This is a genomic window from Anabaena lutea FACHB-196, assembly GCF_014698305.1.
Taxonomy (GTDB): domain Bacteria; phylum Cyanobacteriota; class Cyanobacteriia; order Cyanobacteriales; family Nostocaceae; genus Anabaena; species Anabaena lutea.
In genome coordinates this window covers 57,672-114,623 of the sequence record NZ_JACJST010000019.1, presented here as the reverse complement: position 1 = coordinate 114,623, position 56,952 = coordinate 57,672, and the positions used below count along the sequence as shown (strand labels likewise).

Here is a 56,952-nt window from a genome sequence, read left to right as displayed (position 1 = left end):
TAATTGGTACACCCATGATATGCGCTCTAATCGCCCAAGCGTGGCGTAAATCATATGGTGTAAAGGGAACGTTTACCCGTCTAAACCACGATGAACAATTAACTCTAATCGTGTTGATGTCAGTGAAACTGGTTCTACCATCAACCTGACTTTTCAACAGTTCCAAAAACTCAGGATTCTTTAAATCAAACAACTCAACCCAATCAGGATGTAGAGGTAAAGCCTCTCTATATCCTGTCTTCGTTTCCGGTGCAACCTTCCAAGTATTATCAACATTTTCAGAACTCAACCACCAATCAACCTCAGGATTTACAAATACTTCCCGTGGTCGTAATCCATATGTGGCAAGCATTCCATAAACCCACTGCCACATCTTCCAACTGTTTAAACAAGTTAGTTTGATAGTTCCTTTCCTAGAAACTGAATAGTTATAAAAATTCTGAAAATATTTAACCACATCCTCATCACTAGGAATATCCCTAGCTTGAGTTTGTGGTTTTTTAATTTTGATATTGTCTAAAGCAAAGGTAGTGATATTTAAGGTATTCCTGAGAACCTTCAAGGTTTTAACCGCATTTTGTTTCGCGTGTTCATTCTGTAAACTTGCTATTACCAAATCTATTGATTCCTGGTTTAACGGCGTGTCTAGTCCCACGTACCGCTTTAGATAATCTAAGTAGTAAGAGAATGTATGTTTACTTTTTTCCGTTAACTTGTGAGATTGAAAATATTTAATCTCAAAATCTTTTAAAGTATCGCCAACAGTTGAGATACCATCTTTAACTTTGGCAAGTTTACCTAAATATTTATCAGTCCACTCAAACTGCTTACGAGCAATTAACTTCCCTAACTCCTGCGCTTCCTCCTCAGCCGTCTTGACCCCATCCAAACTAGCGGGGATGCCAAGAGAAATTTTGTACTGCTTGTACCCGGTTCCATTACGGTCAACATCCCCAGACTTTACTGGTAAGGATGCTTGCAACTGAATAGAGTCCTTTGCCACTACCAAACCAACTTTTACCTTCCCTGCCTTGAGTCGAGTTTTAGCCTCAGCTAGAGCCTTTTGAAATTTCTTCTCTAAATGTTGTTGAGTTGCTGCCATCTGCTTTTGGATTCCTCTGTAACTACCATCAGTAGATGCAGGTGGCTCATACCCATCAAAAATGCCCTGATCAGAAATTTTCATTGGTGTCTTAAATTTGGCTTAAAATTTAGTCCATTTTCTGTCCCCTGGGAACACTGTTCAAGTTGAGCAAAGTTAGACGTGGACTAAATCATGGTTTACAACACCATTAACTCATGTTTTGTACAGGGTATACCGTAGGCCTCTTCCATGTGACGGCTGATGTAGTTCATCGAGCGGTAACAGTGGATGAGGTTCATCTTCACGTTGGGGGTCATCAACATTTCGTTGATTGTACCATCACCAGACCATTGAGCAACAACGCGCAAACCGATTTCTTCTAACAGAATCCGGCTGGCCCAAGCATCACCACCGATGTTGTAGTCACCAATGATGGCTACGTCATAAGGAGTGCTTTCAAACTTCAATGTACCGTCTTTCTTAGCTTTGTCGGCTCTGGGGAATACCCAGTCACGAATCATGTCGTTAGCGATGTGGTGTCCTAAAGACTGAGACACACCACGGAAACCTTCGCAACGGACAGGAATAACTGGCTTACCGATTGTTTTAGCTGTCTTCTTAGCTACTGCTTCGATGTCATCCCCAATTAGACCGATGGGACATTCAGATTGAATAGAAACCCCACGGTTTAAGGGGAATAATACATCTAATTCTTCAATTAACTTGGTGAGTTTCTTGTCTCCACCGAATACGATGTCGCGTTCTTGGAAATCAGAGGTGAAGTGCATGGTACCGAAGGTGTCAACACCTGTTGTACCAATGTAGTAGTTACGACGACCAGACCAAGACCAGTAACCGCAACCTACGGGACCGTGGCTGATGTGGATCATGTCCTTAATAGGACCCCAGACCACACCTTTAGAACCTGCGTAAGCACAACCACGAGCGGTCATTACACCAGGAAGAGATTTGATGTTAGATTTAACACCGCAATCTGCCTTACCTTCTTCGTATACGTTTAAGTGCTTTTCGCGCTTTTTAGCAGCTTTTTCGGGGTAAGCTTTGAGAACTTCTTTAACTAGTTCTTTTCTTTGTTCAACAATCTTCTTGTCATCTGGAGGAGTCATATTCTGTCTCTCTTGCTCCTAAGGAACGGGGATAGGGATGGAGTTTGGGGACTTAATGTCCCCTGTAGGGAGGAAAAGGAAGGTAAAAAGGAAATTATGTAGAGTTTTCCTTTTTCCTGTTCCTAAATGATTAATTACTACTTGGTAGCACCTGCGGGCTTACCAATGATTTCAGCGTGCTTGGTGTCATCATCAAGAATACCGAATTCAATCAACAATGCTTCCAACTCATCCATTTCAATTGGTGTGGGGATGGTGAGGTTCTTGTTGTTGATGATCTTCTTAGCTAATGCACGGTATTCATTACCCTGATCGCTATCAGGTGCGTACTCGTTAACTGTCATCCGACGCAATTCTGCGTGTTGAACGATGTTGTCGCGGGGTACGAAGTGAATCATTTGAGTGTTCAAACGTTCAGCCAAGGTTTCGATCAATTCGATTTCCCGGTCAACCTTACGGCTGTTACAGATCAAACCACCTAAACGTACTCCACCGGAGTGAGCATATTTTAAAACACCACGAGCGATGTTGTTAGCAGCGTACATCGCCATCATTTCACCTGATGTAACGATGTAGATTTCTTGTGCTTTACCTTCACGGGAAAGAGTAATAATGTTATTCTAATAGCCTGAAAATGTTTATCTTCTACAATGTTTGCCGTGATCATTGTTGTGAGTAAACAGTTTTTTTATTAGGGTAAATCTAGGGTATGGACAGAACACAGGAAGCATTTGCCGATTTTCACCAAACAGCTATTACCGATGGGGGATATTTAGGCAGAATGCAAGCAGTAGAAAATCAAGAAAATCATCTAACGGCAAAACTGACAACAGAATTAAAGGCAATTAATGCTAGACTAAAAGCCGCTAAGGTGAGTGTTTCTGTCAGAAAATCAGGTAATTCATTACAGTTAAGAACTACCCTCCCTATTAAACCAGGTGATGTTGATAAAAACGGTATCGGCACAAAGCAATATGATATTTCTTTGGGAATACCATTTAGTTTTGATGGTTTAAATACTGCGGAAGAAGAAGCTAATGAATTAGGAAGATTGATTGCCAGAAAACAATTTATCTGGACTGATAAATATTTAGGCAAAACTAGATTTAAAGCTAAATTCATCACAATCGGAGAATTGATTTCTGAGTTTGAGCAAAACTATTTTAAAACTAGAAAACGCACTCTCAAAAGTAACAATACATTTAATAGTTATTCCTATATTGCTAAAACACATTTGCCAAAAGATAAATTAGCCATAAATGCCAATTTTATTGATGCTGTGAAATTCTGCACTTCATCGGATAGTGTCAAAAATGAATTAATTAAGGTAATTAGGGTTTTGTGTAAATGTTCTGGTTTAGAAGTTCCAGAATTGAGTAATTTAAAAATAAAGGCTACTTCTCAACGTAAGCGTGATATACCTACTGACGCAGAGATAGAACAAGAATATCTGAAGTTTGAAAATTATGCTATTAATCGTTCTAGTAAGTTGATAACTAGGGAAGATAGAAATAATTGGCAACTTTGGCGTTGGGTATATGGGATGTTAGCAACTTATGGATTAAGACCAATTGAAATTTTTGTTAATCCTGATCTAGATTGGTGGTTATCATCAGAAAATACGATGAATACATGGCGTGTTAATGAAGAATGCAAAACTGGAGAAAGGGAAGCATTACCATTATATCCGCGTTGGGTAGAAACTTTTAATTTAAAAACAGATACAGAAGCAATTAATTTATTAAAAGCGAAAATTAAAGATAAAGTGACGAGTAGAGAAATCAACTCCGCACGACATGGTACAGATAGATGGTTTAGATTTGTCGGGATTCCTTTTCAACCCTATGATTTACGGCATGGTTGGGCAATTCGAGCGCATTTAATGGGGATTCCCATTAAAGCTGCTGCTGATAATTTGGGTCATTCTGTGAATATGCACACATCCATTTATCAAAAGTGGTTTAGTTTGGAAAATCGCAAGGTTGCAATTGAGGAAGCAATTAAGAAAAAATCGAAGGTGGAAGATTTACAGGATATGGTGATTAGATTGGAACAAGAAAATGAGAGGTTGAGAATTGAGAATGAACGATTGAAGTTGCAGATGAAACACAGTTTGATGAAAATTGAGTTAAGATAAGAGTTAGCCTTACGCAGAGGCGCAAAGAGTAATATTTTAAAATGGGGAATGTTACAAGATATGTCTTATAGTCAATTTACATCTATTGGTAAGGTTAAAGAAGCTTTTGGTTTAAAAACTCAGGAAGGTGGGCGTTTTATTCCTGTTATTGAAAAAATTGAACCATCTGCGACGCTAAAAGCATATCTTGAAGAAAGTTTGCCGCTGGCTGGTTCTGCTAGTGAAAAAGCACGTTCAGAAGGGATTATTTACCCAGTTTTGTTAGAAGTCAGAAGAATTTTAGATCGGCAAATTAGTTTATTTTCAGGTGAAGATTTTACAGTTGATGAGTCAGTGGGACTTAATGGAATTTGCGATTTTCTATTAAGTAGTTCTCCTGAAGTGTTAGAAATTGAAGCGCCTGTAATTGTCATTGTCGAAGCAAAAAAGGCTGATTTAAGAACTGGGCTTGGACAATGTATTGCAGAGATGGTGGCCGCACAAAGATTTAATGCTGCTAAAAATAATCCCCCTAGCGTTATTTATGGTGTAATTAGTAGTGGTACACAATGGCGATTTTTAAAGTTAGAGGGTGATACTGTTACTATTGATTTGATGGATTATGCTCTCCCACCTGTGGAAGAGATTTTAGGGATGTTGGTTTGGATGATGAAAAATGGGAGATAGTGAAGCGATCGCTCTCCATAACCCACAACACTGAAGAATACAGATTAAATGAACCGCGAAGACGCGAAGGACGCGAAGAAAGAAGAAGATTAGTATTCTTGCACTGGGAAGAGAGTATCAATGACATATCCCAAATGCGATCGCATCCCTACGACGCACATATCCCAAATGCGATCGCAAACCTCACCGCAAGTATCGCACTCCATAACCCAAAACACCGGAAATGCGATCGCTCTCATCACCCAAAACACCGGAAAAGCGATCGCTCTTATAAACCACAACATCAAAAAAGCGATCGCAAACCTCACTGCAAGTATCGCACTCCATAACCCAAAACACCGGAAATGCGATCGCTCTCACAACCCATAACACCGAAAATGCGATCGCACCTCACAACCCACACACCCAAAAAGCGATCGCATTCATAACCTACAACACCAGAAATGCTATCGCTCTCATACACTCATCAGGCTAAACCCTTTTTTGCTGCCACACTGAAATCGTGCCATTCTCATAACTACTTACTAAAATTTCTCCATTACCACTGAAATCAAGCGAAGTAACAGTATCACTCCTTAAGGTTTCTTCAAGGATACAAATCTCGCTGCCAGTTTTTATATCCCAAAGTCTAATACTGTCTGATCCAGTAAAAGCAGTAAAAGCCAGAATTTGCCCATTGGGACTGAAAGCCAAGCAACTTCCCCAAGGAATATGGTCACGATTAATAGTCTGTATTTTTTCTCCAGAACTAACTTCCCATAGGGTGATATTTTCATTTCCTGCAATTGCTAAAATTTCACCATCTGGACTGAACAGCACTGGATGTAGATCGTTAAAGTGAGGATAACTACCGTCAGGGTCATAAATATTGATATTACGAATCAACTTACCAGTTGCAAGCTCCCATATTCTAAACTTAGATGTAATAGACCTCAACTGATCATTAATATTCTTATCATCAATATGCCGAGTAGCAACAAGGCGTTTGTCTGGACTGAAGATAATTTGCGATGGTAACTGATATTGGAACTGATAGTCACCAACAAGCGTACAAACAGTTTGACCATTAGGAACTTGTAGAACTTTAATTTGTAACTTTGCACCATCTAAACTTGCAGATTTTTCACTAATTGCTAGTAAGTCTCCATACTGATTTAAATCTCTTGAACCCCAAGAAGGAAAGTTATAATCATCAGCATCAGGATCAGGTATCATTGCCTGAATTTCCCTACCTGTTGATATTTCCCATAGGACAATCTGTTTTCTATAAACACTAACTAAAAATTTACCGTCACGACTAAAGGTGATTTTTCGAGCATAATCCGGATGAGACTTAGATTCAAAGGAACGAAGGAAAGATCCAGTCTGTGTGTGCCAGAGTCTAATCATGTAATTGTCGCCACTACTAGCGATCATCTTTCCATCAGGACTAACAGCTACTTGGTCACGTTCAAAATTAAAACCACTACAGGACAGCCTAACGGCTGATACCACATGACCAGCAAAGGTTTTAATTTTTTTCCCACTGTTGACATCCCACAGAGTAATCCCGCTATTGTTGTCACCGTGTCCAGTAGCTAAAGTTTGTCCATCTGGACTAAATACAAGACTTCTGATAGGTTGTTTGGAAACGCTGGTAAAAGTATGAATCGCTGTAGGTAGTTCTGATAATCCCTTTTTCAGTTCCCATAAGGTAATTGTGCCATCATTGTCACCACTTGCTAAAAGCTGATCATTAGGACTGAATGCAAGGGATACAATTTTTTTTGGCTGTATTGAGCTAAATTCCTTGTCTAATTCTAGGCTTTTTAGTAAACTCTTATACATTTCCATTTCAGACAGCTTAGGGCTGAAAATCAGGAGAAATTTATTGAAAGCAGAAGATATAAATGTTTTTAAACCCACAGATTTTTTCTCTACAGATTCTTCCTCTGCAAGTTTTTTATCTACAAAGTCTTTCCATTCAACGATTTTTGGAAACCTGCAAATTTCTTTACCCGTAAGAGTTTCTGACAAAACAATAACTGTTTTCTGATCAGATCGAGAGTTATTATCTTGAGAATTACTAGCTAAAATTTGACCATCTGAACTCAACGCAATAACACCAGTATATTTATTGAATGCTGTAATATTTGGCACTGTGATACTACAAAGCTCTTTCCCTGTTTCGACTTCCCACAGTGTTATTGTTTCATCGTCCCCCCCCACCCAGATTAAACTGGCAGAGATTTTTCCATCTGAGCTAAACTGACGGCTATAACTACCCCTTCGCTTGTACCCAAAAGAAAAAGCATGAGTTACTTTTCCAGTGGATGTTTCCCACAGCTTGATGATGACAGGGTATTCATTGGTTGAGACTGCTATTTTCAAATTGCAAAACAAAAAATCCATCCCTCCGTCAACTTTTTGAAGATCAGCCCAATTAGCGGTATAGAGTTGTTGACCAGTTGCTACATCCCAGAGTTTGATTGTTTCAGTTGATCTGTTATGGAAGCTGGCTAATATTTTTCCATCAGGACTGAAGGCAATTTGATCTACATAGTTGGAAGAAGTGGGTAAACATTCCCAAACTTGATTGTTATTTTCAGAATGTGGTGGTTGTGTATTTGAGTCCATAAAGATAAATTCTCCTCTCTGTTGGTAGATACTGATCCTTGCTAAATCTAATTATAAATCACCAAATTAGTAACTCATTTATCAAAAATCATGTATCCCTATTGACACTAGGGACAAAATAGGGTAAATAAAAGAATAAAAACAAAACAAAATGCCCATTTACCAAAAATTTCCCAGGGCAAAAATAGGGCATAAAAAACCAAAATCCTCAAACAATAGCATTAACAAAAACCCTAGACAAAATAGCTTAATCTTCACGGATAGGCATAGCAAAACCACCACATACAACGTCACCTAATACGTCGTAAGATACGAAATCTAAGTCTTGGTAAGCGCCGTTTTCTTCTAGGAAGTTAATAGCGGTGATGATACCACGACCTGCACAACCTACACCGGGTTCTGGACCACCAGATTCTACGCACTTAACACCACGGAAACCGGTCAACATTACTTCGTGGAGTTCCAAATCTTCAACAGCACCTCTTTCAGCAGCCAAGGAAAGAACGGTGGTTTGAGCCTTGGAGTGAAGCATCAAACGGGTAGAGTCAGCTTTAGGGTCGCAACCTACGATCATGATGCGTTGACCCATTTCAGCCATTGCTGCGAGGGTGTTTTGAGAGGTGGTAGATTTACCGATACCGCCCTTGCCGTAGAAAGCTATTTGTCTAATACTTGCGTCAGTAGTCATTGTTCGTGTTTTCCTAGAATTGGTTGGTGTTTTGTCTTTCGTTTTTTGGTTCTCACGGCCAAGTTCTACGGCGGTGAGCGTGTGTAGAACGTCGCTATGGAGGCGATCGCTCTACAGAATTTAGAATCAGTGTTGAGTGCATTGTATTTATTGAGTTGTGAGGATTTCTGGTTGTTTGATGGGCGTTGAAAACCCTGGTCTAGGAGGGCGGGGAGACCCCGCCCCTACACTGCTTCGACTATGATTTCTTTGTTGATGCGATCGCGTAATCTCGCTTCAATCGCAACTTTCAATGTGGCTGTGCTGCTGGAACATGAACCGCAAGCACCTTTGAGAATAACTTGTACTTTATTGCCTTCTATATCGTAGAGTTCTACATCTCCACCGTCGGCAATTAATACAGGTCGGACTTCTTCATCTAATACTTTTTGAATCAGGGCAATTCTTTGCACATTAGTTAATGGTCTTTGTTGCCCCCCATTCAACATTGAACTAGCAATTTCTGTAGTAGCTTTCACGCCGTTGGTGTTGAGAGTTTGATTGGCGGTTTCTTGCTTTACTTCTCTTATTATATCATCAATTTTCGTTAAACAGGAACCGCATCCGCCACCAGCTTTTACATAATTTGTTACTTGCTCTGCACTGAGGAGATTATTTTGTGCAATAGCCTTTCTAATCTTGGTATCAGTGATACCAAAACAGCTACAAATTAGTACACCTTCGTCATCATCATCATGGGCAGCTAAAGGAATGCCTCGATAATTATAGATAGCAGCTTCTAGAGCTTCTTGACCCATAACTGAGCAGTGCATTTTCGCTTCTGGCAAACCGCCCAGATAATCGGCAATATCTTTATTAGAAACCTTTAAGGCTTCATCTAATGTTAAGCCTTTTACCATTTCGGTTAAAGCACTGGAAGATGCGATCGCACTGGTACAACCAAAGGTTTGAAACCGAGCATCGAGAATCTTATCAGATGCAACTTCCACTTTTAAATGCAATCTGAGAGCATCACCGCAAGCAATACTACCTATCTCTCCAGTTGCAACCTTAACACCAGCTTCACCTGTTTCTTCAATTGCACCCTGGTTTTTGGGATCGTAAAACAATTCTAATACTTTATCTGTGTAGTCCCACATGGCTAATTTTGGATTTTGGATTTTAGATTTTGGATTATAAGAACTAATTGAGGATTGAGTAGGGGTTTAGCATTGCTAAACCCTGACAAGATTTAGGAGACTTTTACTAATGATTGTTGTTGTAACCAACCGGCATTATCATTTTTGAAGGGAGATAAAGCGCGGAGACGTTCAACAATTTCTGGCATAACTGCAATAACTTGATCGATTTCAGCTTCTGTGGTGTAGCGACAAAGACTGAAACGAATCGAACCATGTAAAGTGGTGTAGGGTAAACCCATCGCTCTTAAAACATGGGAAGGTTCTAGAGAACCAGAAGTACAAGCAGAACCAGAAGAAGCACAAATACCGTATTTATTTAAGGAGAGCAGAATTGCTTCACCTTCAATATATTTGAAACCAATATTTGTGGTATTTGGTAATCTATGACTAGGATCACCGTTGACTTCACAATCGGGAATTTTAGCAAGGAGAGCTTTTTCCAAGCGATCGCGCAACCGACTTTCTCTCTTGGTTGCCTCTTCTAAATGTAGCATTTCCAGTTCCGCAGCTTTACCCAGAGCAATAATTCCGGGAACGTTCTCTGTACCTGCTCTGCGTCCCCGTTCTTGGTGTCCACCCAGGAGGAAAGGACGGAACCGAACTCCACGACGCACATATAGAACACCAATGCCTTTAGGTGCGTGGATTTTGTGACCAGATATAGTTAACATATCTATGGTGCTGGTCTTCATGTTCAAGGGTAATTTACCTACCGCTTGGACTGCATCGACATGGAAGATAGCGCCGTATTCCTTAACTCTAGCACCAATCTCTTCAATTGGAAAGATAGTGCCGGTTTCATTATTGGCATACATCACGCTCACCAAAGCGGTGTTACCTGTTAGGGAAGCTTCCAGTTCATTTAAATCTAACTGTCCCTTCGCATTTACTGACAAATAGGTAACAGTATAACCTTGGGTTTCTAACTGTTTGCAGACATTCAAAACTGCGGGGTGTTCTACCTGAGTTGTGATGATGTGGCGTTTTTCTGGTTGAGCTAATAATGCACCACGAATAGCAGCATTATCTCCCTCAGTTCCACAACTAGTAAAGATAATTTCTGATTCTTCTGCTCCTAATAAAGCCGCAACTTGTTCTCTGGCTATTTTCACGCCTTTACCAAGTTGTCCACCAAAACTGTGCATACTAGAAGGATTACCGTAATAATCCGTCAGATAAGGCAGCATCGCCTCTAAAACTGCTGGATCTACTTTGGTGGTAGCATTGTTATCGAGATAGATGCAATTCTTTTGCATTTTAGTCATTAAGTTATTAGTTATTAGGTAATGGGTGATTGGTAATGGGTGATTGGTAATTGGTAAAAACCTCTTCCTAGTCCCCAATTCCCAATCACTTAAATCACTACTTGATGCTTTTGCAATTGTTCAGAGAATTTCTGGGAATAAGTATTCCGCCAACGTTCCCAGTAATCTTGTTTATTTGTCAACTTTGCTAAGACGCGGTTGTAATTAGCAAACCAACCTTCCCAATAATCGCCTGATTGTTTAACGCAACCATGAGCAGTGGGACAACCGGCTTTACATTGAGGTACAGTGTGAATGCTGCCAACACAGTTTGTGCAAAGTTCAGAGTCAATCCAGTGAATACCGTCAACTACTTTAATTGCACCGGTGGGACAAACAGACAAACAAAGCTTGCAGGAAATACACTGGCTAGTAATTTTATAAGCCATAATTATTTGCCTTTGTGTGAATTGGTGATTGGGTACTGGGTACTGGGTACTGGGTATTGGGAAAAGTTTCTTTCCTAATCCCCAGTCCCTATTCCCCAGTCCCTATTCCCCAGTCGCTACATATTGCTCGTAAAACTCTAAAGCAACCTTTTCAATTACGTCGTAAGCTTCAACAGTCTGTATCCCGGCTTCGTGCAGTTTCTCTTTAGGACAGTTACCGATTTTGGATACCAAGACTGCTTTACAATCTGCGATCGCTTTCATGATATTATCTGCGGTGGCTTCTTCGCTGTAACCACCTTGACAATATTGGTCAATCTTGCGATGACTGACAAAGCGCACTTCCTTACCATCAACTTCATACACTTGGAATTCTTTAGCGTGTCCGAAGTGTTGGTTAACTAATCCACCACCTTTTGTCGCTACTGCAACTAAGATTTTGGGTTTGTTTTGTAGAGATTTACCATTGTTACTCTCTACAGCAGTTGCTTTGGCTTTATCTTTAGCTGCTTTAATTTCTTCTCTAAATTTCTCAATACCTTCGTGAACTTCTTGGCGTGTTTCCAAGTTATATTCTGGAGCCATTTCCAAGAATTTATCTTTGGTGAATTCTTGGCTGCGGTCTTCTCCTAATAATCCTACCGCATCTGCTCGGCACTGACGACAGTGACGCATCATTTTCATGTTACCAGAACAGTTGTCTTGAACTTCTTTGAGTTCTTTACCTGTGGGTCCCCGTTGACCGGTTAAACCAAAGTGTGTACCATGTTCCGGTGCAGAAATCAGCGGCATGATGTTGTGCAAGAATGCGCCTCTCTCACGAATTGCTTTGTTAACTTCTACCAAATGTTTGTCATTAACTCCAGGAATCATCACGGAATTAACTTTGCACAAGATATCAGCTTCTTTGAGAGCTTGCAAACCTTCCAACTGCTTTTCTAGGAGAATTTTTGCTCCTTCCACGCCTCTATAACGCTTACGTTTGTAATGAACCCAAGAATAGATTTGTGCGCCTATTTCTGGGTCGATGGTATTAAGGGTGATAGTAACGTGATCTATATTTAATTGTTTGATGCGATCAACATATTCTGTTAACATCAAACCGTTAGTAGATAAGCACAGTTTAATATCTGGTGCTTTGTCTGCGATCAATTCAAAAGTACGGAAGGTTTTTTCTGGATTAGCCAAAGGATCACCAGGCCCCGCAACTCCCAAAACAGTCATTTGGGGAATTTTACCCGCAATTACCAACACTTTATGTGCGGCTTCTTCAGGTGTGAGCAACTCACTTACCACTCCAGGGCGACTTTCATTAGCACAGTCATACTTGCGGTTACAATAGTTGCATTGAATATTACAAGCTGGTGCAACTGCAACGTGCATCCGGGCGTAGTGATGATGAGCTTCTTCACTATAGCAGGGATGTTTGGCGATGCGTTCTATAAGTTTTTCGTCCATTTCTGGAGTTGTGCTGCTATCGCAACCACAATTACCAGATTTAGCTGGGGTGATAATGGATTCCTGATTGGAGGAGGTGAGAATGTTTGTAGCAGGTAGTGTCATTGAATTTCGCAAGGTCGGTGGACTAGAGAGCCACTGTGGGAGATGCTGTTACTACTGCCAATGCCTATGAACTGAAGTCGCGTCTTATACTCATTTTGTTTGCAGGAGTATGATACTAATTGTGGATTATTTAGTGTTATTTGAGATCATGGCAAAAGTCATTAATTAAGACTTTTGATCCAAAATCTAAAATCTAAAATCCAAAATTTCTCCAAGGTTCGGCTGGTGTGTGTCAACGTTTGGGTCTGGGGTAGACTTTGTGTGTACAGCCGCGACTTCCATTCACTTCAGGCATGGTGCTATCTCATCCCTCCACTCACTTTTGGCTTCTAACTTTGTTAAGGAGCGTTAAGTGATTGGCGATAAATGATTTATAGCAGCCGTTTCTAGATAGGTGGTTGGGCTGTCTAGGATAGGATTTATTGGATATATTATGTTTGTACTCAAATCTATAAACCCCAATCATTGCCAGGGTTACAAAAATTAAATAAAATTTTTTCGGGTAGAGGTTCTAGTATTTTTCAGTTGGGGTACGAGTATTTTTCGAGTGGGGTTCAGGATTTCTTTGTACTCAGTCAAAACCCTATATCTGTCAGGGATTGGGCAACATTTTGGTTTGTTTTAAGCTACATTAATCATGTACTCAAACACTTCTCAAATCCTGCTGAAAGCCATAATTTGCAAGGGATTTGAGGTGTAAATCTGGAATAGAAAACGTTGTCATAGTCCAGATATCTGCCAATTTATATTCTGTATCCAACATATCATTTTTTTTGAGATAAAAATGCAGTTCATATTTTTTTAAGCTTTCGATGATTAATGATGTGAATTGCACTTCTAACCTATGTTAAATAAGCATTCTGGCTTTAATACAATGATAACTCTTAATGCAGATCATTTGCAATAAATTTAATTTTTAATATCAGTTTTTATCGGTTTGACGTTCTTAAAGCTGTTCGGGAATGATAAATAATGTCAATTTAAGGAATTGGAAATAGCAAAAAAATTAATCGTTCTGAACTTTTGGCATCGCTACACTATATATATGGCGAACAAGTCAAACAGGGGAAATGTAATGAAAGCTGTAGTTATCCGTCGCTATGGTTCTGCTGACGTGTTGCAGTATGAAGAGGTGGAACAGCCGAAAATCAAGCCTGAGCAGTTACTTGTGAAGGTTCACGCTAGTAGTGTTAATCCCATTGATTGGAAAATCCGCCAGGGAATGTTGAGTTTATTAACGAGAAACCAATTCCCAATGATTCTGGGGTTTGATGTAGCTGGGGAAGTGGTGGAAGTTGGTTCGCAAGTGACGCGCTTTAAAGTAGAAGATGCTATTTATGGCAGCACTAGCTTTCCTGGGGGCGCTTATGCAGAATTCGCTGCTATCCCGGAAAATTTTGCGGCTCCCAAACCCACAAATATGAGTTATGAAGAAGCAGCCACTGTACCTTTAGCGGCGCTAACGGCTCTACAAGCCCTGCGAGACTTGGGAAATATCAAATCAGGTCAAAAGGTATTGATTAATGGCGCATCGGGCGGTGTAGGCATTTTTGCGGTGCAAATTGCTAAAGCTTTGGGGGCTGAAGTGACAGGCGTTTGCAGTACTAGAAATTTGGATTTGGTGAAATCTTTGAATGCAGATTTAGTGATTGACTATACGCAACAGGACTTTACAGAAGGTAATGTGCAGTACGATATTATTTTTGATGCTGTTGCCAAACGAGCATTTTCTAATTGCAGAAAAGTTTTAAAGCCAAATGGGGTTTATGTGTCCACGTTGCCTAACCCGGAAGTGATTGTGCAGAGTTTTTTAACTATGTTTCTGCCTGGTCAAAAGGTAAAATTTGTGTTGGAAAGACCTAATAGCAAGGATTTGGTTTATTTAAAAGATTTGATTGAAGCGGGTAAAATGGGAACTGTGAGCGATAGCGAAGCGCTCCGTAGGAATCGCACCTATCCTTTGCAAGAATTGGTAGAAGCTCATCGGTATAGTGAAAGTGAGCGTGCGGTGGGAAAAATTGCGATAGTGACGCTTGCCGCAGTTTCTGGTTAAATCGAGATTTTTGGTCTATTAGCGACAATAAAATCCCAAATAACAATATTTTTTGTTAAAATACTAGTTGTATTTAATACAGGATAAATTAATGAGGCAACATTTAAAAATTGCGTTACGCACAGCATCAATCCAGGGGCTGATATTGTTACTCCCTATTTTGGGAAATTTATTCTATTTAACTGGTGCCAGAGCAGATTTTAAGAGTAATCTCACAGTTAATGTGGATGGACTGAAAAACCAAACCGGAAAAATTTGCGCTAGTCTTTTTTATCAAAGCAAAGGATTTCCTAGTGACAGTAAAAAAGCTTTACAATCCCAATGTGTTGATATCACAGAAAAGCCTCAAAAATTGATTTTCAAGAACTTGAAAGCAGGCAATTATGCCGTTGCATTGATTCACGATACCAATGCAGACGGTATCCTCAATAGCAACTCTTTTGGTATTCCTACAGAAGGTTTTGGTTTTTCCAACAATCCATTGATTCTGACTGGCCCACCCAAGTTTAATAACGCGGCTGTTTTAGTAGCTGGTACTAACACTGATATTCAGGTTCAGTTGCAATACCTTTTGGGTGGCTAATTTAAATATTGGCGTTGCATAATGACAATATAAATTCAGCAATACCCAAATATTCTTGTTGTCCTAAAAACAATGTAATCAATTAAAACATGATGATTACCACCGTTGAGCGTCGTTATAGTTTGGATGAATATCGCGTCATTGAAGAAAAAGCGGAAGGACGCAGCGAATATCGTGATGGAGAAATTGTACCAATGCCTGGAGGATCACTCAACCACAGCCGTATCAGTGGAAATATATTTGCTTTTCTGAAGTTTCTTCTCCGCGATACTCAATTTGAACCAATTAACAGCGATTTACGGTTATGGATTCCTGAACATAAACGCGGAGTATATCCAGATGTGATGGTTTTTGAAGGTGAACCGCAACTAAATGAAAATCGCACAGATGAAGTTTTAAATCCTATTTTAATTGTTGAAGTATTATCCCCCTCCACAGCAGATTATGACCGTCAAAGTAAGTTTCGGATGTATCGTTCAATTCCTAGTTTTTGTGAATATTTATTAGTAGAGCAAGATGAACCTTTTATAGAAAAATATAGTAAGCAATCTCAAGGTTGGTTATTGAGTGATTTTAATGATTTAGAAAAATCTATTTCTTTAGAGTCAGTTGGGGTTGAATTACCAATGGCGGAAATTTATCGCGGTGTTATTTTTGACTGAGAAATCTTGCTAAAATCATTATAAATTGCATTGTTTGAAAAATATGAAGCTAACAGTAATTCTAGAACCTAGTGATGAAGGTGGCTATACCGTTTATGTTCCCTCCTTACCTGGTTGTATCAGCGAGGGAGAAGATGTAGACAAAGCATTAGAAAATATTAAAGAAGCTATAGAGTTATATCTTGAACCCGTAGAACATGAGTTTTCCTCTCAGGAAGGTATTATTGTTCGAGAGTTAGTTCTATGACTAAAGTTCCTAGTCTTTCATACACTCAAATCATAGCTGCTCTAGAACGAGATGGATGGCTTGTGGTTCGTCAACGCGGTAGCCACATTAGACTAGAAAAACTACTGCCTGATGAAGTCCTTAAATTGACAGTTCCGGCTCATAAACCTAGGATAAAATAATTCGCTGTTGTTGAAAGATATTAAACTGTTATTGACTAAAGTCTAAATAGATATTTGGGGTCTTTTAATTTCTACGGTGATTTATTATTTGCCTTTTTCCGCTGTACGCAATCAATGTTATAATAACATTAATTCTTGAGTATCCTGTTATGAGCCAAATTCTAACTCTGGAACTGAGTGATAAGATAGCGATCGCTATTCAGCAACAAGCTAATAATGTCGGTATTTCTCCAGAAAGTTTAGCAACAGCATTGCTAGAACAGCATTTTAGCCAAGTTTTGCCAGTATCTACAGATGTGCAAAAAGAATTAGCACAGGCAAAATTTGAGCATCATTTTGGCACACTCAATATCTATAGTAGTACAAATATTGATAATGAAAGCATTGATGCAGATTTAGCAAGAGAGTATGCTAATAACCACGAGGACGATTAATGCTAATTGATACCTCCGGGTTACTTTGTTTACATTATCCAACTGAGCCACTTCATAGTCTAGCTTGTACTGCATACAAAAAGGCTACAGTTAGACTAACTCACAGTTACATCATTGCTGAATATGTTGCTTTAGCAAATGCCAGACGCTTTCCTCGCTCATCCATACTTGCTTTTGTTGTTGACTTATTGGATAACCCAGATATTGAAACGGTTTGGATTAATGAATCATTGTACAGAAAAGCAATTGAGCTATTGATGATAAGGCAGGATAAAAGTTACTCTTTATGCGACTCCATTAGCTTTGTACTGATGCGTGAAAGAAGTATTAACGAAGCTTTAACAACAGATCGACACTTTGAGCAAGAAGGCTTTATTCGTTTACTGCATCCAAAATCATAATAAACATATTCATTATTTTAATATATCAAAATATCATCGTTGCTGAGTCATTGCCATCACGGTTGCGACAGTCAATTCTAAAATATTGCCAAGGCTGGGGAGTGTATCATTATCGGCATAAACGAGTGGTAATTCTTGATTTTCCCAAACCCAGATTTGCTTTCTTTGAATATCAATTAACCAAGCAATCTGTGTCCCGTTACTCAAGCAATGCAGGATTTTGTGTTGTATATCTAAGGTGCTTTGGTCGGGGGAGCGAATTTCAATTAACCAGTCTGGTGAACCTTGTAGCGGTCCATCTTCATCAGTAAGACGTTCACTCTTAACAACCGCAATATCAGGTACAGGAGACATGGGCGGTACGATACACCGGAGTTCTTGGATAGCTTCGTAGGCTGTAGTTTGGCTGTTGATGGCGTTAACAAGGTTACGTTGGAGGCGGGAATGAAACAGCGTTGGCATGGGCTTTTGCTGGGCTTGTCCCTGGATAAACTCCCAGGCAGGAGAGGCTTCAATATTGGGTTGCCCAAGAAAATTTTCTAATGGGCTAGTGAGGGTAGTAAATTGCATAGTTGCTATTATTTATTGTTCACATTTTTGGGAAGTTCAGTAAATTCAATCTTTCCTTTTTAATAAATGCAACATGGAATATTCTCATCCTGTAAATCCTTTAATCCTGGACATCCTGATTCAGACAAAAATTATAACACAAGATAACTCAATAACATCCATCTCCCTATAGTTCTATTTTGTATTTCCACATACAGCAAACAAATCCTAAAACAAAATAAAGAAATCGCTTTTTTGACTACCAAAACCCTACACTAATAATAGTAGCTGAGTATACAGAAATCCAAGTTGTAATCCCTTCTACCTGCTTCGTTTAGGCAATGAGTACAACTGAATATATAGCCAATTATCTTGCCTAAATCGCTGTCAAGCCTCACAGGTAAAGAGATTTATCTTGAGTACAAAAAAACTGAATCCCTACCCCAGAAATACCAGTACCCCTGTTATAAAAAGCTAGTACCCCTACCCCAACAGAAAATGTAAAGTTCTGTTAAATAGGGGTTTAAACCTATTGAGTACAAACGTAATAAATTTAATAAATCCAATCGGTATCTGCGGTTGTGTCTGCTTTCGAGTCACCTGATATAAGCATAAAAATACAACATGGCTCTTTTAACCAGACAGTACCGATGCAACAGTCTTTAGACAGTATTAGTAATACCACAACTGCAATTACAGACTTGCGGAAAAATCAACGTTCTGGAGGTTTTTGGGAGCCATTAATGAGCGATTTTCGCATCATTTTTGAGCGTGATCCAGCAGCACGTAATTGGTTAGAGGTAATATTTTGTTACCCTGGATTTCATGCTCTGTGTTTACATCGTCTCGCGCACTGGTTACACCTCCGTAAAGTGGGTTTTATCCCACGTTTTATTTCTCACTTGGGACGGTTTTTCACAGGTATTGAAATTCACCCAGGTGCAGAAATTGGCAAAGGTGTATTTATCGATCATGGCATGGGTGTTGTGATTGGTGAAACTGCCATTGTGGGAGATTATACGCTAATTTATCAGGGTGTAACATTGGGTGGAACGGGGAAAGAAAGCGGTAAACGTCATCCCACTTTGGGTAATAACGTTGTTGTGGGTGCCGGTGCGAAAGTTTTGGGAAATATTCAAATTAGCGATCGCGTCCGTATAGGTGCAGGTTCAATTGTCTTAGGTGATGTTCCTCCAGATTCCACTGTTGTGGGAATACCTGGACGCATTATTTCCCATAAACAAACCAAACGTCTCTCTCCTTTAGAACATGGAAAACTTCCTGATGTTGAAGCAGGTATAATTCGTTCTTTGCTTTCCAGAATTGAGAAACTTGAACAACAACTGCAAACCCTGACAAATCATCAGCAGCACGAGGATAGTTGAATTATGTTTTCACTAGGAGAACAAGTTTTGCAAATTCCTTTGAGCGATAGATGGCAAATTTATCACCGTTTGCAAGAGTTAATGATTACTTGTTCTTGTCCTCCAGATGGTTCTTTGCGAGTCCAAATCAACAGTTTGCAAGAAGCCATTCTTGTCCGCAGTGCAGTTATGCAATTTCTAGCTTCTCGCTGTGAGTTAGTGACATGGTTAGAAGATTGTTGGCTTCACAGTATTGAGTAAAAAGTGTGTGAGTAATCACACTTTACAACTTCTAGAATGTCTAATCAAGAGAATATCAGAGCATAATTCATGATGCAAGCATGATTCAGACTCTGAAAACCTCAAAGTTATTGTTCACTCACAAATTAGCTTGCAGACTGAAGAGAATTAACCTAAGCTTAGGTTTCACTCACTTTGCCAAATCTGCTAAATCTACTAAATCTAAAAATTCTCTGACATATTTCATTTCTGAATAGAGTGAAATTAGCAACTAGCGCTGGGGATGGAATTTGAGAAATTATTGTCTAACTTGATATTTTCAACGTCAAATTATGGTACAGCGCAACAGCGATAAGAAATTACTTCATTTTTTGCATAATGAACTGGAACTTTCAAAAGCGGATATTGCTGTCGCATTACGACATCGTGAGTTAGATAGAGGACCAATACCGATGCTACTTTGGCAATATGGTTTTATTGATTTAGATCAGTTAGAAAAGATTTTTGATTGGTTAGCAGAACACGCTTAAACAATTAAAAATTAAAAAATCAAAAATTAAAAAACTTAGGGAATTCTACAAGTATTCTGAATCCTGAATTCTTACAAATGAGGCTACTACTATGATTGCTACTTTAATTGCTGGACTGAGTATCTTATTGTTTACAGGACTTGCTAATAGCTATATTAGCTACCAGCTATTTGTAGAACATCCAAATCAGAGCCGGAAAAAATCTTCTTAAATTATACCAAGATTTGGTTTTCTGTCATACAGATGTGGTGTGAGTTATTGAGCAATAATTAAAGTTCATAACCCCTGTTTAATAACTAGCGCTATTTTTAGTAGTTCAAATTGAAATTTTAATATTTGTTTTATATCTATTATTACTAGGGATTGTAGGGTTAAAGAGTATTAGTAAAAACTCCGCTAGAGGAATATTTGAGATGAGTCAAATCATTATTAATGATACTACATTACGTGATGGCGAGCAAGCAGCAGGTGTTGCTTTTAACCTAGAAGAAAAAGTAGCGATTGCTCAATTTCTTGATGCCATTGGTGTACCTGAATTAGAAGTCGGTATTCCCGCAATGGGAGAAGAAGAAATACGTGCAATTACAGCAATTGCTAACTTAGATTTAGATGCGAAATTACTCGGTTGGAACCGCGCTGTTATATCAGATATAAAAGCTTCTATCGCTTGTGGACTTCAACGAGTTCATATTGCTATTCCCGTTTCTGGTATTCAAATTGCTGCTAAATTTCATGGTCAATGGAGAGTAAGTTTACAAAGACTAAAAGACTGTATTAGCTTCGCAGTTGATAATGGTCTTTGGGTTGCAGTTGGGGGAGAAGATTCTTCTAGAGCAGATGAAAATTTCCTCGAAGATGTGGCATTATATGCTCAAGAATGGGGTGCATCAAGATTTCGTTTTTGCGATACAGTTGGAGTTCTTGATCCTTTTGGAACTCATCTAAAAGTTAAGCGGTTAGTATCTACTTTATCAATTCCCGTAGAAATTCACACCCATAATGATTTTGGTTTAGCAACTGCTAATGCTATTGCTGGGATAAAAGCCGGAGCCGTTTCCGTTAATACCACCGTTAATGGTTTAGGAGAAAGAGCCGGAAACGCAGCTTTAGAAGAAGTTATTATGGCTCTAAAATGCATCTATGGTGTTGATTTAGGGATTAAAACCCGACACTTATTAGAACTATCTCAATTGGTAGCTGCTGCATCAGGTGCTAATGTTCAACCTTGGAAAGCAATTGTCGGTAAAAATACCTTTGCTCATGAATCTGGTATTCATGCTCATGGTGTATTACAAAACCCAGAAACTTATGAACCCTTTGCTCCTGAAGAAGTAGGTTGGGAAAGAAGTTTAGTCATAGGTAAACATTCTGGACGGCATTTAGTATCTAATTTGTTAGAACAATATGGCATCTTTTTGAATTCAGAAGAAACCCAATCTATATTAGATGCAGTACGTCAACAATCAACACTAAAAAAACGTAGTCTCACTACAGAAGAACTGTTGAATCTAGTACGTGAACAGAGGTATTCTCATGCAGCGCGATGAATTAGAACTGGACTTACCCCCCGCTTTTGAAATTGGTCAAAAAGTACGAATTCGTAAATTGATCAAAAATGATGGCACCTTTCCTGGTCAAGACATTGGTGCAGTTTTGGCTCAAAAGGGAGACATTGGTTATGTGGCAAGTATAGGCACATTTTTACAAAATACCTATATATATGCTGTGCATTTCTTAGATACAGGGTTCGTCATCGGTTGTAAAAAGAAAGAACTAGAAATTGTTGAGGAAAATAATGAAAGTAATGCTACGAATGAATGATGCTGGTACTTTAGTTGTTTACGTTGCTAAAAAAGACCTTGAGGAAGAAGTTATAAAACAAACTGATAGTGATGCAGGTAAGGTTCTCACTTTAGCTAATGGTTGGGAATTAGAATTTAGTGAGTTACCAGCTACAGAAAAATTACCCCTCACTGTAGAAGCTAAACGCCTCTCTTAGAAATTTGATGGTAGGGAGATGGTGAAAATCTATCTTGGAAATCATGTCAAAATAATTCGTAATTGATAAGCCTTAATTTGTAATTCTCATCATTGAGAAATTGAACTGGTTAATTGATGGTGTCGTTTAATCTCTTCAATTACGAATTACGAATTACGAATTACGTTCGCGCAAGCGTGCCGTAGGCTCTATTACGAATTAGACATGATTCACCCTATCTAACTCAGTTTGACTAAAAGTTAATTTTGTAATTTTGAGTTATTAACATGGGTGAAAAGTATCAGTCGTTATCAGAATTGAATCTTGAGGGACAGTTTTTAGGTTTTGTTGGTGATAAACCAGGAAAATATAAATATTTAAGTTTAGCGATTCCCTCTGGGAAGGTGAAAGTTAAACTACCTAAAGATTTGCGCTGTTCTCCAGTTTCTTCTTTAGTACCTGGGGAACAAATTCGCGTTGGTGCTATCAGTAAATTGAACCCACGTACAAGTAAGGTTAAACTCAAAGCTTATCAAATAGAAGCAGTTGGTTTATGTTTCATTGAAAATCGCCAACCTCAAACCAAAGCTAAGATTATGGTTTGTCAAAAATCTGGTTGTATGAAACGGGGTGGAAAGGGGTTATTATCAGACTTAGAGAAAACTTTGTGCGATCGCGGTTTATCTGATAAAGTGACAATTGAACACACCGATTGTCAGAAGCGTTGTAGCAGCGCTCCCAATTGTGTTTTGATGTTGGGTAAAAAGCAATACAAGAAAATTCATCCAGAAGCTATAGCCTCTTTGTTAGAGAATCATTTGAGTTAAGTTGTCAAAATATTTTATGAAATTATTACAAAGGTGAAAGAGAAAACTCTCATTCACCTATTTTTGCTGTCAAGAGTTAACATAAAAATAGCTTTGTAATTCTGTAATTTTTATGACTGTAGTTACTGCTTGTGTAATCTTAACCTGTAAATTTTAGATTATCAATTTTTCCAGAGTAACTATTGTTATAGCCGATTTGAATACTTTCTAATGCCAGACGTAAATCTTCTCGTGAACGAAACTCTTCTAATCGCTGCTTGACAATACCATTTTCAATCAGCAATAAAGTTGGTAGGGACTTAAGCCTATAAGTATTAGATAGTTTAAAATTTTGCTCGGCATTAATCTCAACTAATTTTATTCTATCACTGCATTGAACTTGAAATTGTAGCAACAAAGGATGAATAATTTTACATAGTCCACACCAAGGGGCTGTAAAGATTACCAATACAGGGATAGGAGATTCTAAAACATTTTTGGTAAAGGTTTTTTCACTGATAGATAATATAGTTGGTTTTCCGTCAGATGCTGGAAATAAATGTGCGACTCCAAATAACTTTCCTACATGAGATTTTTGCAAAAAAGCTTGTCTTTGAGCATAGGTCATGATCTCTTTTGAACCTGCTTTAATTTCATTACTATTCATATAACTTTGCTCTTCCCCACTGACTTTCGTGTCGCCGACAAAATTCTGCTGCTGCGGCTCTTGAAAATCTGAAGCCATATAAATCCTCTCCAGGAGTGCTACGTGATAAACCCAGATATTCCATTTCCACCTTATCTCTATAGTATGACACAGCAGTATCTAAAGCTTCTAGAATAACTAGCGGTTCTTCTGCCTTTACCTCACAAAACTCGAAAGCAACTTTTATTGCATACCAAATCAACCATTTACCAATAGGTTCAATTAGTCTTCCAGTAGCATCTCCTCGACTCGTAGGGTGTGCTTCTATATTATTTATTTCCATAAATATGGGAGGAGCGGGTTCAGGATCGAAATATGGATAAAGACTATATTTCACCAATCCCCAAACTTGACCCCTATAAACCAGCTTAACTATATTTTGGCAGTAAAAAGCGGTTTCATTCCAAATATTTAACCAGTTACAAGACCAATTTGTGGGTAGATCATCAATATTTGCTGGAGAAATAAAAGCAATTTCCTCAGTGTTGGATTCAATTAAAACTTTTACCTGATAACTTCCAATTGTAGTCAATTTGTTTTTCTTACCTAGTTAAAATGAATTTTTAATCTCCTAAATTATACATTTAAATAATGCTTTATTCAATTAATGCCCTTAATTAAGTCTGCGGAGTATTTCTCTACATTAATTGCATTCTATCATCAGCAGATAAATCACAAGCTAACATCCTGTAAATCCTTAAATCCTATAAATCCTGATTTAGACAAAGAGGAAACAATACAAGATTCCCCAACGTCATCAATAATTAATCATCTTGGTATTTTTTTCAAAAATAATCATGAAAAACATCATCATATTAACCACAATCCTATCTTTGTGTAGCTTGACAACCATTCCTGCTATTGCTAATCCCAGCCAACAACACCATCAAATTAATAACGGTAATAAAATCAAACCTGTCATAATTCCTAACAATCAATTACCAGAACCTTTAACCAAAGAAGTAGTATTTAGAGAAATTGCTAGTGGAGGAATAACAGGGAGAACCTATCAAACCGTTTTACTTAATGACGGTAGACTAATAAGAGTATCAATAGGAGATGCTAACGACTCACAACGTAGTGTTTTGAGAGTTTCTAAAGAAAAAGTAAGACAGTTTGAACGCTTACTAAATAAAGCCAAATTTGAAAAATTCAACAAATTGAGTTATCCCGCACCTCAAGGTGCAGCAGACTATATTACCTATACCCTAACTAGTAAAACCACCACAACACAATACAATGATATTTCTCAATCTCAATTACCAAATAAATTAAATGAAGTAGTCAAAGCATGGAACGATTTAAAAAATAGCGCCAAATAAATAACCCAAATCCTCAACTTCAAAAATTGAGGATTTAGATCACACTCTGAATTTCTCTCGGTGACTCTGCGTGAGAAAAAAAATCATCCCTTCTCAACCAAACCCTCCAAAACCTGCTGTAAATCACTCGTCAACTCAGACACCGCTTGTCTAGCAGCAACCCGACTACTTTTATAACCCGAATAACGTTCAGAAACAGATATCGGTTCACCCACAGTTATCTTCACCTGCTGCTTACCCAATTGCGGACGCGGTAAAGGATTGATACCCTTAATTTTATTCACCATATTCCATAAAATTAAAGTCGTTTCCGCAAATCTTTCTACCGTTGGCTTTTCCCGAATATAAATACCAGAAACAGCCACAAAACTCTCAACTAACCTCATGTGCCACATCCGAAAATATGCTTCTTCAGCTATTCTATCCCCCAAACTTTTCTCAAGGGGAGATAATGATTTAATATCCTTAAAATCTTCTCTAAAGATATAATTCCAACCGGCTTGTTCTACCCGTCTACATCTATCAGCCCAATTTCCCCTAGATGGTAAATCAAAATACTGTTCAGCAATGAATAACGCAATATTCATCACAGCTTGTAAGCGATAAGCTAAAGCTTCATTTCTATCTAAAATTTCCCCATTGATAATCTTATCATCTGGCAATGTTTGATGATAGAATCGAGTATAAAATTGCTCCATTATCGATAATAAATGTTCTGATAAAGTCAATAATCGAGGATAAAGCACATCAAAAGAAGTACTATTTACTGACTTGACAGATAAACCACTAGCTGCTTCTAATTCAGTTAACAAATTTGCTATATTATCCCAAGGTTGATTCACATAACTATATTTAATTCCAATTGGTAAAATTAAAACTTCCTCATTTCTCCCCGCTTTTTGCAAATCTTCTGCACACCAAAAACCCATTTGAGCAATACCCGGTTCCAAAGGACTAACAATCTCTGATAACCCATTTGTCGCACCCTCTGGCGCAGCAGCCATGGGAAACTTACCATTAATATATAAATCCCGCGCTGAACGTAACCCCGTCCAGTCAGCCTTACCGCGTTGAATGGGAGTACCACCTAAATGAGAAGCAAGCCAACCAATATGTTTACCCGCCCATAGAGGAATTCCCCGATCATAGATAAAATGGGCATGAATCGGATGCTGTAGCTGTACACCCCGCCGTCGTGCTACCTTTGGCACAAGTTGGGAAAACAAGTAAGCTAAACAAAGTGGATCTTCTGTTTTAGGATGACGAAACGCCAGCATAAAGCGGATTTTCCCTTCCTGAAATTGCTGATAAAGATCAAGCAAAACTTCCACATTTTCTGCTTCAATTTGGCTAATAGGAGTTTTCCAGCGTATCCAGTCGGGTAAAAAAAGATGAACAAATCTTAATAGTAAGGGGTTCAGCGCTGGCGGAATAAATTCTAAAGGTGGTTGTGCTTGATACATTACTTCAGACAAGATAGTTATCTCCTCAAGTTACATAGAAAAAGCAGAATTTGGTTAGTAGTAAGGACTTTAGTCCTCACTAAATGGAAACACTTTAAACATAACCGATTGGAAAAGTTAGGAAGTAAAGGTAAAAAACGATGCGATTATCACAAATGTTATTTGTTACACTGAGGGATGATCCTGCTGATGCGGAAATCCCTAGTCATAAATTGTTACTTCGTGCCGGTTATATCCGTCGCATCGGTAGCGGCATTTACGCTTATCTTCCCCTAATGTGGCGGGTTTTGCAAAAAGTTTCCCAAATTGTACGGGAAGAAATGAACGCTACCGGCGCACAAGAATGTTTATTACCCCAACTACAACCTTCTGAATTATGGAAGGAATCGGGACGTTGGGATACATATACTAAGGCTGAGGGAATTATGTTTTCTCTCGTTGATAGACGAGAACAACAATTAGGACTTGGCCCAACTCATGAAGAAGTAATTACAACAGTTGCCCGTGATATGATTCGTTCATATCGTCAATTACCTCTACATTTATATCAACTGCAAACTAAATTTCGTGATGAAATTCGTCCCCGTTTTGGTTTGATGCGTGGCAGAGAATTTATCATGAAAGATGGTTATTCTTTCCATGCTGATGAAGAAAGTTTGCAAAAAACTTACCAGGATATGTACAAAGCATACAGTAATATGTTGCGACGTTCTGGTTTAGCTTTCCGAGCAGTAGAAGCTGATTCTGGTGCTATTGGTGGTTCTGGTTCTACAGAATTTATGGTATTAGCAGATGCAGGAGAAGATGAAGTTCTCTACACTGAAGATGGTAAATATGCCGCGAATGTAGAAAAAGCGGTTTCTTTACCTGCTGATTCGGAAACTTCACCTTTTACAAGTTACGAAAAACGGGAAACTCCGGGAACTGATACAATTGAAAAACTTTGTAATTTCTTGAAATGTTCTCCTACTCAAATTGTTAAAAACGTTTTATATCAAACTGTATATGATAACGGTTTAACGGTTTTGGTGTTGGTAAATATTCGCGGAGATCAGGAAGTTAACGAAGTCAAATTACAAAATGAATTGACTAAATTAGCTCCTCAATTTAGTGCAAAAGCTATTATTGCTTTTAGTATACCTACTAGTGAAACAATTGCCACTTGGGCAGCAAAATCTTTACCTTTAGGTTATGTTGCACCAGATATTGCTGATGATTATATCGCTGCAAGTAAACAGGTAAATTCCCAGTTTGTGCGCTTGGTGGATAAAACCGCTGTGGAGTTAAAGAATTTTGTCACCGGTGCAAATGAAACTGGTTTTCATGTCGTTGGTGCAAATTGGAATGAGCAATTTAAATTACCAGTATTAACCGTAGATATTCGTAAATCCAAAGCAGGCGATCGCTCTCTGCACGATTCAAACCAAACCCTACAAACAGCTAGAGGTATCGAAGCCGGTCACATCTTCCAACTGGGGACAAAATACTCTGAAGCGATGGGTGCAACTTATACCAACGAACAAGGGGAAGAAAAACCTTTGATTATGGGTTGCTACGGTGTAGGTGTGTCTCGGTTAGCACAATCAGCCGTTGAACAATCCTATGATAAGGATGGCATAATCTGGCCAGTTGCGATCGCACCCTATCACGCCATTATCACCATTCCTAACATTAAAGATGCCCAACAAATAGAAGTTGCGGAAAAGCTTTACACAGAACTCAACTCTTCAGGTGTAGAAACATTACTTGATGACAGAGATGAACGCGCAGGTGTTAAATTCAAAGATGCCGATTTAATCGGAATTCCCTTTAGAATTGTTACCGGCAGAGCGATTAATAACGGTAAAGTTGAAGTAGTAAAACGCGCAACTCGTGAATCTCAAGAAATCCCGATTGAGGAAGTTGTCAATACGTTGCAACAGTGGATTAAAGAAGCGATAGAAGGGTAAGATTAAACGCAGAGGGGCGCTGAGGTAAACGCTGAGGTACGCAGAGGTTTTTTTCTTGGTTAGCCCCCTAAATTGTCAATCTTGTACATCCTTTAATCCTAAAAATCCTGATATGGCTACGCCACGCTATCAGACAGTCAATAGTAGGTTGGGTTGACGGATGTTACCCAACATTTCCCAAAATTATGAAAGGTAAAACAAAATGGCTACAACAGAAATCAAATTTACCCTCACCTTACCCGAAGTCCCAGAAATCCATCGTTTAGAAGCAGAAAAAAAAGCCAAAGAAGCATACATCATGACATTATTACGTCATGGAGATATTAGTGCTGGACGTGCAGCAGAATTATTAGAAATTGAACGTTGGCAAATTTCTGAATTAATGGATATTTACCAAATATCTCCCTTCCCTACCCAAACCAAGGAAGAACTACAGGAAGAAGTTACTCAAACACTAGAAATTTTAAGCCAGTATAAAAAGTGATTATTGTCTCCGATACAACTCCCTTAAGTGAATTAGCAAAAGTTGGACAACTCAATTTACTGCGGGATATTTTTGGTAAAGTTATTATTCCCCAAGAAGTTTATAATGAAGTAACAACAGGAACTCATCCAGCAGTTAATTTAGTCAAATCAGCAGATTGGATAGAGATAATAGCAGTTAGGAATTTCAAACAACTATCTAATCTAAAAAAGGCAACAAATCTAGGTGCAGGTGAATGTGCTGCTATGATTCTTGCTGAAGAGTTAGCATCTGATCAATTATTAATGGATGATTTGGATGCTAGACGAGTTGCTTTATCTCGAAACTTAAAAATTATTGGCACAATTGGTATTTTATTAGTAGCAAAACAACAAGGTTTAATCCCCGCAATCAAAGATGTTTTAGATAGTTTAATTGCCGAAGGTAAACACATTAGTTCACGACTCTATCAAGAAGCTTTATTAGCTGCACAAGAGTCAGGTGCTTTCACCACAAATTTTTCATTTATTGTGGCACAGATGCCGTAATTGGTCGTTACGAGGGCGGTTTCTGGGAGTTTCCCTGCCATTTGTAGGCTTTCCGTCAGTGCAGCAGCTAAAGATGGTTGATTGACATTATCCACAGGTTCATCGTCTAAAATGAAGTCTTTAGGCAAGAGTTCCCAGGTAATTTTTTGGGTTGAAGCAGTGACAACCATAGCAACCACAAATGAGGGATCGATTATTGATTATAATATAACGTTAAATTATTTGATCTCAGAGGGTAGGATGTTATCAGTTAATTACCGCGTCTAACCTAACTGACAAGATATCTATTAATTTCAGGAAACTGCCCTTGAGAACGTGATTAATATATTAAAGGATTAAATTCAAGGAGCAAGCAAAAGTACACATAAGTTGAAATAATTCATACTTTTGGATCTTTAATTTCATCAATAATGAGGATGCAGGGTATTAATTGAGTATTAAATATCTTTCCGTACACCATCTTTATATCCGTATTTCAAGAAACAATTATATTTACATCAAAATTCCGGTGACGGACTAGAACAGTCAACCTAAAATTAAAGATGAGATAAAGTTACTATGGGTGCAAGATTACAAAATGCTGAAATAGCCTAACCAAGAGGATTATTAATCTAAAATCCCCAATCCCAAATGGGTATGAAACAGGCAAAATTAAAATCAGCAGGATTTTCATACATTAAAGCATCTATCGATTTTAAGAACTAAACCATGCATCCCTATTATCTTTAACCAGGTTTCTCCTCTCATTAACACTATTTCAGCCCTTTGTCAAGTAGGTTTTAGATATGAATGACCAACAAAGAACTAACCGTAATATTTCTTCAGGTGTAATAGCAGCCGTCTCAGCTGCGGTTGTAGCGGTAAGTGGTGGAGTAGCTTGGTTAACTTCCCAAACTCCCAATAGTTCCACACCAGCAAACCCCTCTCAAAGCATCAAACAGCCAGTAACAACCCAGCCCGGTAATGAACAAATTGCCAGTATATATTGGCTTAGACCCACGGAAAAAAGCGTTGAGTTAGTTCCTCAGCCGATAAAAATTGCTGCTGCACAACCCAACCAAGCTTTAGAAGCCGCTTTTAAAACATTATTAGCGGGGCCCACTGAATCTACAGATTCTACAACCATACCCCAAGGTACTCAGCTACTGGGACTAAAAGCTGACAAGAATGAAGTCCACGTCAATTTATCAGCAGATTTTACTAGTGGTGGTGGTAGCACTTCCATGATGGGTCGTGTCGGTCAGGTTGTCTACACCGCTACAACTCTCAATCCTAACGCCAAGGTTTACATTGAGGTAAATGGCAAACAATTGGATGTTTTAGGTGGTGAAGGTGTGGAACTAGAACAGCCTTTAACTCGTGAAAGCTTTAACAAAAATTATCCGCTTTAGCAAATCATCAATGGTCAATGGTCAGTTTACCCAAAAATAAACTCATGACCAATGACCAATGACTAAGACTTATTTAACACCCTCAAGTATTCAGCGACTTGTTGCACTAGTTCTGGTGGTACAGGCAACGTTTGTTTCATCAGGATTAACCCGCAAGGACTGACTAAGTGTTAACAGTAATCAAAATAATTAGTAATCCGTAATTCGTAATTAATAGAACATACTTACTTAAGTTATTGATAGAAAAATGCTTTTTCCTAGATTTCAAGCAAGCACTTTTTCAGTGTGGGGCAAGAATTACGAATTACGAATGATCAATTACGAATTATTTTGACTAATTTCATATAGATATTAATACTTAATCAGGGTTAATTCGCATCAAAGGTTGACCATATTCTACCGATTCGCCATTCTGCACCAAAATTTCCATCACCTGTCCAGAAACTTCGGCTTCAATTTCGTTCATTAGCTTCATGGCTTCAATAATACAGACTGTTTGACCACTGCGGACGCGATCGCCCACTTCCACAAAAGGCCCTTCAGTTGGTGCTGGTGCGCGATAAAAAGTTCCTACCATTGGGGACTGCACCTCTACCAATCTAGCAGCGGGCGTATTCACTGATAACGGTGATTGCGCCCCAGCCACGGAATTATCACGGCTTGTCGTTACTTCTGGTAACGGTGTGGGTGCGATCTGATTTCCTGTCGTTACCGATGTCAATCCCGAACCCACCACACCACCTAGCGTAGCTTGACTTACCGCGAGTACATGATTACCGATAGCTTTCCGTACTGTTAACTCAAAATTATCGCTTTTGAGCGTTACTTCTGCAATATCCGTTTGTGCAATAGTTGCCAGTAGTTGGCGGATTTCATTAAAGTCTAATGGCACAGTTTTTTTTACCTCGACCTAAACGTAAATGAAAATCTTAAGTGTGGCAGGGATTTAATCCCTATATAAACAAGGGATTGAAATCGGTAATACCAATTTTGGATTGGTAATTGGTAATTGGAGAATGATTACCCATTACCCAGTCACTATCCCAACTTGGTATTATGAAAATTATTCCCTGCCTAAATATTTATCTTCTCTGGTATCAATTTTGATACGTTCTCCTTGGGCAATAAACAAGGGAACCATGACAGTAGCACCAGTTTCCACAATTGCGGGTTTAGTGCCACCTGTAGCAGTATCACCTTTAACGCCAGGATCTGTTTGGATAATTTCCAGAACTACAGAATTAGGCAATTCTACTTCTAGAACTTGTTCGCCCCAACGAATGACATTGACTTCCATACCTTCTTTGAGGTATTTTACGCGATCGCCAATTTCCGCTACGGTCAATCTGCCTTCTTCGTAGGTTTCCATATCCATAAAGACCAACTCTTCGCCCTCTTTATAGGTATGCTGCATCGTAATTTTTTCCAGAGTAGCTTGTGGCACAGATTCCCCAGCCCGGAAAGTTTTTTCGAGTACTTTCCCCGTTTGGACATTTCTTAGTGTTGTTCGCACAAAGGCAGAACCTTTGCCCGGCTTAACGTGAAGGAAATCTATCACTCGCCATACAGACCCGTCTAAGACAATAGAGACACCGGGTCGAAAGTCGTTACTAGAGATCATGAAACTTTAAATTTTTGGAAGACAATCGGCATTTATTGTACCCTTCAAAGGTGGTCAGTTGTTAGTTGCTCTCCAAGAAGTGACTGAGAAACAGCAACAAACTACCGATAAAAAACTCAGCCCTCATAACTCAACACTCAGGACTGTTACTGTGGGAAGATTATTCATGGGTGATTTCCTTCTCAACAATTTAATGCTGCATTTGAGCTATCCCATGTTTAACTTATTTAAGTCCTGGCTAGATAACAGCCTCAAGGCAATACTCCTGGTAACTATATTTTTAGGCATAATTACAGCTGGGTGGACTCCTTCGGGTCACGCAGCCCTGCCATCTGGAAATGCAATTACCGATGGCAAAGCTTTGTTACGGTATGCACTTCCCATCGATAACAAACCAGTACGCAAACTGCAAGTCAGTTTAGAGGATATTTCTAACCAACTGCGGGCTAATAAGCGATGGGGCGCAGTTAATAATGACCTCAAACAAGCATCGCGGATACTCGATCAACCTTCCCAAATATTAGCAAGCGTTCCGGAAGAACGCCAACCTCAAGCCCAAGCTTGGATTACTGAGTTGAAATCTGGTATCGCAGAACTGCAAGAAGTAGTTAAAACCAAACAAAAAGAACCTATTCTTAACGGCAGAGCCAAATTACTAAATCTTGTCAGCTTGTTAGAAGAATCAATGGTGAAGGAATTCCCCTTTGAAGTTCCTGCTGAGTACAGTAATTTGCCTCAACTCAAAGGTCGTGCCACTATCGCCATCAAAACCAATAAGGGCGACCTTACCGTAGTTGTAGACGGCTACAGCGCCCCTGTAACTGCTGGTAACTTCGTCGATTTAGTCCAACGGGGTTTTTATAACGGTTTAGAGTTCACCCGTTCTGAAGAATCTTACGTACTCCAAACCGGAGATCCAGAAGGGAAAGAAGTCGGTTTCATTGATCCCAAAACAGGTAAATATCGTGCTGTTCCTTTAGAAATATTAGTAGAAGGCGAAAAAGAGCCAACCTACGGCATTACTCTAGAAGATGCTGGACGTTATCTGGATATGCCAGTATTGCCTTTTTCTTCCTTTGGTGCATTAGCAATGGCGCGTCCTGAAAGTGACGTAAACGGTGCTTCTTCTCAAATTTTCTTCTTCCTCTTTGAACCAGAACTTACTCCCGCAGGACGCAATCTTTTAGATGGTCGCTATACTGTGTTTGGCTATCTGACCGAAGGTAGAGAAATTTTAGATAAACTGAACGCGGATGACAAAATTGAATCTGCAACCGTTGTTCAGGGCATAGAAAATTTAGTGCAGCCACAGACAACTTAATTAATTTCAGATTTTAGATTTTGGATTAATTCTGAAATCTAAAATCTATTTAGTTTGCTGTCGTTTACTTTTTTATTTCTGCTCTTATTCTTATTAACTTTAAGCCTTTAAGCCTTGGTTTAAATTATATTTATATTTTTAATATTAGCAAATTAAAATTAAACTTCCCAATCTTCAAACTGCAACCCATTTACCCGGCTAAATTCTTTGACATTATGCGTCACCAATATCAAATTATTTGCCATAGCAATAGCTGCAATTTGTAAATCATTAGAACCAATCATAATTCCTTTTGCTGATAATTCTGCACGAATTCTTCCGTAAATTAGAGAAGCATCATCATCAAATGGCAGTGAAATAAACAACTTGAGAAAATCTTGCTGTCTAGCAAGGGTTTGTTCAAGATTATTGCTTTTCATTGCACCATAGAATAACTCACCTTTAACTACAGAACAAACTGCAATATCCGTCAATTTTGTTGAGCGTAAACGCTGCCGAATTGTCAACGATTTCCCATTCAGATAACGAGCGCAAACATTAGTATCTAGTAAATAAATCATGCAGCTTGTTCTTTTTCTTCAAAATTATCATCATCATCAAGAATAATGGGATCATCCTGACAACTACCATAGGTCTGTTCAAAAAAACTAGGAGGCCAGCCTAATTCCTCTGGTGATTTTTGTTGAGGTTGACTTTTTGCGTCTTTATCATATTTTTGTGATTTAAACTGTAAAAACTCAATAAAATTTAACACTTCTTCCTGTTGTTGAGGCGTTAAACTTTCGATAATTTCTAAGATAGATTTAGGCTTTTCTATTGCTTGAGTCATAATTAAAAATCCTCATCATTTGTTACAAACGACCTTTGCTGATTATATCTTATTTTTTAGCCGGTTAATCCGGTAGGGGTAAAGTAGGGACGTTTGAGTTTGATTAAACGTCTCTACTTTCTAAAAGAGACTCTAGCCTTTTCTACTTGCGGTTAGCAGTAATAACGTCTTTCAATTAGTTCTTGAGTGTATCCATTATTTTCTTTAATTTAACTAAAACTTCTTTTTCTAAACCTGTAGACCAACGATATTTATAGCTTTCATGCTTGTATCGACTAACCTTTTCCTTATTGGGACAGAAACTTGCTCCCACCAGCAATTAGTAGTGAAAAATCACAAATAATTTAAATGTACTATGAAATCTGGGTAATTGCAAAAAGTTTTCTGGAAAAGGTACAGATAAATTAAGTCATAATAGCTTTTCCTAATCGTTTTAAAATTTGCAAAACTTCAGCTAATTCATGTCGGCGGGGAAATAGGGAAAATGTGCGTGATACTTCGTATTGAGGTTTGTCTGTGATAGCTATTTTTATAAATATAAATTCATCGCCATTTGTAGCCATACCAAATACAGATTTATCTCGGTGGGGAGTAGTTAACATATAGGCTAATAACTGCGGTATTGCTGCGACAACTGGAATACTATTTCGTTTAGATTCAACCACAAAAATCCAAAGTTTTTCCTGTACAACTAGGACATCAATAAAACCGCGAATTGTTTCTTCTGGTTCTTCAATTTCTAAATTTATGCCATAGGGTGAGCGAATTCGGTAAGGTGAATCTAGAAAACCTGCAAGTTCTAAAAGTGGCGAAACTACTAAAAGATTAATTGTCCCTTCTAATAATAAACCATCAACACGATGATAATCATAACGCTGTTTAATGCGAGTAACACCTGATTGTTCTTGTTGATTGAGTTGGGGTAAGTCTGTCAACCATTCATTAAAAAAGTTTTCATCTTCTGCTGGATGTAAGTTGCAACGAGTTTGTAAATCACTCAAGCTTTTAATGGTGTCTGTGATGCCAACGATAGAAACCATTTGCTGTTACCTCATTTCTAATTTCTGTGGTACTCTAACCTAGTATTTACACTAACTACGCCAAATTACCCGCATTGAAAACCTGCTCAACTGTAATATTCAATTCTGTAAAAGTCTGCGATATAATTTTTTGATTCACAGTAAAAACCGTTTCTTCATAAAGTCCATCTTCCAACAGCAATACAGAAATCTTAGATTCTAAAGGATCTACAATCCAATATTCAGGAATTTCTAAAGCAGCATATTCAGAACGTTTCTGGCGATAATCTCTTTTTACTGACTCTGGGCTTACTACTTCTACGGTTAATAATGGTGGTGATTGAAATACCGCTGATGAGTTGGCCAATTCTTTTGCTTGTTCCAACGTCACTACAGATAAATCAGTTAAGCGAGATTTCTTTTTCCCTGTTCTGACTCCAGTTTCTCGAAAACACAACCAAGGTAAAATCAAACGCTGAATTTCAGCATCTAGAATTTTTTCGAGAAATTTGACAATCAAAAAATGTTCAATTTTTGGTGGGTTCATCAGTTCCAACTTACCATTTACCAATTCATACTTAAAATCAGTACCATCATCATAATTTAAGTATTCCTCAAAGGTAAAATCTTTTACTAATGTTGTTACCATCTCAACAGCCTCCTAGATGATACTTTTATTTTAGTTTGTAAAGTAATGCGTAAATTTTATGATGAATAGTGATTTATCTTGCCTACAAGTAAAAGATATTGGTGAACAAGGTCTTTTAGAAAGATTACAACGCTTCTGTCCACCAGATGTAATTGGAGATGATGCCGCAGTATTAACCACTAACCCAAATCAATCTTTGGTAGTAACAACAGATATGCTCGTTAATGGTGTGCATTTTAGTGATGTTACCACCTCTCCCGAAGATGCAGGTTGGCGGGCGGCGGCGGCGAATTTATCAGATTTAGCCGCAATGGGTGCTTTTCCCTTGGGGATCACCGTTGGACTGGGTTTACCTGGGGATGTCAGCGTTAATTGGGTAGAAAGACTATATCAGGGAATGACAGAATGCTTGCAAAAGTATCATGTGCCTATAGTTGGTGGTGATATTGTGCGATCGCCCATCACCACTTTAGCAATTACCGCCTTTGGTGAAGCTACACCCGATTTCATTATCCGTCGTTCCGCTGCACAGATAGGAGATGCGATCGTTGTCACAGGCATTCACGGAGCCTCCCGTGCAGGCTTAGAACTACTCTTACACCCGGAAATAGGGCAAAACATCAAAACTGAAGAAAAGGCAGCTTTAATCACAGCCCACCAGCGTCCCAACCCACGTTTAGATGTTATACCCATACTCAGGGCAATCTTAAAATCACAATCTAAAATCCAAAATCCAAAATCTAAAATTGCCGTTGCTGGTATGGATAGCAGTGACGGTTTAGCAGATGCTGTGCTACAAATCTGCCGAGCCAGTCGTGTCGGTGCTGTGCTGGAATATAGCCAAATCACCATTCCCAAAGCCTTTGAAAAATGGCTAACCGCAGAACAAGGGCGAGAATATACCCTTTATGGTGGAGAAGACTTTGAATTAGTGCTGTGTTTACCCCAAGATACAGCAGAGACTTTGGTAAAACAACTCAGCACAGGTGCAGCCATTATTGGCACAATCACACCAGGTTTGACAGTCTTATTGCATGATCAAGAGCAAAAATTACGTGACCAAATTCTCACCCTCAACCAAGGATTTAAACATTTTACCAAGTAGGGGCGGGGTTTTCCCGCCCTTTTCCGTCGTCAAGATTTTAGGAGTTAGTTATTACTGTCACCAAAACAGTGCTGAGTACAACTGACTCTACCCCCAATCAGATAACTATGCCCACTTCGCAGCTACTAATTCCGCCAAATCTAGAACTCGTTGGCTATAACCCCACTCATTGTCATACCATGCCATAACTTTGATCATGTCATTGCCCATAACCAAAGTTAAGCTGGCATCAACAATAGAAGATTCATCAGTACCTTGATAATCAGATGAAACTAGTTGCAGTTCGGTGTATCCTAAAATGCCTTTGAGATCACCTTCAGCCGCATCTTTCAACGCTTGGTTAACTTCTTCAGTAATAGTACGCTTCTCAACCTGAACCACGAAGTCTACCATTGACACGTTGGGAGTGGGTACACGCAAAGCAACACCATTCAGCTTGCCTTTTAGCTCTGGAATTACCAGCGCTACTGCCTTTGCCGCACCAGTAGAGGTAGGTACAATGTTGATAGCAGCCGCTCTTGCCCGACGTAAATCACGGTGAGAAGCGTCTAGCAACCGCTGGTCACCAGTGTAGCTGTGGGTAGTGGTCATCGAGCCTTTAATGATGCCAAATTTATCATTTAACACCTTGGCAATAGGAGCCAAACAGTTCGTAGTACAGCTGGCGTTACTGATGATGTTGTGGATGTTGTGGTCATAATCATGATGATTCACACCCATCACAAAAGTGCCATCTTCGTTTTTACCAGGGGCTGTAATCAGAACCTTTTTGGCTCCAGCATTTACGTGTCTCATTGCCCCTTCTTTGCTGGTAAAAACACCAGTTGATTCAATAATCAGGTCAATGTCCCACTCTTTCCAGGGCAAGTTATCTGGGTTGCGATCAGATACGCATTTAATCGTCTTACCGTTAACGGTGATGGAGTTATCATCAGCACTAATGTCAACACCCGTTAACTTCCCTAGCATCGAGTCATATCGTAGCAGGTGAGCATTGGTTCTGGGATCTGATGTGTCATTGATAGCAACAAGATCTATGTTGCTATTTTCTCTACCCACCCAGCAGCGTGCAAAGTTCCGTCCAATGCGCCCAAAACCGTTGATTGCAACTCTAATCACAGTATCTTGCCCTCTGTATATATGCCTATAAGTTGATATCGTTGACCCCAATCATATCGCAAAGGGGGGGAGTGTTTATAACCATAAAGTGTTAGATCTAAAAAAAAACACATAATTTATTCAGGATTATGCGAGTAAAGGTTGTGAGTGGCGATGTACGATCTCACCGATTCCGGTACTAAATCAATGATTGAATGGCTTTGGTAACAAAGTTCACGGATTATACTTGACGAAACCTTAACTAAGGGTGTATTCAGTAATTGCCAGTTGATGGTGTGAGACTGCTTTCTAACTTGTTCCTCAACTTGCTTGCAGATTAACTCACTTTGAGCTATAGTCTCACCACCTAGTAGTCGGGGTGCGATTAACCAATCGCACATTTGTGCTAATTCATGTCCACGATACCAACGGGGTAAAGTTTGGAAAGCATCCAAACCTATAATCCAATACCAATGAGTATTTGGGTAACAAGCAGATAAATCGATCAGGGTGTTAATAGCATAGGATCTCCCAGAGCGTTCTCTATCAATTAGTGAAACAGTAAACGCTGCGTTATTCCTTGTGGCTAGTTGCAGCATTACTACTCGATGCTCAAACAAAGCCGCTTGTTTATGAGGAGGATGTCTTGATGGCACCCAAATTACCTGTTCTAGGTGTACTTGAGATAAGGCTGTTTCAGCTACAAGCAAGTGTCCCCAATGAATTGGGTCAAATGTGCCACCAAAAATTGCTAGTCGTTGCATCCAGTCCAGGGATTGGGTTAAAGGCAGCAGAAAGGCTGAAAAGCTTTTTTACCGGGACTACTCCATTGAGTAAATGAACTTCTTGCTCTAGGAGTTGAATAATATTTTCACTGTCAATGTACTATTGTAGTCAATTCATGGTGAGGCTTGATGCACTTTCTCATCGGTTTCACAGACCTTAGCACTTCCGTAACTATTTCCAGTAAAACAATCAAAAATATGTATTTAAGATTACAAGATTTTTTTTCCCGATGTAGCCCCAATTTTCAGAATAGTCATAAGAAGATATTAAAAATAGAAAAAATCTCTTATGAGGGTAATATCTTTCTGAATAAGCAAAAACAAACTAAAAAATTAACCCTTTATTCAGGTAGGAACATCTTACAAGGACAGTATCAGTAAAAATCAAAATCCTGTTATGATACGCGTGTCATTTGTGATGATTGTGTGGTGTGGTGTAAGAGGAATAAAAAATGAGTAATTCTATAGATTTTAGCGGTAGACCATTTCATTTCATTGGGATTGGTGGGATTGGAATGTCTGCCCTGGCTCATGTTTTGGCAAAACGTCAATTACCAGTATCCGGTTCTGATCTGCGTCCTAACCAAATAACCCGCAAGTTAGAATCTCTCGGCGCTCACATTTTTAGTAGACAAGAAGCCAGCAATCTTGAATTCTTTCTGCCTCAAGTATCGGCTAATGGAGTATCGTTAAATTCCCAAGAACAATTGTCTGATGACAAGACAATACTTCCTCAAGTAATTTGTTCCACAGCTATTAACAACAATAATTTGGAATACAAAGCAGCCTTAGAATTGGGTTGCCCAATTTTACATCGTTCTGATGTCCTAGCTGCCTTGATTGCTGATTACCATAGTATTGCTGTAGCAGGAACTCACGGCAAAACTACAACAAGTAGCATGATTGGTTATATGCTCTTGCAAGCTGGTCTTGATCCTACCATTTTGGTAGGCGGTGAAGTCAACGCTTGGGAAGGAAATGCTCGACTAGGCGCAAGTCAGTATCTGGTAGCTGAGGCAGATGAATCAGATGGTTCTCTGGTCAAACACGCTCCAGAAATTGGGATTATCACTAATATTGAACTTGATCACCCTGACCATTACGACACATTAGAGGAAGTGATTGACACTTTCCAAAAATTTGCCCAAGGTTGCAAAACTTTAATAGGTAGCATTGATTGTGCCACAGTGCGCGATAGCTTGAAGCCAACCATCAGTTATAGCTTAAATCCAGATACCAACGCTGACTACACCGTCACCAACATTGACTATCGCGCTGATGGTACAACAGCACTCGTTTGGGAACAAGGTAAAGCATTAGGTGTATTAAATGTGCGCCTCTTGAGTCGGCATAACCTCAGCAATGCTCTGGCAGCAGTAGCTGTTGGACGTTTACTCGGTTTAGAATTCGGGGAAATTGCCAAAGGTATCGCCACCTTTGAAGGTGCAAGACGGCGCTTTGAATTCCGGGGGGAAGCAGCTGGTATTACCTTTATTGATGACTATGCCCATCACCCTAGTGAGATTCGTGCTACTCTAGCCGCAGCACGTCTCCAAGCCAGACCAGGACAGAGAGTAGTCGCCATCTTTCAACCCCATCGTTATAGTCGGACACTGACATTTTTAGAAGAATTTGCCGAATCCTTTACCCATGCTGATTTAGTAGTCCTAACTGACATTTACAGTGCAGGTGAACCCGATTTAGGACAGATTAGCGGTGAACAACTGGCAGCCGAAATTGCCAAGCAGCACCAGCAGGTAATTTATAAACAATCTTTATCCTCAGTGTGCGAGTTCTTGTTGTCAACACTGCGTCCTGGCGACTTGGCATTGTTTCTTGGTGCCGGTAATTTAAATCAGGCGATTCCTGAAGTCATTGCCACACTTGGTGAACTGGCTACAGCCACATCCTAAGTGAAGCCAAATTGCTAGGTTTTGTTTTGTGAGTCCATTCTCTATCTAGCAATGGTTTCTTAGTTAAAGTTATTACCGGATCTGATCGGTAAATAAATGTCATAGAAATTACCAATAAAAGCAACGATGACAATCTCCCAGGCAATTGGAAACGTCTGTACTATTTCTGCTTTGACTACCAAGAAACAGGAAACAATTAAGGCGGTCGATAGTAAAGTAATTTACTTACCCGGCACTGATTGTGCTATCAAGCCTCAGGCTTCTTTATCAGCGTTTACTTCCTACAGAGTTGGGGGCGGGGCTGAATGGTACGTTGCCCCTCGCAACTTAGAAGCGCTACAAGCTAGTATTGAGTATGCTCAAGAACTGTCTTTACCAGTAACTATATTGGGAGCAGGTTCTAACTTATTAGTCAGTGATCAAGGAATACCCGGTTTAGTTATTGCTACTCGTCATTTCCGCTCTAAGCACTTCGACCCACAAACAGGTCAATTAACCGTTGCAGCCGGAGAATCTATTCCCAGCTTGGCATGGGAAGCAGCAGATTTAGGATGGGAAGGCTTAGAATGGGCTGTTGGTATTCCCGGAACCGTTGGGGGTGCTGTTGTTATGAATGCAGGAGCGCATAATAGCTGTATCGCAGATATGTTAGTTAGCGCTGAAGTACTCTCACCCGATGGTACATTAGAAACTCTCACCCCATCTGAATTAGGCTATAAATACCGAACTTCTTTATTGCAAGGCGGCAAACGTATAGTCACGCAAGCTACCTTTCAACTCCAACCAGGTGCAGATCCAGCAACAGTTATAGCCACAACCAAACAACACAAACAGCATCGGCTTAGTACCCAACCTTACAATTTTCCTAGTTGTGGTAGTGTGTTCCGCAATCCTAAACCTTACACAGCTGGGTGGTTGATTGAACAAGCTGGTTTAAAAGGCTATCAAATCGGTGGAGCGCAAGTAGCACTACTTCATGCCAATTTTATCGTTAATCGTGGTGGGGCTAAAGCCAGCGATATCTTCTGTCTCATTAGGCATATTCAACGTGAGGTAGAAGAACGTTGGTCAATTTGGTTAGAACCAGAAGTGAAAATGATCGGCGAGTTTCAACCTGTTTGCTGATAACTGAAAGGTGACAGTGGGATGGGGTGATGGGGTGATGGGGAGTTAATAACCCAATTACCAATAACCCATTACCCATTACCAATTACCGACCACATCTATAATTGAATTTGATTTGTTATTCCCCGCACAAGTGAACAATTAATTATGACATCAGGAAAAGGACAGGGCTTTGGTTTTGGTTTAGGAAAAATGAAAGAACTGGCTGACGCTTTCAAAAAAGCCCAGCAAGTTCAGGAAGGTGCAAAACTTCTCCAGGAACAATTGGAGCAAATGGAGATCCAAGGAGAATCGGGTGGTGGTCTAGTTAAGGTGATTGTCAGTGGCAACCAAGAACCTAAGCGGGTAGAAATTGCCCCAGAAGCTTTGGGAGAAGGTGCGGAAGTACTTTCTGATCTTTTGACAGCAGCCATGAAAGATGCCTACAACAAGTCCACTACCACCATGCGGGAACGTATGGAAGAATTAACCAGTGGACTGGAACTGCCTGGATTTTAGTCATTAGTCATTAGTCATTAGTTCAGTGGTCAGTTGTCACTAGCAACAACAACTGACATCTGACAAGTGGCACGCAAAGCAAAATTTATGCCTTACAAGTTACTATTTGTCTGCCTGGGTAATATTTGTCGCTCGCCCTCGGCAGAAAATATTATGAATCATCTGATTGAGCAGACTGATTTGGGCGCTACTATTCATTGTGATTCTGCTGGTACTTCTAGCTATCACATTGGTAGTCCACCTGACCGGCGCATGAGTGCTGCGGCCTCTACAAAGTTGGGAATTAAACTACGTGGTCAAGCTCGCCAATTTGAAAAGTCAGACTTTCAAGAGTTTGATTTGATTTTGGCGATGGATAAAGACAATTTTGAAAATATCCTCGCTGTTGACCGTTCAGGGCAATATCACCATAAAGTTCGCTTAATGTGTGATTTTTGCTCTAGACATACACTCAAAGAAGTTCCCGACCCCTATTATGGCGGCTCAGAGGGATTCAATCAAGTTATTGACTTACTGCTTGATGCTTGCGAAGGTCTACTGGACTATGTTAAAAGTCAACAACTTTAGGGAATAGGAGTCAGGAGTCAGGAGGCAGAAGAAAGATGAAATTATCCCTCATTTTCTCCTGCTACCCTGTAATTTATTCCACCAGACCATGCTTCATGGCAAAACGCACGAGTTCGGCTCGGTTGCTGGTTGAAGTTTTTCTCAATAAACTGCTGACGTATTTTTCTACCGTTCGCGCACTCAGGTGTAGCTGATGTCCCATTTCGGCATTAGATAAACCATGAGTCAGTAGTTCTAGGACTTCTTGTTCTCTGGTAGTCAGTGATGAGAGTAGTTGGGATGAATGGATTTGAGTAGACAGAGAATTATGTCCGTTTACTGTTTTTGTGAAGTTATCTAAATTGTCTTGATGAGAAAAACGGTACTCTGTTTGGATGATTTGCGATCGCTCTAACAAATTACGAATAGCTGCGGCTAATTCTTCTAGTTCAAAAGGCTTAGGCAAATATAAATCGCACCCTGATTGGTAGCCCAGAATTCTTTCTTGGGTTTTTGTTCGTGCTGTTAACAAAATTACGGGTAGTAACCTAAATTCTGTTTGTTGACGCACCCGACGCACCAGTTCATAGCCGTTCATCCTGGGCATGACAATATCTGTGACAATCAGATCAGGATGGTATTGGTCAACCATAGCCAAAGCCTCTTGACCGTCATCAGCCATGATCACCGAATAGCCAGACAGTTCAAGATAATCACTAATAGACAGACGAGTGCCCAGGTCGTCATCCACTACAAGGATCTTCAAGGGCATGGACAGTACACCCTTACCATTTTTGTTACTCAGCAATTTGCTTTTGTGAACACTATCAATAGACACTGGCAATATATAGTGTTCTTATGTTTCATAATATGACAGAATTACCTACTAATGACTGCCTTAAGAGTTATTTATAAAGAAAATCTTAAATTGTTTAGAAGTTTTTAGGACACTTGATGCAAATTAGACTCTCTGTGCTGACTAGTATTGCTTTCTCGGAATTAAAAATTGAAACTTAAAAAAGCCGTTTAAACCAGCTTTTCTATAATTGTTAATGGTTGGTTGACTTACTCCATGATGTACTCAGTAGTGAGAGTTTTGTAATTCGTCACAATTAACTGAGCATATGCAGCAATTCTTCCCCCATCAAAAAATTATTTTGATTATAATATATAAGCACGCATTTATAATGCTATAATAGAGGATCACGTTAAATGTAAGCTTGATTAGGCTCAAGCCCGTATTCAACTGAAAGATGCATCTTGAGTTTATTTACACTTAAAATTACTACCTCCATAGATTGATAGAAAAGTCTCAAGAAATTTTTAGGCATATTTAACACAAACAAGATTTTCAATGAGTGACAAAAACGAAGGTTATAAAGTTATCACCGACAATCGTCAAGCCCGTTATTTGTATGAAATCCTGGAAACCTACGAAGCTGGAATTCAGCTAACAGGAACAGAGGTCAAGTCAATCCGTGCGGGTAAAGTAAATCTCCAAGACGGTTATGCGTTGATTCGTAACGGTGAAGCATGGCTAATAAATGCACATATTTCACCGTACACCTCTAGTGGACAATATTTTAATCATGAACCGCGCCGTACACGTAAGTTATTGTTGCATCGCCAAGAACTTCGGAAGCTAATTGGTAAGGTAGAACAGCAGGGTTTAACCCTAGTCCCGTTGAAAATGTATCTTAAACGCGGCTGGGTAAAAGTGAGTATCGCCTTGGGTAAAGGCAAGAAACTTCACGACAAGCGAGAAGACCTCAAACGTCGTCAAGACCAGCGCGATATTCAACGGGCAATGAAAAACTATTGAGCGAAACTGTCAATCAAATACCACAGCGGACTGAGAAATGTCTTCCAGCAAAGAGAACATTATATATCCTCAGCCTGATTTGTGATGAAACCTAGTTTATAGCCGCAGGTTGATTTGGCTTATTGTGAGAATCGGTACAGTAGTGATTATCTGAGTAAAAGATGAGGCTTTCTGACCATGAAAAGTAATTTTACCAAAGCCGTTGGCGCTGGGGTTCTCACTTTGAGTATGGGGATTTTACCCTTAAGCTTTCTACCCGCACAAGCCCAAGTAACTCAACCTAGAACTGACACTGACCGCACTACGACTGTTTATGATCGCAACGATGTAGATTGGGGTTGGCTAGGATTGATTGGTCTATTAGGTCTAGCGGGTTTAGCGGGTAAAAAGCGTGAAAATGAACCAACCCGTTACCGAGACCCCAATACCCCAGGGGCCAGCACCTATAGAGACTAGTATCAATTTTGGATTTGGGATTTTAAATTGGGAATTGGGTATAGTGAGTGTGAGTTGGTTTTGGGAATTTGTCATCGCAGTACGACCTATCCCAATTGGGTATGAAAATAAAATAGTCAGTTGTCAGTAGAAAGATATTGACAACCAGACTTATCCGCAAATGAACATCAAATCCTCATACAGTATAGGCTGACATCAAACTTCCGAATAATTTTAATTTTACTCAAGAAAATCAGTTGGTTGCGGTTTCTGGGTTGGGTTGAGCAGTTTCTGGCGCTAAAGGTGTCCAGTAGCTGGCAATTAAGGCGACCATAAACCACCAGAGAGTATTAACGGCTGGACGATACCAGACAGTATCTACTGTGCCATGAGCGAGCATACCCAAAATAGTAGCGATCGCTCCCATTACCCAAAATCCCTCTATATTTCTAGATTGTCGCAACCGTTGCATTTGCATAAATGCGGCATTAATGGTGACAATTATTAACCACAGAAAACAAGCTAAACCCATAAAGCCAGTTTCTACAGCAATCTCCAGAAAAATCGAATATGCACTCAAAGCCGTAAATCGGGGTTGTTGGTAAAGGGGATAGACCTGATTAAAAGAATGGTGTCCCGGTCCAATACCAATAATTGGGCGATCGCGGATCATCTTAAAAACAGCATCCCAGACATTACGACGAAAATTATTACTACTATCTTGGCGGTCTGCAAATATACTGAGAAACCGCTGTTGTACTGGTTCAACAAAAATCACAGCCAGCACCAATACCCCAACTAAACCGCCGACAATAATTGGCAGTGACCAAGTACGCCAAAAAGGTGGCATTTCCACACTCCACCAATAAACTAGCAATGCCATCACAGTCAACAGTGCCACCAATAAACCAATCCAGCCGCCACGACTATAAGTGAGAACTAAGCAGGAAATATTAACAACAAACATCGTTACAGCTAAAGCTTTTCTAATCCAGCCGGTCCAAGCAAAAATAGCCACTAAGCTGAAAATCACGGCGGGTATCAGGTATCCTGCGAGTAAATTGGGATTGCCCAAATAACTGTAAACTCTTGTAGTTTGGGATAGAGGAGACTCAGGATCAACCCAAGTTGCCAAGGCTTTAGCGCCAAAAAACCATTGTCGGATGCCATATACGCCGACAATCAGTGATATATGTAAGTAAAGACTAATCAGCCAAGATCGGAATCGGGAAAACCTCAGCACCCTAGCGCATAAGGTAAAAAGTAACAAATAGAGTGTTAATGTTGCCAAGTCATTCAATGCTGCCTTTTTCACTGGTGATAAGGCTGTAGCGATCGCGGCTATACCCCAATAGAGTAATACCAACAGATGAATCGGAGTCACAGATGCTGGATTTCCAGAATTTTTTTCATCTGATAAAGTTAGCAGCACCCAGAATCCTATACAAGCCACCAACAATACCAGCATTAAACTACTGGACACAAAAGGTGCAAAACCATAGATGAGACTGAGAAGAGCCGCTGCTATTGTATCTCCCCACTGCATCAAAATACTAGTTTGCCGCCACGGACGCAAGATACCGACCAGAAACCGATGCAGGTAGCTGGTAGTCAAATATTCTTTCAGATGTAAAGAGGATAAAGTAAATCTTTGCCAGACTAAATTCATAGAAATGTTATGACCAATTAGCAGCTACAGCAATCCTAGCGGAGGTTGTGAACATTGTGTAGTTTGGCTTTTTATGCAGTAATTAACTGATCACGCTCATATACTAAGTCACCCAACATCCACTATTAAGATGTCTGTTCACAATTCCTGACGGATCGCTGGCTTTAATGATAATCCGGGTCGCCATACAAAGATCACCGTCAGGATGAACAATTGATTTGATCTTTGATACTCCCCTTGGTCATCAAATGTTATTCATTAATTGCGAAGAAGTTGCCGATTGCCGTGGCAAAGTAATCACATAACGATATCCTGAGTCTGGGGAACCTTGAATCGAAATTTGTCCTCCGTGCAGTTCTGCCAGTTGACAGCTAAGTAACAGACCTAGTTTCTCACGAGATAGATTACCAGCTAAAGTGGCTAAACTCTGATCAGAAGCGCCAACCAAAATTCTTAAGTGATCATTAATCAATTTTTGTGACTGTTCCCATATTCGGGGATAAGTCTCCTGATTTTCTAAATGAATATCATACTTTCCTGCCGAGCGTACCATTTCCAACATTGGCAAGGCCTCGACGTGCAAGTAAGGATCAATCTCGCTAATGCCATCTCCCAACCAAGGATGGGAAACCCAAACAGTAATACAGAGTGTATCTTCTTTATAAGCAACGTGAATACGAACAATACTACTTGTTGCAGAAAGTTGAATCACACTAAACATCAAGTGATACAGCATTTGCCGCACTTTGTCTTTATCCAAAGGCCAAATGCGATTGCGTCCTGGTTCTATAGATAAGCGAATATCTTGCTCACGGCGACCAGCTACTTCTGCTAGGGTATTAATAGCTTGTTGACACAGCATTTCCACATCGACAGGGACTAAGTTCAACTCATTTGAACTATCATCCATGATTCCTAGCTCAGTAATTTCATTGACTAAGGAAAGTAAGTAACGCCCACTGTTTTGGATAATCTCCAGATATTCCCGCTGCTTAATCGTTAAAGGCCCATAAATTTCCCGGCCCAGAACACCAGCCATCCCCAGTACAGATGTTAAAGGTGTACGTAACTCTTGAGTTAGCTGGCCTAAAAGTTCGAGTTTGAGTTGCTTAGTAGAATTAGAGCCTTGTTCTAAAATGGGTGGGGCAATTTTCAGATCTATTGTTTGGTCTTCTAAAAATGAAAAGCTAGGAGTTTTGCGGGTAGGACTTTTTTCTGATTTTCCTTGTAGCAATCGGTTGCGTTCAAATTCACTCATGCTCCAACGAGCAATAATTTGCAAAAACTCAATATCTCGCTCTGAAAAATTGCGAGGTTTGCGATCCATAACTGCCAATGCACCTAAGCAATACCCAGAAGCATCAATTAATGGCACTCCTAAGTAGGAGCGGATGCCATAATTCTGCACTAATTTGCTAGAAGCTATTTCTGTATCGTTAATATTTTTAGTATCATTAATTACTAAGACTCGTAATGTCTCTACCACTTGGGTGCAGAAGGAATCTCGGCGTAATAATTGACGGCTTTGTGCTAGATCATTCATTAGTCCTAATCTTGATAAGCCTACCGATGATTTGAACCAGTGGATTTCTTGATCTATAAATCCCAAAATGGAAATTTCTGCTTCCAGAAAGTGGGCAGCGGTTTGAGTAGCTTCTTCAAATACTGGAATTGTTTGGGGTTGCTTCAACCCTAATTCTGACAATATTTTGAGGCGTTGTTGTTCTTTAGTTGGTAAAGAATTCCAACCATCATTAGGGACAAATAATTTATGTTCATGCTCTACCATTGCCGCTGCTACCTTGATACTTCCTAGATACTGTAAGTTTTATAACCGCTGTGATGAGGTTACTAATTCCTATTTCTCAGCATTCCCAAATTTCACCTCCGATTAACAAATTTGGCAAAAATTTATTATTTATATCAAGTCCGGTTAATTGCTGATCAAAAAAACTCTCCGTATCTTCATGTAAGAGCGTCTGTGCGCGGTTCCCTAATCATAAGTATTTAACCGGACATAATATGAGTTATGGGAGACGGAGAAAAAGTAGCTAGGACTGATTAAGTAGGTCGGCATTAAAAATTGTCGTTCTTCTAAGGCAGGGGGCAAAAGGGTTTTAGCCTTGTTTACTTTTCTTTACACAGTTCGGTTTTATTCTGCCCACCTACTTAATTACTGGTAGTAAAACTTTTACTGGCTTTTACTGAGTTTCAGGATTTTGACTTTTTGAGCTAGGATATTGCTACTTAATTTTTAATACTACGTGGTAATAAATCAAATGACGATTAAAGTTCCTTTTGTAGACCTGAATTCGCAACATGAGCCAATTCAAACTCAATTACAACAGGCAATTCAGGATGTATTCGCAAAGGGAGATTTTATTTTAGGTCAAGCTTTATCGGATTTCGAGACAGCCTTTGCTGCCGCATCTGGTACAGAATATGGAATAGGTGTGGCATCTGGAACCGATGCGATCGCTCTTGGTCTGCAAGCTTGTCATATCGGTGCTGGTGATGAGGTGATTTTACCAGCCAATACCTTTGTCGCCACATTGATTGGTGTAGTTGGTGCTGGAGCTAAACCAATTTTAGTAGATTGTGATCCCAAAACAGCCTTAATTGACTTGGAGGCAGCCTCTCAAGCCATTACACCCCAAACCAAAGCCATTATTCCCGTACATCTATATGGGCAGATGGTATCACCAAGCCAATTATTAAACTTTGCGAATACTCACAAAGTCTTAATTTTTGAGGATGCAGCCCAAGCACACCGGGCTGAACGGGAAGGATATAAGGCAGGTTCAGTGGGTATCGCTGCTGCCTTTAGTTTCTATCCCAGCAAGAATTTAGGGGCATTTGGGGATGGAGGGATGGTAGTAACCAAAGATGCAGACGTAGCTGCAAAAATGCGACGTTTGCGAAATTACGGCTCATCTCAAAAGTATGTACATATCGAATCAGGTACGAATAGCCGTTTAGATACATTGCAAGCCGCCATTTTAAACCAAAAATTACCCTATTTATCTGGGTGGAATAGCGATCGCCTGACTATTGCCCAGATGTATGATAGAGAACTAGCACCCTTAGCTGCTGCTGGTATTATTCCTATGGAAAACCAAAGCGGCACAGGACACATATATCATCTTTATGTGATCAAAATAGATGATTCTTGCCCTCTAGAACGTCAACAATTACAAGCACAACTGACCGCAGCCGGAATTCAAACTGGCATTCATTACCCAATCCCTTGCCATCTTCAGCCCGCATTTAGTTATTTAGGTTATCAACAAGGAGACTTTCCCCAATCAGAAAAGCTATCTCAACAAATACTATCTTTACCAATGTATCCAGGTTTGAAAAATAGTCAAATAACAGAAGTGATAGATGCTATCAATTCAAGCTTGAAATTAAAACAAAACTGAGTTGAATTTATTTTATTTACTCACCAATATCCAGTATTCCTCGCAATTTTTAATTTTGAATTCTGAATTACAACTATGGCACTCCAGCAACAAATTAAAAGCAGAAACACAGCCCAATTGTTAAGTTTCGGAATTTTCGGAATTTTAATCCTGCTTTATGCTCCTATATTGCTACATTGGTTAGATGGTTGGCTGCACAAAACTATCAGCATAGAACATGAGTATTTCAGCCACGGTATTATCGGTCTACCATTTGCTGCTTATCTGGCTTGGACAAACCGGAAACAGTGGCAACGTTTAGCTAATATTACCCATCCCGTTGGACTTGGCTTATTAATAATAGGGGTGATTTTTTATTTAAGTGGAGTGACTGAATGGGTTAATCTTTCCTTGCCCATCATACTGTCAGGACTTTGCTTATGGTTCAAGGGAATACCAGGGTTAAAATTACAAGGATTTCCCCTAATACTAGTATTTTTAGCTACTCCAACAGCATTACCTTACTTGATAACTCCCTATAGCTTTCCTCTCCAAAGCTTTATTGCTGGTACAGCTGCCTTTATCCTCAATCAATCTGGGATGACAGTAGTAGTAGATGGTATAAATTTATATATAGGAGGGAGAATCGTGGAAGTAGCCCCCTATTGTGCAGGCTTGAAAATGTTATTTACCACTCTTTATGTGAGCTTAATGCTGCTTTATTGGACAGATGCTTTATCTTCACGGCGGATAACTTTTGGTTTTCTATCTCTTGCTGTGGTCATCAGTGTAACTGCTAATATCATTCGTAACACTTTACTGGCATTCTTTCACGGTACAGGCCAAGATGGAGCTTTTTCATGGCTACATGAAGGTTGGGGTGGCGACCTCTACTCTGGTTGTATGTTGTTATTACTTATACCTTTGCTAAATTGGATGAATAGTTATTTCTCAGAAGAATCAGCAATTAAGTCAGACGAGGAAGTGGGGGAGGTTTAAAAAATTCAAAATTCGGCGTTGCTGAATAAGGAGATGATTGAGGCTGACGCGGAGACGCGGAGACGCGGTGATTATATATTGATGCAGATTCTCAAATCATCCCGCAATTATGCAATGCCCAAAATTCAATAAATATAGGAGTGAAAAAGGATGTAGCGACTTTGTAGACAACGTCTCTACAAGGGTTTTGGAACACGCATACATATTTGAATTAAAATCTCTCCGCGTCTCCCAATCTCCTGAATCCTGCCGTAGTTATATTTATTTGTGCATTCCTACTTGTTTGCAAATATTTCCACATTTAATGGAGTATAATGCAATCTAAGTGTGAGAAATTTTACTAATGACTTCCTTATCCAAGTTTTTCAAAGAACAGCAATGGAGTCAGGTAGCAGTGCTAATATTGCTGATACTGCTGTTAGGTATAGGAGCAGTTCCTGGATACCTAACAGGAAAATGGTCATGGAAACAACCACCGCCAGTAAGAGAACTCAATGAATTGAAAAATATCCGCAAAGTGGGATTAAGTCTTCCTGGGTGGCAAACTATTAAACAGTCAGAATCACAAATTGGCGAACATAAATGGTCTTTACAGATACTCAAGCCAGAAGATTCAGCAATTGAGGTTATACTGCTGTTGCTACCACAAAACGGACCGAGAGATCAACCAGAGATAGAGTGGACAGATATTAACGGCTGGGGGAAATTAACTTGGGGACAGTGGAATATAGCTCAATATCGGGATAGTGAATTTACTGTTAAACAGCCTTCCACTCCAGAGTTAAAAGTGACCAAAAAAGTTGAAGCTAGATTTTTTCGAGCGACGACACAACAACAAACTTTTGCTGTTTTACAATGGTACGCGATGCCAGATGGCGGAACTTCATCACCAGTAAAGTGGTTTGTGGCAGACCAATTAGCACAGTGGCAAAAAAAGCGCGTTCCTTGGGTGGCTGTAAGCATTCTGATACCAATTGAGCCTTTTGGGCAAGTGGAAACATCTTGGACAAAGCTTCAGTCTCTGGGTGCAACAGTGCAAACTGCATTGATGGCGAAGGCTCTTTAAAGTAAATTATTTAACTACACTCACTGATGTTTATAGTTTCCAGTTCTCATATGCGTAAATTCAGCGTCTTGTGTGTTTTAACTCTTCAGGTGAGTGTTAGCTTAACTACATCTATCTCACCCGTTGCAGCCCAGCCTTCACCTTCAGGTGAACAATTACCAGAACAATTTACCGTACCTCCTACAAGTTCTGATGTGATATCTCCTAATGAAAATGACGAAATTTCTCCGCAATTCAACCGCTATCTCTTAGGGATAGGAGATGGAATTACCGTTGTGGTTCAGCGTCCTCCTGGCCCATACAGGTTAGGAGTTGGCGATGCTATTGCTGTAACAGTTGAGCGTTTTCCAGACTTAAGTTTTCAAGCTGCAATTAATGTAGAAGGAAATATTGCAGTACCCCTATTGGGGATTATCTCTTTACAAGGCTTGAGTTTGCAAGAAGCACAGGAAAAAATTCGAGCTGGTTTAGATCGTTATGTCATTAATCCCAAGATATTGTTATCACTGAGTGGGCAACGTCCCGATTTGAGTTTTCAAGCCACAATTAATCAAGATGGCAATATTGTCATCCCACAAGTAGGGAAAGTTTCTATACAAGGCTTAACTTTGGAAGAAGCCCAAGAAAAAATTCGCTTGGCTTTGAGCCGTATTACTACTGATATAATAATAGTATCTTTAGCACAGATGCGACCAGTACAAGTTACTATTACTGGGGAAGTATTTCGTCCAGGAATTTATTCGGCGAGTTCGGGAATGCCTCGAATTAGTGATGTTTTACCTTTAGCTGGTGGTTCCACCTTGACTGCTGACCTACGACAAGTGCTAATTCGTCGTAAATTAACTGATGGTTCCATAGTTTCACAAAATATTAATTTATATGCAGCTTTGCAAAATGGTGGTTCACTACCTAACCTGCGCTTACAAGATGGGGATGCAATAATTATACCTCGCCGGGAACCTGGTACTGATGACGGTTATGATCGCAAATTGGTGGCACGTTCAACTTTAGCGATTCCCCAGATTAAAGTCCGAGTGTTAAACTATGCCGCAGGAGGAATTGCTACGCAATCACTGCCGAATGGTAGTACATTTCTAGATGTGCTGGGAAATGTTCCTCTGAATACTGCTAATCTTAGGGATATTGCCTTGGTTCGTTTTGATCCTGAACAAGGAAAAGCTGTTACTCAAAGACTTGATGCCAAAAAGGCACTTGGTGGTGATGCTTCTCAAAATGTGGCACTACAAGATAATGATGTGATTGTTGTGGGGAGAAACCTAATTGGTAGAATTAGCAATTTATTAAATATCATTACTCAACCCTTTTTTAATGTGCAGTCATTTACTCGCTTTTTTGAAAACTTTGGTAGCGGCTTCTTCGGCGGTGGTGGTTCTTCAACAAATAGATAATTTTCAGGAAGAAGTTATGACTAATAACTAAGAATTAATAACTAATTAAATACTATGACACCACCAATTGTTAAACGCTATATTATTGCCTTTGAAAAGTATAAATGGATTGGACTGGCTAGTTTTTCGGTAGTAATAGCTGGTTCGGTAGTAGTGGCAATACAACCAGATCCACCAGTTAGTTACGTAGCAGAATCTGCTTTGAACTACGTTAGTCCCACAATTTCTTTCTCCAAAACTGGTACGGAAATTCAAGAACAAGGTAAAGAACTGACACAGGAAATTTTATTATCCAACCAAATTATTGAAAATGTGGCAGCAAAGGTAAAAACTAAACCAAAAACCATTGGTGCAAATGTGTCAATTAAATTGCCTAAGGCAGACAAAACTGGGAAATTAGACTTTTCAGGTATTATCCTTAAGTACGTAGATAGCAATCCCAACCGAGCCAAAGAGGTATTGGATGAATTGATGAAGTCAATGGTTCAGTTGAGTGGCGAGATTAATACTGGACGATTAAAAGCTATTATTAAAAAACTGAATGATCGCTTACCAGAGTTTAAGCAAGAACTCCAAGCTGCTGAGAATAAATTAGAACAATATGATCGCCTGGAGCGACCAGCAATTTTAGCAGCGGAAAATGGAAGTTTGCTAAATGGTATTACTACTAGCCAAAATCAACAAAGGCAACTTAGATTTACCATTTCTGGGATTGATGCCCAAATGCGTAGTTTAGAAAATAAGTTGGGGTTAACAGTGGGACAGGCTTATGTTTCTTCGGCTTTGAGTGCTGATCCAATTATTGCCAACTTGCGATCGCAAATTTATCAAGCTGAATCACAAATCGCTGTTCTCAGGAAAGATTTACGACCTGAACACCCGACAATGATTCAATTACAGCGCCAAAAAGATGCCTCGGAAGAATTACTCCAAGAACGTGCTGCTGAGGTGTTAGGTGGTGGTGGGATTGCAGCCCCTATCCAAGGTAATGTTCAGGGTATTCGTACCCAAAGTAGTCTAGACCCCACGCGGCAGGCATTAGCAAACCAAATGGTGGCTTTGCAAACCCAACGAGAGATGCTAGAACAACAACTAAAACAGCAAAAGGAACAGGAGGAACAATTAAGACGAGAATCTTCGCTTGTACCCAATAAACAATTAGAGCGATCGCGTTTGGAACAGGTTGTTGGTCTGAAAAAAGCTATCTATGACCAAATGCAAGCAAAGCTCACTGATGCTAAAACCGCAGAAGCAGAAACTGTAAGTAGTCTTAGTATTGCCAGCCAGCCCACAGTTAGCACTGCTCCTATTAAACCAAAGAGTGTCCCTGCGACATTGGCTATCGGTGGTTTTTTGGGTGTGGTCATTGGTGGTGGTGTGATATTTTTGTTGGGGTCACTGGAAGGAACTTTCAAAACCAGAGAGGATATCCGCGAAAGTCTCAAACAAAAAGAAGTGCTACTCCTGGGAGAATTGCCTTTCATCCCAGTTGATAATTTAGATCCAGAAGCCTTACCAGTGCTACTTTCCTCAGATTCGCCCTATTTAGAGTTTTATGAGAAGTTTCGCAGTAATTTGCGCCGGATAGGCGGTAAAAACTTAAAGGTGATATTGATTACTAGCGTCAGTAGCCAAGAAGGTAAAACAGTGAGTGCTTACAACTTGGGTATAGCTTCCGCACTGGCTGGGAAAAGAACCTTGATTATCGAAACAGATTTGCGATCGCCCTCCCGCGCTTCGTCCCTGAAAGTTGCGCCTGACTCCTATGCCACTATGGAACCACTGATTTATTATTCCAGCTTGAGTGACTGTATTCGCTTAGTTCCCGATGTCGAAAATTTATACATTATTCCCAGCGCCGGCCCTGTGCGTCAATCTGCTGCAATACTAGAATCGAGCGAAATGCGCCGCTTGATAGAAGACGCACGCGAGCGCTATGATTTAGTAATACTAGATACTAATCCTCTCAGCATTTCCAATGATCCATTGTTAATCCAACCTTATAGTGATGGTATAGTCCTGGTAGCACGACCAAACTATACACAGGAAAATATGTTGGGTGAAGCCATTGATCAGTTGTTAGAAGATGAATTAGGGCTGTTAGGATCTATTATTAATGGTGCTGACATCAAAGTTAATCTACCTGAAGAACTGATAGAATTACGCACCTCTACGCCTGATATAGACCTGGAAGTGATCGAATCAGCAGCGGAAATTTCCTCTATTTTCGGCAAAAAATAGCGCCTACTCACCCTGAAACAACCTAAACAGAGGGGCAAAAATCATCCCGAACACAAAGCCGCCGATGTGCGCCCAGTAAGCAACTCCCCCAGTTTCTACACTCATATTGGCAGATGCTTGCAAACTGGCAAAACCAGAAATGAGATTTTGAATAAAGAAAAGACCAATCATTACCACTGCGGGAACATTGATGATAGTGACGAAAAACCCCAAAAAAACTAAGGTTTTAATTTTCGCTTGAGGAAACCAAAGAAGATAAGCACCTAAAACCCCAGCAATTGCACCACTCGCCCCCAAAGAAGGAATAGCAGAATTCATGCCAATAAACCATTGACATAAGGCAGCAGAAGCACCACAAAACAGATAAAAAATTAGATATTTAAAATGTCCTAAGCGTTCTTCAATATTGTTACCAAATATCCATAGATAGAGCATATTGGATATGAGATGCCACCAACCACCATGTAAAAATTGTGAAGTAAATAACGTTGTCCACTCCCCAGCTAAGTTGTTTGTGAACTCTCGTGGTATTAAGGCATATAGCTGAAAAAACTGCTCCAATTGTCCACTAGACAAACTTACTTCATGCAGGAAAATGACAATATTCATGCCAATCAATCCGTAAGTGAAATACGGAGTGATTCGCGTTGGGTTTTCGTCGTAAAGAGGAAACACAGGCGTTTTTTCTCATGATCTATTAATTGCAATATAGCCTGACTAGCTGGAAATTGGTCAGCGAAAAAGTGAAAATAATTCCGTGTATGTACTGTAGCCATCTCTATCTCCAGTTGTTTTT

The 56,952-nt window shown here is 39.6% G+C and carries 60 protein-coding genes and 3 pseudogenes (1 of these 63 cut by a window edge); 35 read left to right on the top strand and 28 right to left on the bottom strand.

Annotation, left to right across the window (positions count from 1 at the left end; translation table 11 throughout):
* The 3 genes and pseudogenes from H6G59_RS19270 to nifH all read right to left on the bottom strand — a co-directional run.
* Positions 1-1,186 carry the 5' portion of a site-specific integrase gene (locus H6G59_RS19270; RefSeq protein WP_190717253.1) on the bottom strand. 218 nt of this gene lie to the left of the window's left edge, so the window shows 1,186 of its 1,404 coding nt (coding positions 1-1,186); the start codon lies at positions 1,184-1,186; its stop codon lies beyond the left edge, outside the window.
* 95 nt (positions 1,187-1,281) lie between these two features.
* On the bottom strand, positions 1,282-2,211 hold the full coding sequence (locus tag H6G59_RS19265; RefSeq protein WP_190717251.1) for a nitrogenase component 1: 930 nt from the start codon (positions 2,209-2,211) through the stop codon (positions 1,282-1,284).
* A gap of 137 nt (positions 2,212-2,348) precedes the next feature.
* Positions 2,349-2,810: pseudogene (gene nifH / locus H6G59_RS19260) on the bottom strand (nitrogenase reductase); the annotation flags it as partial.
* Positions 2,811-2,920: 110 nt separating this feature from the next.
* Between nifH and H6G59_RS19255 the strand changes: the two are divergent.
* The 3 genes from H6G59_RS19255 to H6G59_RS19245 are packed head-to-tail and all read left to right on the top strand — an operon-like array spanning position 2,921 to position 5,343.
* The gene (locus tag H6G59_RS19255; RefSeq protein WP_190717249.1) at positions 2,921-4,348 is read left to right on the top strand and encodes a site-specific integrase; all 1,428 of its coding nucleotides are present in this window, start codon (positions 2,921-2,923) and stop codon (positions 4,346-4,348) included.
* 60 nt (positions 4,349-4,408) lie between these two features.
* Complete coding sequence (locus tag H6G59_RS19250; RefSeq protein ID WP_190717247.1) at positions 4,409-5,014, top strand: hypothetical protein; 606 nt, start codon at positions 4,409-4,411, stop codon at positions 5,012-5,014.
* Complete coding sequence (locus H6G59_RS19245) at positions 4,990-5,343, top strand: hypothetical protein (protein WP_190717245.1); 354 nt, start codon at positions 4,990-4,992, stop codon at positions 5,341-5,343. Before H6G59_RS19250 ends, H6G59_RS19245 begins: the two co-directional genes overlap by 25 nt.
* Here the strand turns inward: H6G59_RS19245 and H6G59_RS19240 are convergent.
* From H6G59_RS19240 to H6G59_RS19205, 8 genes and pseudogenes are all read right to left on the bottom strand, one after another.
* Positions 5,319-5,477 (bottom strand): hypothetical protein, encoded by a 159-nt coding sequence (locus H6G59_RS19240; protein ID WP_190717243.1) that lies wholly within the window; start codon positions 5,475-5,477, stop codon positions 5,319-5,321. The two genes, H6G59_RS19245 and H6G59_RS19240, sit on opposite strands and share 25 nt — an antisense overlap.
* An 8-nt stretch (positions 5,478-5,485) precedes the next feature.
* On the bottom strand, positions 5,486-7,630 hold the full coding sequence (locus tag H6G59_RS19235; protein WP_190717241.1) for a WD40 repeat domain-containing protein: 2,145 nt from the start codon (positions 7,628-7,630) through the stop codon (positions 5,486-5,488).
* Positions 7,631-7,883: 253 nt separating this feature from the next.
* Positions 7,884-8,318 (bottom strand): annotated as a pseudogene (locus tag H6G59_RS19230) (AAA family ATPase); the annotation flags it as partial.
* A 224-nt stretch (positions 8,319-8,542) separates the two neighbouring features.
* On the bottom strand, positions 8,543-9,457 hold the full coding sequence (gene nifU, locus H6G59_RS19225; protein ID WP_190717238.1) for a Fe-S cluster assembly protein NifU: 915 nt from the start codon (positions 9,455-9,457) through the stop codon (positions 8,543-8,545).
* 92 nt (positions 9,458-9,549) lie between these two features.
* The gene (nifS, locus tag H6G59_RS19220; RefSeq protein ID WP_190717236.1) at positions 9,550-10,755 is read right to left on the bottom strand and encodes a cysteine desulfurase NifS; all 1,206 of its coding nucleotides are present in this window, start codon (positions 10,753-10,755) and stop codon (positions 9,550-9,552) included.
* A 98-nt stretch (positions 10,756-10,853) separates the two neighbouring features.
* Positions 10,854-11,192 (bottom strand): DUF362 domain-containing protein, encoded by a 339-nt coding sequence (locus H6G59_RS19215; protein ID WP_190717234.1) that lies wholly within the window; start codon positions 11,190-11,192, stop codon positions 10,854-10,856.
* Between the two features lie 102 nt (positions 11,193-11,294).
* Positions 11,295-12,755: a nitrogenase cofactor biosynthesis protein NifB gene (gene nifB / locus H6G59_RS19210; protein WP_190717232.1), complete on the bottom strand. Its 1,461-nt coding sequence runs from the start codon at positions 12,753-12,755 to the stop codon at positions 11,295-11,297.
* Between the two features lie 643 nt (positions 12,756-13,398).
* On the bottom strand, positions 13,399-13,590 hold the full coding sequence (locus tag H6G59_RS19205) for a hypothetical protein (protein WP_190717230.1): 192 nt from the start codon (positions 13,588-13,590) through the stop codon (positions 13,399-13,401).
* 240 nt (positions 13,591-13,830) lie between these two features.
* Here H6G59_RS19205 and H6G59_RS19200 point away from each other — a divergent pair, with 240 nt between their 5' ends.
* From H6G59_RS19200 to H6G59_RS19170, 7 genes are all read left to right on the top strand, one after another.
* Complete coding sequence (locus H6G59_RS19200; RefSeq protein ID WP_190717229.1) at positions 13,831-14,808, top strand: NAD(P)-dependent alcohol dehydrogenase; 978 nt, start codon at positions 13,831-13,833, stop codon at positions 14,806-14,808.
* A 91-nt stretch (positions 14,809-14,899) separates the two neighbouring features.
* A complete protein-coding gene (locus H6G59_RS19195) occupies positions 14,900-15,391 on the top strand; it encodes a DUF2141 domain-containing protein (RefSeq protein ID WP_190717227.1) in 492 nt (163 codons plus the stop codon).
* 92 nt (positions 15,392-15,483) lie between these two features.
* A complete protein-coding gene (locus H6G59_RS19190; protein ID WP_190717274.1) occupies positions 15,484-16,053 on the top strand; it encodes a Uma2 family endonuclease in 570 nt (189 codons plus the stop codon).
* A 43-nt stretch (positions 16,054-16,096) separates the two neighbouring features.
* Positions 16,097-16,300, top strand: a complete 204-nt coding sequence (locus H6G59_RS19185) for a type II toxin-antitoxin system HicB family antitoxin (RefSeq protein WP_190717225.1) — start codon at positions 16,097-16,099, stop codon at positions 16,298-16,300.
* Positions 16,297-16,461, top strand: a complete 165-nt coding sequence (locus H6G59_RS19180) for a type II toxin-antitoxin system HicA family toxin (protein ID WP_190717223.1) — start codon at positions 16,297-16,299, stop codon at positions 16,459-16,461. The genes H6G59_RS19185 and H6G59_RS19180 overlap by 4 nt, the downstream gene beginning before the upstream one ends.
* 149 nt (positions 16,462-16,610) lie before the next feature.
* Complete coding sequence (locus tag H6G59_RS19175) at positions 16,611-16,895, top strand: hypothetical protein (RefSeq protein WP_190717221.1); 285 nt, start codon at positions 16,611-16,613, stop codon at positions 16,893-16,895.
* A complete protein-coding gene (locus tag H6G59_RS19170) occupies positions 16,895-17,296 on the top strand; it encodes a type II toxin-antitoxin system VapC family toxin (RefSeq protein WP_190717219.1) in 402 nt (133 codons plus the stop codon). Before H6G59_RS19175 ends, H6G59_RS19170 begins: the two co-directional genes overlap by 1 nt.
* Before the next feature lie 33 nt (positions 17,297-17,329).
* On the opposite strand, the gene H6G59_RS19165 is transcribed toward H6G59_RS19170, so the two are convergent.
* Positions 17,330-17,866: a Uma2 family endonuclease gene (locus H6G59_RS19165; RefSeq protein WP_190717217.1), complete on the bottom strand. Its 537-nt coding sequence runs from the start codon at positions 17,864-17,866 to the stop codon at positions 17,330-17,332.
* A 629-nt stretch (positions 17,867-18,495) separates the two neighbouring features.
* Here H6G59_RS19165 and cysE point away from each other — a divergent pair.
* The 7 genes from cysE (at position 18,496) to H6G59_RS19130 (ending at position 22,784) form a co-directional block, all read left to right on the top strand.
* Positions 18,496-19,230 (top strand): serine O-acetyltransferase, encoded by a 735-nt coding sequence (cysE, locus tag H6G59_RS19160; protein ID WP_190717216.1) that lies wholly within the window; start codon positions 18,496-18,498, stop codon positions 19,228-19,230.
* 3 nt (positions 19,231-19,233) lie between these two features.
* A complete protein-coding gene (locus H6G59_RS19155; RefSeq protein ID WP_190717214.1) occupies positions 19,234-19,470 on the top strand; it encodes an Asr1405/Asl0597 family protein in 237 nt (78 codons plus the stop codon).
* A 311-nt stretch (positions 19,471-19,781) separates the two neighbouring features.
* A complete protein-coding gene (locus H6G59_RS19150) occupies positions 19,782-19,979 on the top strand; it encodes a DUF2949 domain-containing protein (protein ID WP_190717212.1) in 198 nt (65 codons plus the stop codon).
* A gap of 413 nt (positions 19,980-20,392) precedes the next feature.
* The gene (gene nifV / locus H6G59_RS19145) at positions 20,393-21,526 is read left to right on the top strand and encodes a homocitrate synthase (protein WP_190717210.1); all 1,134 of its coding nucleotides are present in this window, start codon (positions 20,393-20,395) and stop codon (positions 21,524-21,526) included.
* Positions 21,513-21,800, top strand: a complete 288-nt coding sequence (locus H6G59_RS19140) for a nitrogen fixation protein NifZ (RefSeq protein ID WP_190717208.1) — start codon at positions 21,513-21,515, stop codon at positions 21,798-21,800. The genes nifV and H6G59_RS19140 overlap by 14 nt, the downstream gene beginning before the upstream one ends.
* Entirely contained in the window at positions 21,775-21,978 is a 204-nt protein-coding gene (gene nifT, locus H6G59_RS19135) for a putative nitrogen fixation protein NifT (protein ID WP_190717206.1), read from the top strand. The genes H6G59_RS19140 and nifT overlap by 26 nt, the downstream gene beginning before the upstream one ends.
* 266 nt (positions 21,979-22,244) lie before the next feature.
* Positions 22,245-22,784, top strand: coding sequence for a (2Fe-2S) ferredoxin domain-containing protein (locus H6G59_RS19130; RefSeq protein ID WP_190717204.1), 540 nt, complete (start codon positions 22,245-22,247; stop codon positions 22,782-22,784).
* A gap of 139 nt (positions 22,785-22,923) precedes the next feature.
* Here H6G59_RS19130 and H6G59_RS19125 read toward each other — a convergent pair whose 3' ends face one another.
* Positions 22,924-23,391 carry a thioredoxin family protein gene (locus H6G59_RS19125; RefSeq protein WP_199332083.1) on the bottom strand — a complete coding sequence of 156 codons (468 nt, stop codon included), beginning with the start codon at positions 23,389-23,391 and terminating at the stop codon, positions 22,924-22,926.
* A 31-nt stretch (positions 23,392-23,422) separates the two neighbouring features.
* Positions 23,423-24,001, bottom strand: coding sequence for a hypothetical protein (locus tag H6G59_RS19120; RefSeq protein WP_190717202.1), 579 nt, complete (start codon positions 23,999-24,001; stop codon positions 23,423-23,425).
* 265 nt (positions 24,002-24,266) lie between these two features.
* Between H6G59_RS19120 and H6G59_RS19115 the strand changes: the two genes are divergently transcribed.
* Entirely contained in the window at positions 24,267-24,791 is a 525-nt protein-coding gene (locus tag H6G59_RS19115) for a hypothetical protein (protein WP_190717200.1), read from the top strand.
* A gap of 83 nt (positions 24,792-24,874) precedes the next feature.
* Here H6G59_RS19115 and H6G59_RS19110 read toward each other — a convergent pair whose 3' ends face one another.
* Positions 24,875-26,254, bottom strand: a complete 1,380-nt coding sequence (locus H6G59_RS19110) for a 1-acyl-sn-glycerol-3-phosphate acyltransferase (protein WP_190717270.1) — start codon at positions 26,252-26,254, stop codon at positions 24,875-24,877.
* 140 nt (positions 26,255-26,394) lie between these two features.
* Here H6G59_RS19110 and H6G59_RS19105 point away from each other — a divergent pair, with 140 nt between their 5' ends.
* The 3 genes from H6G59_RS19105 (at position 26,395) to H6G59_RS27750 (ending at position 29,214) form a co-directional block, all read left to right on the top strand.
* Positions 26,395-28,203, top strand: a complete 1,809-nt coding sequence (locus H6G59_RS19105; RefSeq protein ID WP_190717198.1) for a proline--tRNA ligase — start codon at positions 26,395-26,397, stop codon at positions 28,201-28,203.
* Positions 28,204-28,405: 202 nt separating this feature from the next.
* The gene (locus tag H6G59_RS19100) at positions 28,406-28,687 is read left to right on the top strand and encodes a UPF0175 family protein (protein WP_190717196.1); all 282 of its coding nucleotides are present in this window, start codon (positions 28,406-28,408) and stop codon (positions 28,685-28,687) included.
* Entirely contained in the window at positions 28,684-29,214 is a 531-nt protein-coding gene (locus tag H6G59_RS27750) for a PIN domain-containing protein (RefSeq protein ID WP_190717194.1), read from the top strand. Before H6G59_RS19100 ends, H6G59_RS27750 begins: the two co-directional genes overlap by 4 nt.
* Here H6G59_RS27750 and H6G59_RS27415 read toward each other — a convergent pair.
* Positions 29,163-29,384 (bottom strand): annotated as a pseudogene (locus H6G59_RS27415) (Uma2 family endonuclease); the annotation flags it as partial. The gene H6G59_RS27750 and the pseudogene H6G59_RS27415 sit on opposite strands and share 52 nt — an antisense overlap.
* Positions 29,385-29,999: 615 nt before the next feature.
* Here H6G59_RS27415 and H6G59_RS19090 point away from each other — a divergent pair.
* A complete protein-coding gene (locus H6G59_RS19090; RefSeq protein ID WP_190717193.1) occupies positions 30,000-30,605 on the top strand; it encodes a GerMN domain-containing protein in 606 nt (201 codons plus the stop codon).
* A 358-nt stretch (positions 30,606-30,963) separates the two neighbouring features.
* Here H6G59_RS19090 and accB read toward each other — a convergent pair whose 3' ends face one another.
* Together accB and efp are read right to left on the bottom strand one after the other, a co-directional pair.
* Positions 30,964-31,497: an acetyl-CoA carboxylase biotin carboxyl carrier protein gene (gene accB / locus H6G59_RS19085; protein ID WP_190717191.1), complete on the bottom strand. Its 534-nt coding sequence runs from the start codon at positions 31,495-31,497 to the stop codon at positions 30,964-30,966.
* A 171-nt stretch (positions 31,498-31,668) separates the two neighbouring features.
* A complete protein-coding gene (gene efp, locus H6G59_RS19080; protein ID WP_190717188.1) occupies positions 31,669-32,226 on the bottom strand; it encodes an elongation factor P in 558 nt (185 codons plus the stop codon).
* A gap of 214 nt (positions 32,227-32,440) precedes the next feature.
* On the opposite strand from efp, the gene H6G59_RS19075 reads away from it, so the two are divergent.
* Complete coding sequence (locus tag H6G59_RS19075; RefSeq protein ID WP_190717268.1) at positions 32,441-33,547, top strand: peptidylprolyl isomerase; 1,107 nt, start codon at positions 32,441-32,443, stop codon at positions 33,545-33,547.
* A gap of 158 nt (positions 33,548-33,705) precedes the next feature.
* Here the strand turns inward: H6G59_RS19075 and vapC are convergent, their stop codons facing one another.
* The 4 genes from vapC to H6G59_RS19055 all read right to left on the bottom strand — a co-directional run bounded on the left by vapC (position 33,706) and on the right by H6G59_RS19055 (position 36,044).
* Positions 33,706-34,107, bottom strand: a complete 402-nt coding sequence (gene vapC / locus H6G59_RS19070) for a type II toxin-antitoxin system tRNA(fMet)-specific endonuclease VapC (protein WP_190717186.1) — start codon at positions 34,105-34,107, stop codon at positions 33,706-33,708.
* Positions 34,104-34,376 carry a DUF2281 domain-containing protein gene (locus H6G59_RS19065; protein WP_190717184.1) on the bottom strand — a complete coding sequence of 91 codons (273 nt, stop codon included), beginning with the start codon at positions 34,374-34,376 and terminating at the stop codon, positions 34,104-34,106. The genes vapC and H6G59_RS19065 overlap by 4 nt, the downstream gene beginning before the upstream one ends.
* Before the next feature lie 404 nt (positions 34,377-34,780).
* Entirely contained in the window at positions 34,781-35,416 is a 636-nt protein-coding gene (locus H6G59_RS19060) for a type I restriction endonuclease subunit R (RefSeq protein ID WP_190717182.1), read from the bottom strand.
* Positions 35,417-35,471: 55 nt separating this feature from the next.
* Positions 35,472-36,044: a Uma2 family endonuclease gene (locus H6G59_RS19055; protein WP_190717180.1), complete on the bottom strand. Its 573-nt coding sequence runs from the start codon at positions 36,042-36,044 to the stop codon at positions 35,472-35,474.
* A 61-nt stretch (positions 36,045-36,105) separates the two neighbouring features.
* Here H6G59_RS19055 and thiL point away from each other — a divergent pair, with 61 nt between their 5' ends.
* Positions 36,106-37,149, top strand: a complete 1,044-nt coding sequence (gene thiL / locus H6G59_RS19050) for a thiamine-phosphate kinase (protein ID WP_190717266.1) — start codon at positions 36,106-36,108, stop codon at positions 37,147-37,149.
* Positions 37,150-37,254: 105 nt separating this feature from the next.
* On the opposite strand, the gene H6G59_RS19045 is transcribed toward thiL, so the two are convergent.
* Both H6G59_RS19045 and nadD read right to left on the bottom strand, forming a co-directional pair.
* On the bottom strand, positions 37,255-38,268 hold the full coding sequence (locus H6G59_RS19045; protein ID WP_190717178.1) for a type I glyceraldehyde-3-phosphate dehydrogenase: 1,014 nt from the start codon (positions 38,266-38,268) through the stop codon (positions 37,255-37,257).
* Between the two features lie 116 nt (positions 38,269-38,384).
* A complete protein-coding gene (gene nadD, locus H6G59_RS19040) occupies positions 38,385-39,011 on the bottom strand; it encodes a nicotinate (nicotinamide) nucleotide adenylyltransferase (protein ID WP_190717176.1) in 627 nt (208 codons plus the stop codon).
* 473 nt (positions 39,012-39,484) lie between these two features.
* Here nadD and murC point away from each other — a divergent pair, with 473 nt between their 5' ends.
* From murC to H6G59_RS19020, 4 genes are all read left to right on the top strand, one after another.
* A complete protein-coding gene (murC, locus tag H6G59_RS19035) occupies positions 39,485-40,945 on the top strand; it encodes a UDP-N-acetylmuramate--L-alanine ligase (RefSeq protein ID WP_190717174.1) in 1,461 nt (486 codons plus the stop codon).
* 126 nt (positions 40,946-41,071) lie between these two features.
* Positions 41,072-42,070 (top strand): UDP-N-acetylmuramate dehydrogenase, encoded by a 999-nt coding sequence (gene murB / locus H6G59_RS19030; protein ID WP_190717172.1) that lies wholly within the window; start codon positions 41,072-41,074, stop codon positions 42,068-42,070.
* 147 nt (positions 42,071-42,217) lie between these two features.
* Positions 42,218-42,568, top strand: a complete 351-nt coding sequence (locus H6G59_RS19025) for a YbaB/EbfC family nucleoid-associated protein (RefSeq protein WP_190717170.1) — start codon at positions 42,218-42,220, stop codon at positions 42,566-42,568.
* Between the two features lie 87 nt (positions 42,569-42,655).
* Positions 42,656-43,135: a low molecular weight protein-tyrosine-phosphatase gene (locus tag H6G59_RS19020; RefSeq protein WP_190717168.1), complete on the top strand. Its 480-nt coding sequence runs from the start codon at positions 42,656-42,658 to the stop codon at positions 43,133-43,135.
* Positions 43,136-43,208: 73 nt separating this feature from the next.
* Here H6G59_RS19020 and H6G59_RS19015 read toward each other — a convergent pair whose 3' ends face one another.
* Positions 43,209-43,886 carry a response regulator transcription factor gene (locus H6G59_RS19015; RefSeq protein ID WP_190717264.1) on the bottom strand — a complete coding sequence of 226 codons (678 nt, stop codon included), beginning with the start codon at positions 43,884-43,886 and terminating at the stop codon, positions 43,209-43,211.
* A gap of 582 nt (positions 43,887-44,468) precedes the next feature.
* On the opposite strand from H6G59_RS19015, the gene smpB reads away from it, so the two are divergent.
* Positions 44,469-44,936: an SsrA-binding protein SmpB gene (gene smpB, locus H6G59_RS19010; RefSeq protein WP_190717166.1), complete on the top strand. Its 468-nt coding sequence runs from the start codon at positions 44,469-44,471 to the stop codon at positions 44,934-44,936.
* Between the two features lie 177 nt (positions 44,937-45,113).
* Positions 45,114-45,392, top strand: a complete 279-nt coding sequence (locus tag H6G59_RS19005; RefSeq protein WP_190717164.1) for a WGxxGxxG family protein — start codon at positions 45,114-45,116, stop codon at positions 45,390-45,392.
* A gap of 232 nt (positions 45,393-45,624) precedes the next feature.
* On the opposite strand, the gene H6G59_RS19000 is transcribed toward H6G59_RS19005, so the two are convergent.
* Together H6G59_RS19000 and H6G59_RS18995 are read right to left on the bottom strand one after the other, a co-directional pair.
* Complete coding sequence (locus tag H6G59_RS19000; protein ID WP_190717162.1) at positions 45,625-47,040, bottom strand: IctB family putative bicarbonate transporter; 1,416 nt, start codon at positions 47,038-47,040, stop codon at positions 45,625-45,627.
* A 244-nt stretch (positions 47,041-47,284) separates the two neighbouring features.
* Positions 47,285-48,829 (bottom strand): GAF domain-containing sensor histidine kinase, encoded by a 1,545-nt coding sequence (locus H6G59_RS18995; protein WP_190717160.1) that lies wholly within the window; start codon positions 48,827-48,829, stop codon positions 47,285-47,287.
* A 490-nt stretch (positions 48,830-49,319) separates the two neighbouring features.
* Here H6G59_RS18995 and H6G59_RS18990 point away from each other — a divergent pair, with 490 nt between their 5' ends.
* The 5 genes from H6G59_RS18990 to H6G59_RS18970 all read left to right on the top strand — a co-directional run bounded on the left by H6G59_RS18990 (position 49,320) and on the right by H6G59_RS18970 (position 56,156).
* Complete coding sequence (locus tag H6G59_RS18990) at positions 49,320-50,462, top strand: DegT/DnrJ/EryC1/StrS family aminotransferase (protein WP_190717158.1); 1,143 nt, start codon at positions 49,320-49,322, stop codon at positions 50,460-50,462.
* 75 nt (positions 50,463-50,537) lie between these two features.
* Positions 50,538-51,440: a cyanoexosortase B gene (gene crtB / locus H6G59_RS18985; RefSeq protein WP_190717156.1), complete on the top strand. Its 903-nt coding sequence runs from the start codon at positions 50,538-50,540 to the stop codon at positions 51,438-51,440.
* Between the two features lie 343 nt (positions 51,441-51,783).
* Entirely contained in the window at positions 51,784-52,506 is a 723-nt protein-coding gene (locus tag H6G59_RS18980) for a cyanoexosortase B system-associated protein (protein ID WP_190717153.1), read from the top strand.
* 26 nt (positions 52,507-52,532) lie between these two features.
* Complete coding sequence (locus tag H6G59_RS18975) at positions 52,533-53,915, top strand: polysaccharide biosynthesis/export family protein (protein ID WP_190717151.1); 1,383 nt, start codon at positions 52,533-52,535, stop codon at positions 53,913-53,915.
* A gap of 54 nt (positions 53,916-53,969) precedes the next feature.
* Positions 53,970-56,156: a GumC family protein gene (locus H6G59_RS18970; RefSeq protein WP_190717149.1), complete on the top strand. Its 2,187-nt coding sequence runs from the start codon at positions 53,970-53,972 to the stop codon at positions 56,154-56,156.
* Between the two features lie 3 nt (positions 56,157-56,159).
* Here the strand turns inward: H6G59_RS18970 and H6G59_RS18965 are convergent, their stop codons facing one another.
* The gene (locus tag H6G59_RS18965; protein WP_190717147.1) at positions 56,160-56,831 is read right to left on the bottom strand and encodes a rhomboid family intramembrane serine protease; all 672 of its coding nucleotides are present in this window, start codon (positions 56,829-56,831) and stop codon (positions 56,160-56,162) included.
* Between the last annotated feature and the right edge of the window lie 121 nt (positions 56,832-56,952).

What these genes read in the sequence shown, in the direction of transcription:
- H6G59_RS19265 (WP_190717251.1), bottom strand. Translation starts at nt 2,211, where the DNA reads ATGACTCCTCCAGATGACAAGAAGATTGTTGAACAAAGAAAAGAACTA.
- H6G59_RS19255 (WP_190717249.1), top strand. Translation starts at nt 2,921, where the DNA reads ATGGACAGAACACAGGAAGCATTTGCCGATTTTCACCAAACAGCTATT.
- H6G59_RS19250 (WP_190717247.1), top strand. Translation starts at nt 4,409, where the DNA reads ATGTCTTATAGTCAATTTACATCTATTGGTAAGGTTAAAGAAGCTTTT.
- H6G59_RS19235 (WP_190717241.1), bottom strand. Translation starts at nt 7,630, where the DNA reads ATGGACTCAAATACACAACCACCACATTCTGAAAATAACAATCAAGTT.
- nifU (WP_190717238.1), bottom strand. Translation starts at nt 9,457, where the DNA reads ATGTGGGACTACACAGATAAAGTATTAGAATTGTTTTACGATCCCAAA.
- nifS (WP_190717236.1), bottom strand. Translation starts at nt 10,755, where the DNA reads ATGCAAAAGAATTGCATCTATCTCGATAACAATGCTACCACCAAAGTA.
- H6G59_RS19215 (WP_190717234.1), bottom strand. Translation starts at nt 11,192, where the DNA reads ATGGCTTATAAAATTACTAGCCAGTGTATTTCCTGCAAGCTTTGTTTG.
- nifB (WP_190717232.1), bottom strand. Translation starts at nt 12,755, where the DNA reads ATGACACTACCTGCTACAAACATTCTCACCTCCTCCAATCAGGAATCC.
- H6G59_RS19200 (WP_190717229.1), top strand. Translation starts at nt 13,831, where the DNA reads ATGAAAGCTGTAGTTATCCGTCGCTATGGTTCTGCTGACGTGTTGCAG.
- H6G59_RS19195 (WP_190717227.1), top strand. Translation starts at nt 14,900, where the DNA reads ATGAGGCAACATTTAAAAATTGCGTTACGCACAGCATCAATCCAGGGG.
- H6G59_RS19190 (WP_190717274.1), top strand. Translation starts at nt 15,484, where the DNA reads ATGATTACCACCGTTGAGCGTCGTTATAGTTTGGATGAATATCGCGTC.
- H6G59_RS19185 (WP_190717225.1), top strand. Translation starts at nt 16,097, where the DNA reads ATGAAGCTAACAGTAATTCTAGAACCTAGTGATGAAGGTGGCTATACC.
- H6G59_RS19180 (WP_190717223.1), top strand. Translation starts at nt 16,297, where the DNA reads ATGACTAAAGTTCCTAGTCTTTCATACACTCAAATCATAGCTGCTCTA.
- H6G59_RS19175 (WP_190717221.1), top strand. Translation starts at nt 16,611, where the DNA reads ATGAGCCAAATTCTAACTCTGGAACTGAGTGATAAGATAGCGATCGCT.
- H6G59_RS19170 (WP_190717219.1), top strand. Translation starts at nt 16,895, where the DNA reads ATGCTAATTGATACCTCCGGGTTACTTTGTTTACATTATCCAACTGAG.
- H6G59_RS19165 (WP_190717217.1), bottom strand. Translation starts at nt 17,866, where the DNA reads ATGCAATTTACTACCCTCACTAGCCCATTAGAAAATTTTCTTGGGCAA.
- cysE (WP_190717216.1), top strand. Translation starts at nt 18,496, where the DNA reads ATGCAACAGTCTTTAGACAGTATTAGTAATACCACAACTGCAATTACA.
- H6G59_RS19155 (WP_190717214.1), top strand. Translation starts at nt 19,234, where the DNA reads ATGTTTTCACTAGGAGAACAAGTTTTGCAAATTCCTTTGAGCGATAGA.
- H6G59_RS19150 (WP_190717212.1), top strand. Translation starts at nt 19,782, where the DNA reads ATGGTACAGCGCAACAGCGATAAGAAATTACTTCATTTTTTGCATAAT.
- nifV (WP_190717210.1), top strand. Translation starts at nt 20,393, where the DNA reads ATGAGTCAAATCATTATTAATGATACTACATTACGTGATGGCGAGCAA.
- H6G59_RS19140 (WP_190717208.1), top strand. Translation starts at nt 21,513, where the DNA reads ATGCAGCGCGATGAATTAGAACTGGACTTACCCCCCGCTTTTGAAATT.
- nifT (WP_190717206.1), top strand. Translation starts at nt 21,775, where the DNA reads ATGAAAGTAATGCTACGAATGAATGATGCTGGTACTTTAGTTGTTTAC.
- H6G59_RS19130 (WP_190717204.1), top strand. Translation starts at nt 22,245, where the DNA reads ATGGGTGAAAAGTATCAGTCGTTATCAGAATTGAATCTTGAGGGACAG.
- H6G59_RS19125 (WP_199332083.1), bottom strand. Translation starts at nt 23,391, where the DNA reads ATGACCTATGCTCAAAGACAAGCTTTTTTGCAAAAATCTCATGTAGGA.
- H6G59_RS19115 (WP_190717200.1), top strand. Translation starts at nt 24,267, where the DNA reads ATGAAAAACATCATCATATTAACCACAATCCTATCTTTGTGTAGCTTG.
- H6G59_RS19110 (WP_190717270.1), bottom strand. Translation starts at nt 26,254, where the DNA reads ATGTATCAAGCACAACCACCTTTAGAATTTATTCCGCCAGCGCTGAAC.
- H6G59_RS19105 (WP_190717198.1), top strand. Translation starts at nt 26,395, where the DNA reads ATGCGATTATCACAAATGTTATTTGTTACACTGAGGGATGATCCTGCT.
- H6G59_RS19100 (WP_190717196.1), top strand. Translation starts at nt 28,406, where the DNA reads ATGGCTACAACAGAAATCAAATTTACCCTCACCTTACCCGAAGTCCCA.
- H6G59_RS19090 (WP_190717193.1), top strand. Translation starts at nt 30,000, where the DNA reads ATGAATGACCAACAAAGAACTAACCGTAATATTTCTTCAGGTGTAATA.
- efp (WP_190717188.1), bottom strand. Translation starts at nt 32,226, where the DNA reads ATGATCTCTAGTAACGACTTTCGACCCGGTGTCTCTATTGTCTTAGAC.
- H6G59_RS19075 (WP_190717268.1), top strand. Translation starts at nt 32,441, where the DNA reads ATGTTTAACTTATTTAAGTCCTGGCTAGATAACAGCCTCAAGGCAATA.
- vapC (WP_190717186.1), bottom strand. Translation starts at nt 34,107, where the DNA reads ATGATTTATTTACTAGATACTAATGTTTGCGCTCGTTATCTGAATGGG.
- H6G59_RS19065 (WP_190717184.1), bottom strand. Translation starts at nt 34,376, where the DNA reads ATGACTCAAGCAATAGAAAAGCCTAAATCTATCTTAGAAATTATCGAA.
- H6G59_RS19060 (WP_190717182.1), bottom strand. Translation starts at nt 35,416, where the DNA reads ATGGTTTCTATCGTTGGCATCACAGACACCATTAAAAGCTTGAGTGAT.
- H6G59_RS19055 (WP_190717180.1), bottom strand. Translation starts at nt 36,044, where the DNA reads ATGGTAACAACATTAGTAAAAGATTTTACCTTTGAGGAATACTTAAAT.
- thiL (WP_190717266.1), top strand. Translation starts at nt 36,106, where the DNA reads ATGAATAGTGATTTATCTTGCCTACAAGTAAAAGATATTGGTGAACAA.
- nadD (WP_190717176.1), bottom strand. Translation starts at nt 39,011, where the DNA reads ATGCAACGACTAGCAATTTTTGGTGGCACATTTGACCCAATTCATTGG.
- murC (WP_190717174.1), top strand. Translation starts at nt 39,485, where the DNA reads ATGAGTAATTCTATAGATTTTAGCGGTAGACCATTTCATTTCATTGGG.
- murB (WP_190717172.1), top strand. Translation starts at nt 41,072, where the DNA reads ATGACAATCTCCCAGGCAATTGGAAACGTCTGTACTATTTCTGCTTTG.
- H6G59_RS19025 (WP_190717170.1), top strand. Translation starts at nt 42,218, where the DNA reads ATGACATCAGGAAAAGGACAGGGCTTTGGTTTTGGTTTAGGAAAAATG.
- H6G59_RS19020 (WP_190717168.1), top strand. Translation starts at nt 42,656, where the DNA reads ATGCCTTACAAGTTACTATTTGTCTGCCTGGGTAATATTTGTCGCTCG.
- H6G59_RS19015 (WP_190717264.1), bottom strand. Translation starts at nt 43,886, where the DNA reads ATGCCCTTGAAGATCCTTGTAGTGGATGACGACCTGGGCACTCGTCTG.
- smpB (WP_190717166.1), top strand. Translation starts at nt 44,469, where the DNA reads ATGAGTGACAAAAACGAAGGTTATAAAGTTATCACCGACAATCGTCAA.
- H6G59_RS19005 (WP_190717164.1), top strand. Translation starts at nt 45,114, where the DNA reads ATGAAAAGTAATTTTACCAAAGCCGTTGGCGCTGGGGTTCTCACTTTG.
- H6G59_RS19000 (WP_190717162.1), bottom strand. Translation starts at nt 47,040, where the DNA reads ATGAATTTAGTCTGGCAAAGATTTACTTTATCCTCTTTACATCTGAAA.
- H6G59_RS18995 (WP_190717160.1), bottom strand. Translation starts at nt 48,829, where the DNA reads ATGGTAGAGCATGAACATAAATTATTTGTCCCTAATGATGGTTGGAAT.
- H6G59_RS18990 (WP_190717158.1), top strand. Translation starts at nt 49,320, where the DNA reads ATGACGATTAAAGTTCCTTTTGTAGACCTGAATTCGCAACATGAGCCA.
- crtB (WP_190717156.1), top strand. Translation starts at nt 50,538, where the DNA reads ATGGCACTCCAGCAACAAATTAAAAGCAGAAACACAGCCCAATTGTTA.
- H6G59_RS18980 (WP_190717153.1), top strand. Translation starts at nt 51,784, where the DNA reads ATGACTTCCTTATCCAAGTTTTTCAAAGAACAGCAATGGAGTCAGGTA.
- H6G59_RS18975 (WP_190717151.1), top strand. Translation starts at nt 52,533, where the DNA reads ATGTTTATAGTTTCCAGTTCTCATATGCGTAAATTCAGCGTCTTGTGT.
- H6G59_RS18970 (WP_190717149.1), top strand. Translation starts at nt 53,970, where the DNA reads ATGACACCACCAATTGTTAAACGCTATATTATTGCCTTTGAAAAGTAT.